Here is a 56,354-nt window from a genome sequence, read left to right as displayed (position 1 = left end):
CGTGTTGCGGATGTAGCGACCGTCCGCCTGCAGGCTCCAGCTGTGGGTGTTGTCGGTCAGATAAAGCTCCAGCTCTTTCTTGACCCTCATGATCAGCTTCTTGCCCTCGACCGGGAAGCAAGTCTCTACGCGCTTGTCGAGGTTGCGCTCCATCCAGTCGGCGCTGGACAGGAACATCTGCTCTTCACCGCCATTGAGGAAGTAGAACACCCGGGTGTGCTCCAGGAAACGCCCGATGATCGAGCGCACATGGATGTTGTGCGACACCCCGGCGATACCCGGACGCAGGCAGCACATGCCGCGCACCACCAGATCGATACGCACCCCGGACTGACTGGCCTTGTACAGCGCGCGGATGATCTTCGGATCGGTCAGCGAGTTGAATTTGGCGATGATGTGCGCCGGTTTGCCATCGAGGGCGAACTGGGTTTCCCGGGCAATCATGTCGAGCATGCCCTTCTTCAACGTGAATGGCGCGTGCAGCAGCTTCTTCATGCGCAGGGTTTTCCCCATGCCGATAAGCTGGCTGAACAGTTTGCCGACGTCTTCGCACAAGGCGTCGTCCGAGGTCAGCAAGCTGTAGTCGGTGTACAGACGGGCGTTGGCCGCGTGGTAGTTGCCGGTACCCAAGTGGGCGTAACGCACGATCTCGCCGGCTTCGCGACGCAGAATCAGCATCATCTTGGCGTGGGTCTTGAAGCCCACCACGCCGTAAATCACCACCGCACCGGCCGCTTGCAGACGGCTGGCCAGTTGCAGGTTGGACTCTTCGTCGAAGCGCGCACGCAACTCGATTACCGCGGTGACTTCCTTGCCGTTACGCGCGGCATCCACCAGCGCATCGACAATTTCCGAGTTGGCGCCGGAGCGGTACAGAGTCTGGCGGACCGCCAATACATGCGGGTCCTTCGCGGCCTGGCGCAGCAGGTCGACCACGGGAGTGAAGGACTCGAACGGGTGCAGCAGCAGGATGTCCTGCTTGCTGATCACGCTGAAGATGTTCTCGCTGTTCTGCAGCAGTTTCGGGATCTGCGGGGTGAACGGCGTGTATTGCAGCGCTCGCTGACTGTCCAGGCCGGTGATGCTGAACAGGCGGGTCAGGTTGACCGGACCGTTGACCTGATACAGCTCGGTCTCGTGCAGGTTGAACTGCTTGAGCAAGTAGTCGGACAGGTGTTTCGGGCACGTGTCGGCCACTTCCAGGCGCACCGCGTCACCGTAGCGACGGGAGAACAGCTCGCCGCGCAGGGCGCGGGCCAGGTCTTCCACGTCTTCGGTATCGACCGCGAGGTCAGCGTTTCGGGTCAGGCGGAACTGGTAGCAGCCCTTGACCTTCATGCCCTGGAACAGGTCATCGGCGTGCGCGTGGATCATCGACGACAGGAACACATAGTTGTCGCCCGAGCCGCCCACTTCTTCCGGCAACTTGATCACGCGCGGCAGCAAGCGTGGCGCGGGGATGATCGCCAGACCGGAATCGCGACCGAAGGCGTCGATGCCTTCGAGCTCGACGATGAAGTTCAGGCTCTTGTTCACCAGCAACGGGAACGGGTGCGTCGGGTCGAGGCCGATCGGGGTGATGATCGGCGCAATCTCGTCGCGGAAATAGCGGCGCACCCAGGTCTTGATCTTGGTGGTCCAGTGACGCCGACGGATGAAGCGGACCTGATGTTTTTCCAGTTCCGGCAACAAAATGTCATTGAGGATCGCGTACTGACGGTCGACGTGACCGTGTACCAGCTCGCTGATGCGGGCCAGGGCCTGATGCGGTTGCAGACCATCAGCACCGGCCTGCTCACGGGCGAAGGTGATCTGCTTCTTCAGGCCAGCCACGCGAATCTCGAAGAACTCGTCCAGGTTGCTGGAGAAGATCAGCAGGAACTTCAGCCGCTCCAGCAACGGGTAGGACTCATCCAGCGCCTGTTCCAGCACGCGGATGTTGAACTGCAGTTGCGAGAGCTCGCGATGGATATACAGGCTGCTGTCATCCAGACCGGGAATGGCAATCGCTGGCGCCGCTGTTGCGGTTTCGGTCACCGCCGCGGGTGGAGCGGGTTCCAGCTCCGGCGGCGTCTCGGCGATTTGCTCGACCACGGGTTGAGCTTCTTTTACGGCAACTTCAGTGAGTCCTTCGGTATTCATGGAATGTTCCTGGGAGGGCTATTTCTGCTCTCGTAACAATTGAGCGGCGCGCACGGCAAAGTAAGTCAGGATGCCATCAGCCCCTGCACGTTTGAAAGCGGTCAGGGATTCGAGGATAACCCCTTCGCTCAACCAGCCATTCTGGATGGCCGCCATGTGCATGGCGTATTCACCGCTGACCTGATAAACAAAGGTCGGCACTTTAAATTCTTCTTTGACCCGGTAAAGGATGTCCAGATACGGCATGCCTGGCTTGACCATGACCATGTCCGCGCCTTCTGACAAGTCCGCCGCCACTTCGTGCAGGGCTTCGTTGCTGTTGGCCGGGTCCATCTGATAGGAGGCCTTGTTGGCCTTGCCCAGGTTCAGCGCCGAACCCACCGCGTCGCGGAACGGGCCGTAATAGGCGCTCGCGTACTTGGCAGAGTAAGCCATGATCCGCACGTTGACGTGATCGGCCAGCTCCAGCGCTTCGCGGATGGCCTGGATGCGACCGTCCATCATGTCCGACGGGGCCACCACCTGTGCGCCTGCCTCGGCGTGGGATAGCGCCTGCTTGACCAGGGCATCGACGGTAATGTCGTTCTGCACGTAGCCCTCTTCGTCGAGAATGCCGTCCTGGCCGTGGGTGGTGAACGGGTCCAGAGCGACGTCAGTGATCACACCCAGTTCCGGGAACTGCGCACGCAAGGCGCGGGTGGCGCGTTGGGCGATGCCGTTCGGGTTCCAGGCTTCGGCGGCGTCCAGGGACTTGAGCTCCGGGGGCGTTACCGGGAACAACGCCACTGCCGGAATCCCCAGTTCGACCCACTTGGCCGCTTCTTCGAGCAACAGATCGATGGTCAGACGCTCAACCCCCGGCATCGACGCGACTGCTTCGCGACGGTTTTCACCGTCCAGCACGAACACCGGCAGGATCAGATCGTCGACGGTCAGAACGTTTTCACGGACCAGTCGACGCGAAAAATCATCACGGCGATTGCGACGCAGGCGGGTTGCAGGAAACAAACGGTTGGCGGGGGTAAAGCTCACGGCAGACTCCTGAGCCCGCTGGCGTGCGAGCGTGACAGTTATAAGCGGCCATTATGACCGTGGTATTACAGTTATGTGCACCCCTGCGGCAGGTAGTCGCATTCCATTGTCCTTGTAGGAAATGTTCACGTCGAGACACATTTGGACACTTTCATGAATGTTCACGAAGGGTTAGGCTGCGCGTTCATTTCGCCAGCATCCAGACAATGCTCCAACAATTTCTTCAGGAATTCGGCTACTTCGCCCTCTTTCTCGGCACGTTCTTCGAAGGCGAAACCATCCTGGTGCTCGCAGGCTTCCTCGCGTTCCGCGGATACATGGACATCAAGATCGTCACGATCGTGGCGTTCTGTGGCAGTTATGCTGGCGATCAGCTGTGGTATTTCCTCGGGCGAAAACACGGTCGCAAATTGCTGGCGCGCAAACCACGCTGGCAACTGATGGGTGACCGGGCGCTGGAACATATCCGCAAACACCCGGACATCTGGGTGCTGAGTTTCCGCTTCGTCTATGGATTGCGCACGGTCATGCCGGTGGCGATCGGCCTGTCGGGATATCCGCCGGGGCGTTATCTGCTGCTCAACGGGATTGGTGCTGCGATCTGGGCGACCGCACTGGCCGCAGCGGCGTATCACTTCGGCGCGGTGCTTGAGGGCATGCTGGGCAGCGTCAAGAAGTACGAGCTGTGGGTGCTTGGTGCCCTGCTGGTACTGGGCCTGGGCTTGTGGCTGCGCCGGCGTTTCAAGAATGCCCGTCTGGCGAAGAAGATCTACGCCGACGAGCAAGCCGAGCTGGCCAAGGCAGCCGAGACTAAGACGCCAACCGAGTGAAGCGGTCCCTGCAACAGTAGAGACCGATGCCGCTGAGCAGGCTGTAGCTGAACAGGCCGATCCAGCCCACCGCGCTGGCCGGCCACAGCCCGACTACCGGCGCCAGCCACACCAGCGGCACATTCGATGCCAGGCGCAGCAGCTCCAGTTTCAACGCCTGCGGGCGATTCTCCAGGGCCATACCCAACGTAAACAAGCCGAACGCCACTGCGCCCCAGCCCAACACCAGCGCGGCAGTCGGCAAACGTGGCTCAAGGTTCATCAAATAGCTGCCCAGCGCGATGTAAACGCAGAACTGCAACGCCACATACACCTGCTGACGCCCGTCCAGCGGCACCTCGAATTTGCGGAACTGACTCAGGTCCGGTTTGTTCATCGGGTACTTGGCCGCCACATCCGCCGGCCGCCAGCCGGTGCGCATGAACCAGATCCGCAGCTTGTCCCATGTGCTTTCAGCCCGTCGCGCGTCATCCCAAAGCTGTGCGTAAAACTGCACGTTCGCCCACAACGGATTCCAGCTTGCCAACGGCGTGGTCACGCCGAAAATCACCGGCTCGTTGTCGTCCTCTTCCTGGAACGAGCCGAATAGACGGTCCCAAATAATGAACACCCCGCCGTAGTTGCGATCCATGTAGAGAGCGTTCTGTGCATGGTGAGCCCGATGATTGGACGGCGTGACAAAAAACCACTCGAACCAGCCGAGCTTGGGAATGTGTTTGGTATGCACCCAGAACTGATAGAGCAAGTTGAGCGCAGCAACGCTGATGAACACCAGCAACGGCACGCCGAGCACCGCCATCGGCAGGTAGAAAATCCAGCTCAGCAGAAAGCCGGTACTGGTCTGGCGCAGGGCCGTGGAGAGGTTGTAGTCCTCACTCTGGTGATGCACCGAGTGCGCGGCCCAGAGGATGTTGCGCTCATGGCCCATACGGTGCAGCCAGTAGTAGCAGAAGTCATAGAGGACAAAGGCAAACACCCAGACCCAAACGCTGTCGGCCGACAGTTCGAACAGCGCCAGGTGCTGGAGGGCAAACGCATAGGTCACCAGGCCGACGCCTTTGGTCAACAGGCCGGTAGTGGTCGACAACACCCCGGTGCTGATGCTGTTGATCGCGTCCGCCAGCCGATAATTGCTCAACCCGCGCCAGCGGTCCGCCAGCAGCTCGACGGCAATCAGCACAAAGAAAAACGGCACCGCATACAGAATGAAGTCCATTGACGCGCCCTGATCGGAATCTTGAGGACAGATGCTAGGTGTAGCCGCGAATTAACCCTATGGCAACGAGTGACAAATTAGTGGACATTTAACGCCATGAATCTGGAGAAAAACCCATGAGCAAAAAAATTGCAGTGATCCTTTCCGGCTGTGGCGTGTACGACGGCGCCGAGATCCACGAAAGCGTGATTACCTTGCTGCGCCTGGACCAGCGTGGCGCCGAGGTGCAGTGCTTTGCCCCCAATATCTCGCAATTGCATGTGATCAATCACCTGACCGGCGACGAAATGCCCGAGTCACGCAACGTGCTGGTGGAATCGGCGCGGATCGCCCGGGGCAACATCAAGGACATTCGTGAGGCCAGCGTCGAAGACTTCGACGCGCTGATCGTGCCGGGTGGGTTTGGCGCGGCCAAGAACCTGTCGAACTTCGCCATCGAAGGCGCCGGTTGCACCGTCCAACCGGACGTCCTGGCGTTGACCGAAGCGTTTGCCGAAGCGGGCAAACCGGTGGGGTTGATGTGCATTTCGCCGGCGCTGGCGGCGAAAATCTATGGGCCAGGCGTGACCTGCACCATTGGCAGCGACGCCGATACCGCCGCCGCCATGAACAAGATGGGCGCCACTCACCAGGATTGCGCAGTGAGCGACATCGTCGAAGACAAGGCGCGCAAACTCGTCTGCACCCCGGCTTATATGCTGGCCCAGAGCATCAGCGAAGCCGCCTCGGGGATCAACAAACTGGTCGACCGTGTCCTCGAACTGACCCACGAAAACGACGCTTAACGCGGTCAAATTGTGGGAGTGAGCCTGCTCGCGCCCACCTTTGATTTGAGTAAGGCTCAGGCTTTACGGGTCAGCCGAGTGAGTATCCGGTCAAGCGCATTGGCGAACGCCTGCTTCTCGCGCTCACCAAACGGCGCCGGCCCGCCACTCATCTGGCCTTGTTCACGCAGATCGGTGAACAGGTTACGCACTGCCAACCGATCGCCCATGTTCTGCGCATCGAATTCCTTCCCCCGCGGGTCCAGCGCTGAAACGCCGTTTTTCACCAGCCGATCGGCCAGCGGCACATCGCTGCAAATCACCAGTTCACCTGGCACCGCGTGTTCCACCAGATAGTCATCGGCGGCATCCGGGCCGCTGGGCACAACGATCAGCTTCACCAGAGCCAGGCCAGGTTTGATCTGTGGCTGCCCCGCCACCAGCACCACTTCGAACTGGCGCTTGAGGGCGAATTTCACCACCAGATCCTTCGCCGCCCGTGGGCAGGCGTCGGCATCGATCCATACGCGCATTGTGTTTCCCTCCGTTAAAAGCTTCGCGGGCAAGCCTCGCTCCTACAGGATTCGCGCGTTATTTGGGGCCGCGTACAACCTGTAGGAGCGAGGCTTGCCCGCGAATATGGGCGCAGCGAATGCTCTTAAGAAACCTGCACCCGCCGCTTCTCCGCCATCCAGCTACGGCCATACAGCACCACAATCGCAACGATCACCACGCACTGGGCACTCAGCGAATACGCATCCGCGTGGATCCCCAGCCAGTCGAAGTCAAAGAACGGCACCGGCCGGGTGCCGAAGATTCCGGCTTCCTGCAACGCCTTCACGCCATGCCCGGCGAACACCACCGACAGCGCGCACAGCAGACCGGCGTTGATGCTGAAGAACAACGACAGCGGCAGTTTCTGCGAGCCACGCAGGATCACCCAAGCCAGCCCGACCAGCAACACCAGCGCCGTTGCACCACCGGCCAACACTGCGTTATGCCCCGCAGGCCCCGCCTGCAGCCACAGGGTTTCGTAGAACAGAATCACCTCAAACAGCTCGCGATACACCGAGAAAAACGCCAGCGTCGCAAAGCCGAAGCGTCCGCCGCCGCCCACCAGGCTGCTCTTGATGTAATCCTGCCAGGCTGCCGCGTGACGACGGTCGTGCATCCACACGCCCAGCCAGAGCACCATGACGGCGGCAAACAACGCCGTCGCACCTTCCAGCAATTCACGCTGCGAACCGCTGACATCAATCACATAGGCCGCCAGTGCCCAGGTCGCCAGACCCGCCAACAACGCCAGGCCCCAACCGACGTTGACGCTGCGAACCGCCGATTGCTGGCCGGTATTGCGCAGGAACGCCAGGATCGCCGCCAGCACCAGAATCGCTTCGAGGCCTTCACGCAGCAAAATCAGCAAACCGGAGATGTAGCTCAGTGACCAGCTCAAGCCGTCGCTGCCCAGCAGCCCGGCGGACTCCTTCAACTTGGCCTTGGCCGCGTCCAGACGCTGCTGGGCCTGGGCCACCGGCAAACCGTCCTGCAACGATTGACGGTACGCCATCAGGGACTTTTCGGTGTCCTTGCGCACGTTGGCGTCGACGTTGTCCAGCGAGCTCTCGACCAGTTCGAAGCCTTCCAGATACGCCGCTACCGACAAGTCATAGGCTTGATCATGATCGCCGGCACGGTAGGCCGCGAGGCTCTTGTCCAGGGTGGCGGCGGTGTAGTCGAGCAACTGCGCCGGGCCGCGCTTGACCTGCGGCGGTTGCGCCCGCTGCGCACGGAACGTCGCGGCGGCTTGCGGGCCATCGGCGGCCTGCACTTCGGCTGGCATCTGACGAGCGAGGTCGGCGATGTTGTAGGTCTTTTCGGATGTGGCGGCGGCCGGATCGGCGCTGAAACCGGCGATGTAGGTTGCCAGGTCCCAACGCTGGCGATCGTCCAGTTGATCGGCGAAGGCCGGCATGTCCGTACCTTCGACGCCCAGGCCCACTGTGGTGTAGATCGCGTACAGACTCAGGTGATCCAGGCGCGCCGTGTCACGCAGATTGGCCGGCGGCGGCGTCAGACCGACACCGGCCGGGCCGTCGCCGGCCCCCGTATCGCCGTGGCAGACCGAGCAATGCTGGGCGTAAAGCGGTGCACCACGGGTCGGATCCGGGGTAATGATCGGCGCCTGGCTGACTTCATAGGCCACGGCCAGTTTCGCGCCGAGTTGCCGAGCCTGACGGGCCACGTCCGCGCCGTCCTGACGGGCAGCGATGGCGCTGCGCAGCGTGCTGACGCCCTGCTCCAGCCCGGCTTTTTCCGGCTTGGCCGGCATCGCCGCGATCAAGCCTTGCAGCACCTTGATGAATTCCAGCTGCTCGCGGTATTCGGACTCGTCGATGACCTTGCCCGCTTGCACCGTCTGCGGATAATCCGCGCCGATGTAATCGAGCAAATGCAGGGCTTGCGGCGCGCCTTCCACGGTGGAAGCCAGCAGATTGAAACTGCACAAGGCAAACAGCGGCAACACCAGCCAGGCCAGGAAACGGGACGGGGCAGTCATGAATGAATCTCAATTGGAAATACGAAGTAACACATTGTTCACTTCCAATGACTTTCACTCAAGCTTTGTTAGCAAGTACCGGCGTTTCTGCACGGGCTCCGGACATGAAAAAGGCGACCTCGGAGGTCGCCTTCTGTGTTCCTTGGTGCTTTAAACCGCAGCTTTACGCAATGTCGCCATAAACGCCGCCGCACCGATGAACAGCCCGGCAAAGGTCCGGTTCATGCGTTTTTGCTGCTTGGGCGTGCGCAACAGGCGCAGCACCTTCGACGCCAGCCCGGTGTACCCGGCCATGACGATCAGGTCGACGCAGACCATGGTCACACCAATGATCAGGTACTGAGCGAGCAGCGGTGCGTGAGGATCAATGAACTGCGGCAACACCGCCAGCATGAACACGAGGGCCTTGGGGTTGCTGATATTGACCAGGAAACCGCGGAACACCAGGGCCAGCGGCTTGCCGATCTGACGCACGGCCGCGTCGTCACTCATGTCGCTGGGCAGCGCGCGCCATTGCTTGACCGCGAGATAAACGAGGTAGGCCACACCGAACCATTTGATCGCATAGAAAGCGGTGGCTGATGCCGTGAGAATCGCGCCCACACCGGCGCCGACAATCGCGATCTGTACCGCCAGGCCCAATTGCAGGCCCAGGGCGTTCCAGTAACCGCGCCAGAAACCGTATTGCAGACCGCTGGACATCGACGCAATGGCGCCGGCACCGGGAGACAGACTGATCACCCAACAGGCGGCAAAAAACGCCAGCCATGTTTGAAGCTCCATTGCACACCTCGACTCAGACTTGTGACAGACGTCTAAGCTAATGCGGCTTTGGGCTGATGACTACCGATTTTTTGAAGGATAGAGCGACTGCCGACCAACGTTTTATGACTTTTTGCCCCATCGCGAGCCGGCTCACGCCCACAGTTGAAATACGTTCCCCTGTGGGAGGAGCCTGCTCGCGATAGCGGTGTGTCCGGCAACAGAAGGTTTACTTTTCGATCCCGCTCAACGGAAACACATCATTCCCGCGCCAGCGCCGAACCGAACGCTGGAAGAACAGGCTGTTGGGCACTTGCACCATGGCGCTGCCGGTACCCAGTTCTTCCGCTTCAATCAGTGTGGTGTAAAGCAGATTGATCGCCACCACCCGGCCTTTGACGCCGGGCTTGTCGGTGGTGTCCACCAACTCGACGACGTCACCGATGCGGAACGGGCCGACGGTGAAGATCAGGATCGCGCACAGCAGGTTGGACAGCACGCTCCACATGGCGAAGAACGCCACTGCCGCGACCGCAACAAACCCGGACAACGCGGTCCAGAGCACGGTGGCCGAGACTCCGAGGCGTTCGAGTACGAAAATCAGCGCACTGCCCATGATCAGCCAGCGCAAACCTCCGCGCAGCGGCATCAGCAGTTGCGGTGGAAACGGGTAGCGCTCGCCCAGGCGCGTCAGGCATTTAGCGACGAAGCGCTGGGCAAAGTAACCCGCCAACAGAATCAGCAGGATTTGCGCAGCGAACCAGATCGGCTCGCCCCACCCCGCCGGCAGCGGCAGCTTGAAGGCTTCCATCAAGACAGCGCCTCCAGCTCCGCCTGCATGCTTTCGAGCAGTTCCAGGGCTTCCATCCAGGCTTCTTCGAGTTCGGCTTCACGCACCTTCAACTTGGCCTGTTCAGCCAGCAGATCGCGCAAATCGTTCTTGCGCGCCGGTTCGTAAATGTCACTGTCGCCAAGGCTGGTATCGATCTTCGCCAGTTTCTCGTGCAGCTTGCCCAACTCGGTTTCGAGCTTGTCAGCCTCACGCTTGTGCGGTGCCAGTTGCTGACGCAACGCAGCAGCGGCCTGGCGCTGGGCCTTCTTGTCGGTCTTGTCCGGGTTGACCGGGGTGTTGCTGACCGGCGCATTGCGCTGACGGTAGTCGACCAGCCAGCGGGCGTAGTCTTCCAGATCGCCGTCGAACTCCTCGACCTTGCCGTCGGCCACCAGATAGAAATTATCGGTGGTGCTTTTGAGCAGATGACGATCGTGAGAGACCACCAGCACCGCGCCACTGAATTCCTGTAGGGCCATGGTCAGCGCCAGGCGCATTTCGAGGTCCAGGTGGTTGGTCGGTTCGTCGAGCAGCAACAGGTTCGGCCGATCCCAGGCAATCAATGCCAGGGCCAGACGGGCCTTTTCGCCACCGGAGAAATTCAGCACCGGCTCGTCGATACGCGCGCCACGGAAGTCGAAACCGCCGAGGAAGTCGCGCAGGGTCTGCTCGCGTTCGGTCGGCGCCAGACGCTGCAAGTGCAGCAACGGGCTGGCCTTGGAATCGAGGGAATCGAGCTGATGCTGGGCGAAGTAGCCGACGACGGTGTTCTCACCACGGGTCAGGCGCCCGGCCAACGGCGAGAGTTCACCGGCGAGGTTCTTGATCAGGGTCGACTTACCGGCACCGTTCGGGCCAAGCAAACCGATCCGCGCACCGGGGGTCAGTTGCAGCTTGACCTTCTCCAGCACGGCTTTGTCGCCATAACCCAGGCGAGCGTCCGACAGATCGATCAACGGGCTGGAGATTTTCTGCGATTCACGGAAGACGAAGTCGAACGGCGAATCGACGTGGGCGGCGGACAGCTCTTCCATCCGCTCCAGCGCCTTGATCCGGCTCTGGGCCTGACGGGCCTTGGTGGCCTGGGCCTTGAAGCGGGCGATGTAGCTTTCCATGTGCGCACGTTGCGCCTGCTGCTTCTCGTAGGCCTGCTGTTGCTGGGCCAGGCGTTCGGCACGGGCGCGTTCGAAGGCGCTATAACCACCGCGGTACAGAGTGATCTTGCGCTGGTCAACGTGGGCGACGTGATCGACCACGGCGTCGAGGAAGTCCCGGTCGTGGGAAATCAGCAGCAAGGTGCCCGGATAGCTTTTCAGCCAATCTTCGAGCCAGATGATGGCGTCGAGGTCCAAGTGGTTGGTCGGTTCGTCGAGCAGTAACAGGTCCGAGGGGCACATCAAAGCCTGCGCCAGGTTCAGACGCATCCTCCAGCCACCAGAGAAATCTCCTACCGGACGATCCATCTGCTCGTTGGTGAACCCAAGGCCGGCCAGCAGCTTGCGGGCACGAGCGTCGGCGGTGTACCCGTCGGCGCTGTCGAGTTCCGAGTGCAGGCGGGCCTGAGCCGCGCCGTCATGGGAGGCTTCAGCCGCGGCGAGGTCGCGTTGCACCTCACGCAGGCGCAGGTCACCATCGAGCACGTAGTCGACCGCCAGGCGTTCGAGGGTCTCGATTTCCTGGCGCATGTGGGCGATGCGCCAGTCGGCCGGCAGGAAGCAGTCACCCGAGTCCGGGTGCAGTTCGCCCCGGATCAAGGCGAACAGGCTCGATTTGCCGGCGCCGTTGGCACCGATGAGGCCGGCTTTGTGGCCGGCGTGCAGGGTCAGCTCAGCGTCTTCTAGCAGACGTTGAGGGCCACGCTGTAAAGTCAGGTTCTGAAGTCGAATCATAATGGCGGCGGAGTCTACCAGCTTCGCTCGCAACTGGCGCGAGTAGCACTATGTCCTCTGACCTGTGGAGCTTTTCCCTTACCACCTACGCGCGTCCCGGCATTGAAGACGCGTGCCTGACGTTGCAGTCGGCGGGTGTGAACGTGTGCTTGCTGCTATGCGGGTTGTGGCTGGGAGAACGGGGCGTCACCTGTAACGAACAACGCTTGCAGTTGCTTCGCGATATAGCCGGACCTTGGGACGCAGATGTCGTGCAACCGTTGCGCGCCTTGCGAATGCAATGGAAAGCCGCCGCCAGCGAGGATGCCGGACTGGATGATCTGCGCGAACAAGTGAAAGCACTGGAGATGGAAGCCGAACGGCATCTGCTGTTGCGACTGGAACGTGTGGCGCAGAGTTGGCCGCAGTATGAGGTGACCGATTCAACGGCCTGGCTGGAAGGTGTGGCGGCAGGCGCCGCCCACCTGAACCGCGACGCGCTGCATCAGCTGCGCGTCGCGGCAACCGGCACTTAAGAAGCGCTGGCTGGGGTGGTGCTGGTGCTCGACGGTGCGGCTGGCGTTGGCGCAGTCGATGGGGTCGAGGGGGTGGCTGCTGCTGCCGCTGGCGAAGCCGATGCAGCTGGAGTCGCTGGTTTGGTAACTGGCGCAGTAGCTGGCTTGGCAGCAGCGGCAGGCTTTTTCACGGCCGGTTTGGCGGCAGGTTTTGCAGCTGGCTTCGCGGCAGCTGGCTTCGCGGCAGCTGGCTTCGCGGCAGCAGGTTTTGCTGCAGCTGGTTTGGCTGCTGGTTTCGCTGCAGCAGCTGGCTTGGCGGCGGCAGCGGGTTTCGCGGCGGCAGCTTTGGCAGCGGGTTTAGCAGCGGGTTTGGCCGCAGCTTTTGCAGCCGGTTTTGCGGCAACGGTTTTAGCCGCGGCAGGTTTTGCGGCTGGCTTGGCGGTAGCAGTTCTTGCAGCGGCAGGTTTTACAGCAGGCTTCGCAGCAGCCGATTTTGCAGCTGGTTTTGCCGCTGCGGTTTTCGCCACAGCCGGTTTCGCAGCAGCGGTTCTTGCAGCAGGTTTAGCGATGGCCGTTTTGGCAGCAGCTGGCTTGGCGGCCGTTTTGGCAGTCGTCGATTTAGCCGCTGGTTTTGCAGCGCTGGCAGCAACCGGTTTTTTCGCCGCAGGTTTTGCTGCGGCTTTCACCGGCGCTTTGGCGACAGGTTTGGCCGGTGCTTTGGCAGCCGCCGGTTTGGCAGCGGCTTTCTTGGCAGGTGCCGCAGCAGGCTTGGCCGAACGCAGGGACAACGCCTTGCCGACAGCCTCTTGTACACGACCGATACCCTGGGCCAGTTTCAGGCTTTCTTGAGCATCGCGCTTGAGTTGCAGAATGTAGCTGCGCGTTTCGGATTGACGATCCTTGAGGGCATCGAGCAAGTCCTCAAGTTCTTTCACCGCACCCTTCGCTTTGGTTTGTGCCTTGGCTTTACCGGCAGTTGCGGCGTCCTGCAACTTGGTACGGGATTTGTGCAATTTCTCCTGCGCTTTTCCGCGCTGCTTTTCCAGTTTGGCGAGCAGTTTTTCAGCATCAGCCAAGGCTTGGGAACAAGCGTTTTCCAAATGATCGAGCAGGCTGCCCGAGAGTTGTTGGAGTAAGTGCAACGGGGTATTTACAGGCTTCTTGGTGGCCGACATGGTTTACCTCCTGGCTGACGTGGGTGCGGCTCATACTAGACCTCTGATGACACCGCCGCTAGGGCATGTTGACAGTATCGAAAGCGCTGCGTTGCAACAGATTGAAATTCTTCTGCGCGGGTGCAAAACCAGTTCACCTTTGAGCGCACTCACACTGGCATAATCCACCGCATCTCAGATCGGAGTGTGCCCATGTCGCGCTACTTTTTTTTATCGTTGTGTGTGTGTTTTTCCGTGGCCCAGGCCGCCGAAAAAACCACCCCGAACGAGGCCCACGATCTTGCTTACAGCCTAGGTGCGAGCCTGGGTGAACGCTTGCGCCAAGAGGTGCCGGATCTGCAACTCCAGGCATTGCTCGACGGTCTGCAACAAGCCTATCAAGGCAAGCCACTGGCATTGAAAGACGAGCAGATCGAACAGATTCTGGCCGAGCACGAAGCCCAGGTCGCCGAGCAACCCGCCCTGCCACAAAGTGAAGTCGCGCTGGAAAAAGAGCAGCGCTTTCTCACCGAGGAAAAAGCCAAACCGGGTGTTCGTGAATTGGCGGATGGCATTTTGCTGACCGAGTTGGCACCGGGCACGGGGGCCAAGGCAGGCCCTGATGGCAAGGTCGAAGTTTTATATGTCGGACGCCTTCCCGACGGCACCGTGTTCGATCAGAACAGCAAGCCGCAGTGGTTCAGTCTGGATAGCGTAATCAGTGGCTGGCGCAGCGCATTGCAAAACATGCCGGTCGGTGCGAAATGGCGCCTGGTGATTCCGTCGTCGCAAGCCTATGGCGCGGACGGTGCCGGCGACCTGATCGCTCCGTTTACGCCGCTGGTGTTCGAAGTCGAATTGCGCGGTGCCACAAGCTGAAAACCGAGAACGAAAAACGGCGCGCATAGCGCACCGTTTTTTAGTCTTGCAGGAGAGGTTCAGGCCTGAACCGAGTCCTCTTCCTTGTGAGCAGTGTGCAGCACTTCGATCAGGCAATCTTCCAGTTCGAAGCGTTCGTGCAACAGCCCGCCCAGCTCCTTGAATTTCTCTGCCACGCACTTGCCTGCATCACACAGGTCGTTGAACGCCAGCAGCTTCTCGGTGATGACGTCGATGCGCGGGTAAATCGTCTCGGCCAGCTCCAGCCCGCGAGTATCGCCAAAAGCCTTGGCTTCGCCGGTCAGCTGTTCGTAGATTTCGAAGTGCCCGGCAGACACGTAGTCGACCAGCACGCCGCAGAATTCCTGCAACGGCTTTCGGTTTTCGCCCAAAGCCTCTGGCTTGGCACCGAGAGCATCGTAGGCTCGAACCAGTTCGTGACGCTCCTGCAACCAGCGATCGATCAGCAGATGCACTCCACCCCAACGTTCCTGAGCATTCTGACAACTTTCGAGCATGGTGATCTCTCTTCCCTTGTGGGTCATGCTGCCCTACACCTGTCGCAGTCTTGATAATCAAGAATCGGCCAGGCAGAGCGCCATCGAGCAACATAATTCCAATGACACGTGCGGGCCAGATTATGCCCGCGCGACAATGGCTTCAAGGTACGCAGGAGATAAAGTTCATACAAGTGTTTAATCACCCGCCAGCCCCCGGTGCGACGACACGCCGCTGAGCGGTCGCTTGCAGGCAAGCCAGACAACGCGCAGCAGCAGATAAACACTCAGAATTGTCACCGCCATGAAGAGCAGCAGACTCCACTCCGGGATGCTCAGGTCGAACAGCGTCCAGGAGATTTCTGCGCAATCTTCGTCCCCTTTGAACATCCGCGTCACTTTGCACAGCCAGGGCACGTTCTCGTATAAGGCCTGCGGATTGGTAGAGCAGGTCGATAGCTGATGCGCCGGATCGCTTTGCAACAAGACTTGCCGCCACGCCGCGACCATACCGGCGAGACTGCATGACAAACCGAGCAGCCAATAAAGAAAAGTCCCGAAGCGGCCGGGGCCATGCACCGAAGCTGTCAGGCAGACACCGGTGAACAACGCCAGGCAGACTCGCTGCAAAAGGCATAACCCGCAAGGCTTGAGGCCGATTGCGTATTCCAGGTAATAGGAAACGCCCAAGGCCAAGGCACCTGCAATAAAAGCCATGAAAAACAAGGAGCGTGAGCAGGCCAAAAACATGGCTTATCCGTAACAGTAGAGACAGGCGGTTACGGTAGAGGAAAGCGCGCCAGCCTTTCAAGGCAGGCCGGCACGGACACTTCACCAGAAGTGTAGGGAATTCCCGACAGCGTCGGGAGGACTTGATGAAGTCCCGTGTAGGACAAAGCCGATCAGGGATTACAAAGCTAAACATTCAGCGAAATTCGAGCGGCCGGATCGCGCCCAGGAACGACTCCCGCCCCTGGCGCAGCCTGCATCCGGCTGCTGAGCAGTCGTCATACATTTAAACGCGATTGGCCTGATGAAACCGTGGTGCTCGCTTTACAACAGCTTCGCAGCCGGACGCAGGCTGCGCCAGCTGCTACAGAAGGAATACGTCAGGCGTAAACGGGCGCTGGGAGTGGTGCCGCCAGCAGGCGCTCATCCAGCAGGCCCAGACCTTCCTGAAACAGCTGATTGCTGCGCTCTGTGTCGCCGAGCTGAGCGAGCAACCGCGCCAGTTCCGCACAGGCTTCCGGGTTGCGCTGGACCCGCAAACTGCTTTCCAGATAGTCCCGCGCCTTGCCCCACAGACTGCTTTGCAGGCACAGGCGGCCGAGTGTCAGCAGAAGGCTTGGGTCGGCCGGATGATCCTTGAGCCAACCCTCGGCCGTTTGCAGTTGACGAGCCGGATCGCTACCACGCACCAGACCGTAGAGACGCGCCAGATGACTGTCGTACTTGCGCTTCAGCGCTGTGCGCAGAACCTCCTCCGCTTCGACCTGTGCTCCCAGTTGCCGCAGTTGCTCGGCATAGGCCAGCACCAACTGAGGCTCCTGGCGCTGAGCCGAGGTGAGTTGCTGCCAGGCGCGATTGAGCGATTGCAAACCCACCGTGCCGTCCGCTTCCTGATGCGCCGCCAGGGAAAGGTTTTCACCCCACGCCCGTCGCTCCAGATCGGCCAGCTCGGCGGGAGGCAAGACTTTATCCTTGCGCAGCTCCGGCAGCAGGCGAATCACCGCCGACCAGTCGCCGCGCTGCTGATGCAGACGCTGCAACTGGCGCAAGGTCTGGACGTTATGAGGATGACGCTCGTGCATGGCTTGCAGGGTCACCAGGGCGCCTTCGGTGTCGCCACGGTCGTTCTGCAACTGGGCGTGACTCAAGGCAATCGCCAACTCCGCCTGGGGCTGGCGTACGAGGGCGCGCTCCAGCAAGTTGTCGCATTCCTCGTAGTGACCTTGTTCATTGGCGGCGCGTGCGGCGCCAAGGTAGTAGAGCAGCGGCTGGCGCTCGGCTTCGGCGGCGCGATGCAAATGACGCTGCGCACTGGCCCAGCGACCTTCCGCCAGGTCCAGCTGACCGTGTTCGATCGCCACTTGCACCCGACGGCTGCGATTGCGCCGCGACCACGGATTGACCACGCCGCTGGACGTCATCACCAGCTCAACCAACGCCTTGATGCCCCAGAACACCAGCCAGAGCACCGCGACCAACGCCAGGGTGGCCCACAGACTCGCTTCATAACGGAAGGTCTTGTAGGCAATCAGCACGTAACCGGAATGCTCGGCGATCGCCAGGCCCAGTGCAGCGGCTGCGGCGATGACCAGAAACACGATCACATAGAGGCGTTTCATGGCGTGGCCTCCTGCGCAGTGTTCGCGGCCGGTTTTGCCATCGGTTTGATCGAATCTTCGGCGTTGACGTTACGCCGCTCCAGATACCCCTGAACCGCACTCAATGTCCCGGTCAGGTCCGGCGTGACCACAGTGACCGGCTGCTTGCTCAACTCGCCCACCTGCTCAAGCATGACTTTGCTTTGAGGGTTGTCCGGGTTGAAGTTGCCCGTCAATACGTCACGCGCCTCAGCCAGCGCCTGGGTGTAGACCGCTGCCTGGCCATTGAGCGCGGCCCATTGCGCCTGCTCCAGCGCCAGGCTCAGCGCCAGACGCACCTGACTCAGGCTCTGCCCTGCCAGCAATGGGCGAACATTTTTGTCAGCATTGAAGTCGATGCGGATGTAGCGCGAAATCTGATCCCACCACTGCGCCCAACGACTGGCTCCGTCGCCATCGGCCGTCAGGCCCAACAGCGATTCGCCACGATCCTTGTACTCGGGGGCCAGCTCGGTGAGGTTGATGACCTGATCGCGCAGTGCGCCCAATCGCAGGAACAACCCGGTGCGATCCGGCTGTTCTGTGCTGCGCAGCGCCACCAGGGTTTTGGCCACTTGCTCGCGAGCTGCGAAGGCACCGGGATCGTTCTGTTCACGCAGAATTTCATCGGCACCCTGCACCAGGGCCTGGGCGCTGCTGATGTCCTGCAGCGCAGAAAGGCGCAGGCTGGCCAGACGCAACAAGTGCTCGGCTTCGGCCAGACGCCAATCCTTGCGACTCGCACCGAGGACCGTCTCCAGACGCTGATTCAAGCGTTGCTGATCGCCTTGCAACTGCGCCACCAAACGGCTGCGAGCGTCCAGTTCTTCGGCTGCAGGCATTTGTTCAAGGCGCGCGCTCAAGCGCTGTTCATTGAGTTTCAGGCTCTGCGCCTGATCGCTCAACGCCTGGACCTGGCTCAACTGCTGCTGAGTGTTGGCTTGCAGGTGACGCACCTGCCAGACACCCCAACCGCCCACGGCAACACCGGCGGCGCCCAACAGCAGCGCGACGATTGCCAGCCCATTGCCCCGGCGCTGCACTGTGGCAGGTGGTGGAGTTTCAACCGGCGCTTCAAGCACCGGCAGCACGTCATCTTTAGGCAAGGCTGTTTCGCTCACGTATCCATCCTTTGCATTAGAGAACGGGTTCGGGATGCTCCCGTAACGCCGTCAGCAAAGCCGTGGCACTGGCGCCACGACAATCCACAACTGTTTGGGCCCCGGCGGCACGTGCCAGCTCGGCGACCCTGGGGCTTGGAACAAACAACGGCAACTGCGCCATTTCAGTCCAGGCATTGCCTGCCAATTGGCGCAGGTGCTCAAAACCCTGTCCACTGCTGACCACCAGCCCGTTCAAGCGTTCCGCTTCGATCCGGTCAGGCAGCACCGTCGACGGGTAGTGAGGCAGTCCACGACGGTATAACTCCAGATACTCGACACTAGCACCAAGCTCGCGCAAACGCTCAGCCAGCAACTCGCGCCCGCCCTCCCCGCGCAAGATCAGCACCCGCGGATAGGGTCGGGCAATCGCCTCGCGCAACGAGGGCAACTCAAGCAAGGCTTCGCTGTCATCGCCCTCGGCGGGGAAACTCACGTCCAGCCCGTTATCCGTCAGGATCTGCGCCGTCGCCGCGCCCACGCTGAACCAGCGTGGGGACGGTGGCTGTGGCCAATACTGATTGAGCAGGTCAACGCCCATTCTCGCGGCCGGTTTACTGACCACGATCACCGCACAGTAACGATCCAGTCCCTGAATCACCTCGCGCATTGTGTCAGAGACAGCAATCGGCTCAATCTCCAGAAGCGGCAAACTGCTGCTGAAAATCCCCGCTTGCGACAAAACGCTGGCCAGCGCCGCCGACTCATCTGCGGGGCGCGTCAGCAGCAGGCGCCAGCCCGTCACTCGTGACCTGCCTCGCCATAGACCGCTTTCAGAATGTCGGCGGCGCCCTGGCTCAGCAAGTCTTCAGCGACTTGCACACCCAAGGCTTCTGCATCGGCCCTTGGCGCACGAGCCTCGGCGTTGAGCAGCAGGCCGCCGCTCGGATCGCCCACCAGACCGCGCAACCAGATCTGCTCGCCTTCAAGCACGGCGTAGCAGGCGATTGGCACTTGGCAGCCACCATTCAGATGTTTGTTGAGGGAACGTTCCGCGGTCACGCGGGTGGCGGTGTCCTGGTGATGCAACGGCGCCAGCAGGGCGTGAATTACGCTGTCGGCGCTACGGCATTCGATGCCGACCGCGCCTTGGCCACCGGCCGGCAAGCTGTCGTCGACACTGATTGCCGAGGTGATGCGATCTTCGAAGCCGAGACGAATCAGGCCGGCAGCCGCGAGGATGATGGCGTCGTATTCGCCGGCATCAAGCTTGGCCAGGCGCGTGTTGACGTTGCCCCGCAGGAAGCGGATTTCAAGGTCCGGGCGGCGAGTCAGCAGCTGAGCCTGACGGCGCAGGCTGGAGGTGCCGACGATGCTGCCTTGCGGCAACTCATCCAGGCTGGCGTAGGTATTGGAAACGAACGCATCGCGCGGGTCTTCACGCTCGCAGATGCAGAACAGACCGAGGCCTTCGGGGAAATCCATCGGCACGTCTTTCATCGAGTGCACGGCGATGTCGGCTTCGTTTTCCAACAACGCGGTTTCGAGTTCCTTGACGAACAGGCCCTTGCCACCGATTTTCGACAGGGGCGAGTCGAGCAGCTTGTCGCCACGACTGACCATGGGCACCAGCGTCACAAGCAAGCCCGGATGAGCCTGTTCCAGACGTGTCTTGACGTATTCGGCTTGCCACAGGGCAAGAGCACTTTTGCGGGTGGCGATGCGGATTTCGCGAGAGGACATGGATCAATCCGTACTGAATAGATACGGCGGATAATAACAGCTCAGCCAAATCCACTTTGACTTGTATCAGAAACTACGTGGCCTCCCTGGCCCCGGACGTCCAACAAACGGGTGTGAAGTTCGCTTCTGATCAACGAATCAAAGCTGTTGCATCATTTTTCGCACGCCGGCCACGTGGCGACGGCTGACGATCAGGGCATCGCCATTGAGGCCTTTGAGGAACAGCTGAAAATGCCCCAGCGGCGTGCGCTGCAAGCGTTCGATGCGTTCGCGGGCGACCAGAGCGTTGCGGTGAATGCGCACGAAACGGTCGCCGAATTCATCTTCCAGGGCCTTGAGCGGTTCATCCAGCAGCACTTCGCCGCCTTCATGGCGCAAGGTCACGTATTTGTGGTCGGCAATGAAGTAGACCACCTGACCCAACGGGATCAGCTCAATGCCTTTACGTGTTCGGGCACTGATGTGGCTGCGGGGGCCGCTGCCGCTTTCGGCGGCTGGACGGGTCAGGGCGGCGAGCTGGACGCGATTGGGCCGCTCGGCTTTTTTCAATGCATCATGTAAATGTTCGGTTCGCACAGGCTTCACCAGATAGCCCACGGCGCTGGCCTGCAGGGCTTCCACGGCAAATTCATCGGGCCCGGTGCAAAACACCACGGCGGGCGGGGTTTCGCGTTCGCACAACCGGGCAGCCACTTGCAGGCCATCAAGGCCTGGCATGCCGATATCGAGCAACACGATATCCGGCTTGTGACTGTCGATCAGCGCTAACGCCTCTTCGCCGTTCGTGGCGCTGGGCTCCAGGACAGTGTATCCCTCGAGTTCGCCAACCATTCGGCTCAGGCGCTCGCGGGCTAGGGGTTCGTCATCAACGATCAGGACATTCATATTGCGCTGGATTCCTGCGTGAGTCTCGCACAAGGATAGCGTAGACAGGTGAAGTGACGTCCGTCACCGCGATCCACGCTAAGACTAGCGCGAGGGCCAAAAAGTGCCGCGAGACCGGCGGCTAAATTTTTATCTGCCAATTGATTGGAGGCTCTGGCCCGCATAAGCGAGGTATCGCCGTAGGGTTTGCCGATACACAATATGAACACCCCCTCTTCTTATAGTCAGCCGCAGCGCCGAGAAGTGCGCTGTTCCTATTGTCCAACTGTAGACGGTTGCAGGGACGATATTGCTCAATCGGAAAATATCGTTGCGCAATTTCCCACAAGGCATGTCCCGAGTATGGACCCCGCCTTGTGAAAAAAACCTGTCGACCAGCGTCAGCGACAGGATTGGCAACCCTGTTATTATCCGCGGCAGCTTCCACCGTCATTTTTTCTTCAGCCGACACGAGCGAATTCATGAGCACTGACAAGACCAATCAGTCCTGGGGCGGCCGCTTCAGTGAACCCGTCGACGCCTTCGTCGCCCGCTTCACCGCCTCCGTCACTTTCGACCAGCGCCTGTATCGCCACGACATCATGGGCTCGATCGCCCACGCCACCATGCTGGCCAAGGTCGGCGTGCTGACAGACGCCGAGCGCGACAGCATCACCGATGGCCTGAAGACCATCCAGGGTGAAATCGAGGCCGGTCAGTTCGACTGGCGCATCGACCTCGAAGACGTGCACATGAACATCGAGGCGCGCCTGACCGACCGCATCGGCGTCACGGGTAAAAAACTGCACACCGGGCGCAGCCGCAACGACCAGGTCGCCACCGACATTCGCCTGTGGCTGCGCGACGAGATCGACCTGATCCTCAGCGAAATCACCCGCCTGCAAAAAGGCTTGCTGGAGCAGGCCGAGCGCGAAGCCGGCAGCATCATGCCGGGCTTCACCCACCTGCAAACCGCGCAGCCGGTGACTTTCGGGCACCACATGCTGGCCTGGTTCGAAATGCTCAGCCGCGACTATGAGCGCCTGGTCGACTGCCGCAAGCGCACCAACCGCATGCCGCTGGGCAGCGCCGCGCTGGCCGGCACCACTTACCCGATCGACCGCGAGTTCACGGCTCAGTTGCTGGGCTTCGATGCCGTGGGCGGCAACTCGCTGGACAACGTGTCTGATCGCGACTTCGCCATCGAGTTCTGCTCGGCCGCGAGCATCGCGATGATGCACTTGTCGCGGTTCTCCGAAGAGCTGGTGCTGTGGACCAGCGCCCAGTTCCAATTCATCGATCTGCCGGACCGTTTCTGCACCGGCAGCTCGATCATGCCGCAAAAGAAAAACCCGGACGTTCCAGAGCTGGTGCGTGGCAAGACCGGCCGTGTCTTCGGCGCGCTGATGGGCCTGCTGACCTTGATGAAGGGCCAGCCACTGGCCTACAACAAAGACAATCAGGAAGACAAGGAACCGCTGTTCGACGCGGCCGATACGCTGCGCGATTCGCTGCGAGCTTTTGCCGACATGATCCCGGCGATCAAGCCCAAGCACGCGATGATGCGCGAAGCGGCGCTGCGTGGTTTCTCCACCGCGACTGACCTGGCTGACTACCTGGTACGCCGCGGCCTGCCGTTCCGTGATTGCCACGAAATCGTTGGCCATGCCGTGAAGTACGGCGTGGAAAGCGGCAAGGACCTCGCGGAAATGAGCCTGGAGGAGCTGCGCAAGTTCAGCGACCAGATCGATCAGGACGTATTCGCCGTGCTGACCCTGGAAGGCTCGGTGAACGCCCGCGACCATATCGGCGGGACTGCGCCGGCGCAGGTGAAGAAGGCCGTGGCGCGCGGTCAGGCATTGCTCGCCAGCCGCTAAAAGCTTCGCGGGCAAGCCTCGCTCCTACGGGATCTGTGTCGTTCGCGAAATTGCGGGGCGACACAGATCCCGTAGGAGCGAGGCTTGCCCGCGAAGACTGACTCAAGAACGCTACAAAACCCTACTTCTTGGAAGCGACCATCGCCATAAACGCCGGCATCGCCGCTTCCTTGTCCGCCGCAATCCGCTGCACGTTCGGGTTCTGCTCCAGTCGCTCCAACAGCGCCCTGGCCGCCGGCATCTCGGCCAGCAGATCGATATCGAACAGCTTATGCGCCACCGCACAGGCCAGTGGAACGCTGTACAGGAAGTACAAATCCGCAATGCTCAGACTGTCCCCTGCCACATAAGGGGCGAACTTGCCGTGCCTGCCCAACGCGGCAAAGCCTGCCAGCAGCTCGGTCTTGGTCTTGTCCCTGATCGCGTCCGGCACCTGCATGCCGAAAAATGCCTGGGGATAACAGGCGCGAGCCGGCAACTCGATGTACAACTCGATTTCCTTGGCCACTGCCAGCACTTGCGCCCGCTCGAACGGGTCGCTCGGCAGGAGCGATATACCGTTCTGACTTTGCTCGATGAACTCGAGGATTACCGCGGTTTCATTGATGAAACCCTGCTCGGTGCGCAAAACCGGCACCTTGCCGCGCGGACTGATGGCCAGCGAGTCCGGGCTTGTGCCGGCATAAAACGGTACTTCTTCAAACGGCACGCCCTTCTCCAGCAGCGCCAGCTTGACCATGTTGTAGTAGTTACTGACGGAAAATCCATAAAGCTTGAGCATCACAAAGCCTCCAGGCCGTGCGGGGGTTGGCAGTGCCTGTTTATAGAACGCCGAAGCGATTCCTGCCAGCAGCATCACAGCGCTGAATGCAGGTAAACTGGCCGCCTTAAACTTGAGGAGCCTGCCATGAGCGAGCCAACTGATATCGATAGCGACGAAGAAGAATTCACCGAAACCACCCTGATCGAAGCCATCGAAAACCAGATCGAAAGCGACAACCCGCCTGCGGCCAAGGCCACGTTCAACAAGCTGACCCTGGTGGGTTACGAGCGCGAGGAAATCCTCAACCTGATGGCCCATGTGCTGGCAGTAGAAATCGACGCAATCCTCGAAGAAGACCGCGCGTTCAACACCGAATGGTATGAAACCGCCCTGCGTGCACTGCCAGAGTTGCCGCCGGAAAAGAAGTAACCCCGATTCCGTAGGAGCGAGGCTCGCCCGCGAAGGGTGCGCTGAAGTTTTTCCAGACAAACCGTGTCATCGTTCTTCGCGGGCAAGCCTCGCTCCTACGCACCCCGCTGGCGCACCACCCTGCGGGGAATGCATCCCGAGGCGAAAAAACCCTGTCGCGAGCACTGGACATGCCGCACGAGTGGGCTCACCTTAGGGGCGCTGTCGTCCAATTCCTAGAAAGTCTGGAGTCCTTATGTCGCTTACCCCTGAGTTGGTTGCCGAACTGGAAATCCTCGCACTCTTCAACCTGGACAGTTCCCAGGAAGGTTTGAAAATTCATCAGACCGCTGCCCCGAAAGCCATTGCTGCCGCCCAAAGACTGTTCGACAAAGAACTGATCACCCAGCCAGATGGTGGTTATCTGACCAGTCTGGGTCGTGACGCCGCGCAAAATGTGCAAACCGTTCTGACCATTCTCAACGTCCAGGAAACAGCCTGAGCATTACCGTAGCGCCCACGGAAACCCCTGCTACGGGATTTCCGCGGGCACACTTTGTGACTTGCCGTCGCCTCGCGGTAGAAATCTGGCGTCAAAAATACAAATTCAGCTTAAAAGTCCCGCGTCCGAGGCGCTAAACTGCCCCCATCCGCAGACCCCACGTCCGAGCTTCGCGAGCCGGTTTGAGCTGACATGACCCGCACCCATGAAATCCGCCCCGATCTGGACGAGGGAATCGACCGCAAGGTTCTCAGCCAGCTGCGCGCTCGCTTTCTGAAGCTCAACGAAGGCCGCATGGCCCGTGCCATGGAAGGGTTGTCGCCCCGCCAACAAACGGTGCTGACGCTGCTGCCGCTGTTTTTCCACGTGAATCACCCACTGTTGCCAGGTTATGTGTCGGGCAGCACGCCGGCCGGGCTGTCGAATTTCGAGCCTGACGCCAACGCCCTCGCCGAAGCCCAGCGCCTGACCCGATCGTTTTCCTATAAGCCACGCCACGGCAGCAATCCACCGCGTCCGATCCACGGACTATTCCTGATGGGCAGTCTGGGCACCCTGGCCCAGGCCGATCAAAGCGACATGGACGTGTGGGTCTGTCACAGCCCGGACTTGAACGAGAACGAACTCGCCGAGCTGCGCAAAAAGTGCCAGTTGCTTGAGGCCTGGGCCGCCAGCCAGGGCGCCGAGGCGCATTTCTTCCTGATCGACCCGGCCCGCTTCGTGCTCGGCGAGCGCGATACGCAATTGAGTTCGGAAGACTGCGGCACGACCCAGCACTACCTGCTGCTGGATGAGTTCTACCGCACCGCAATCTGGCTGGCCGGCCGCACGCCAATCTGGTGGCTGGTGCCAGTCTACGAAGAAGCCGCCTACGACCGTTACACCCACACGCTGCTGTCCAAGCGCTTCATCCGTGCGGACGAGTCGCTGGATTTGGGGCATCTGGCCTATATCCCGCCGGGGGAATTCATCGGCGCCGGGCTCTGGCAGTTGTTCAAGGGCATCGAGTCGCCCTACAAATCCGTGCTCAAACTTCTGCTGATCGAGGTGTATGCCAGCGAACACCCCAAGGTCCATTGCTTGAGCCTGCGCTTCAAGCAGGCGGTATTCGCCAATCAACTGGACCTCGACGAGCTCGACCCCTACATCGTGGTCTACCGACGCATTGAGGAATACCTCACCGCGCGGGGCGAGCCGGAGCGCCTGGAGCTGGTACGCCGCGCGTTGTACCTGAAGGTCAACCGCAAGCTCACCGGCAGCAGTCGCACCCAGAGCTGGCAACGTTCGCTGCTTGAGCGCCTGGCTCACGAATGGCACTGGGATCAGCGGCAGCTGGCGCTGCTCGACAGCCGCAGCCAATGGAAAGTCCGCCAGGTCAGCACCGAACGCCGAGCCCTGGTCAATGAACTGAACTACAGCTACCGCTTCCTGACCCAGTTCGCCCGCAACGAGCAAACCGCCAGCCTGATCAACAAACGCGACCTCAACGTGCTGGGTCGGCGGCTGTATGCAGCCTTTGAGCGCAAAGCGGGCAAAGTCGAGTTCATCAACCCCGGCATCGCCCCGGACCTGGCCGAAGACACCCTGACCCTGGTGCAGGCGCCCAACAAGAAAGAACCCGGGCAAACCCAGTGGGGCTTGTACAACGGCAGCCTGGCAGCCCACGAGTGGGAACATTTCGCGCCGATCAAGCGCAGCCGCCAATTGCTGGAGCTGCTGACCTGGTGCCACCGCAACGGTGTGATCGACAGCAGCACCCGCCTCGCCTTGCACCCAGGCACCAGCGATTTGAGCGAGTTCGAACTGTTCAACCTGCTCGGCAGCCTGCAACAAAGCATCGCCCTGCCGTTGGCGACGGTTGCCGAAGAGCCCTTGCTGCGCGCCAGTGTGCCGAGTGAAGTGCTGATCCTGGTAAACGTCGGCGTTGACCCGCTCAAGCATCACCGCGACCTGAATATCCTGATGACCACCGAGCGCACCGACTCCCTGAGCTACGCCGGTGTCCGGGAAAACCTGGTGCTGACCCTGGACCAGGTCACGCTCAACAGCTGGAACGAAGTGTTGGTCAACCGCTACGACGGCCCCCACGCCCTGCTCGACTGCCTGCGCGATTACCTCAACAACTTGCCGAACGGTCCACAACAACCCCGTTTGAGGGTGCGTTGTTTCTGCCACAACCGGGCGCAATTCATTGCACGGCGGGTCGAAGAGGTCCTCGATACGGCGCAGAACCTGCTGCTGAGCCAGCTCAATCATCGCTACCTGCTACAGGTCCAGCAGCATTACCACGTGCTGGAGTTGGTGCCCGGCCAGGTCAATCACGTCGCCCTTGCCACGCTGCCGGCGCTGTTCGATTACCTGGGCGAAGAACTGGCGAGCTACAGCCCGCTGCACCTGGACCCGATGGCACTGGAAGACCACGACCTGGCGCTGATCCTGCCCATGGGCCAGCCCGAATGCATTCAAGTGTTCTACCGAATCACCGAACAGCAGGCGGAGCTGTACGTACTGGATGAATTCAATGCCCTGTGGCAGCAGCGCTTGCCCTATCACGACGAACAAAGCCTGCTGGTGCCACTGCAACGGTTCCTGCAATCAATCCAGTACCGACGCGACGCATTGCTGCCGATGAACGCCGCCCAGCCCCTGAACCTCGACACGTTGTATTACCAGCTATTGCCGTCAGGTCCTGGCCGGGCGCGTCGCGTCGAAACCCGGCCGGCGCCGCAAACCCCGATCAATAAACCGTTCTACGACGTGCAGGCGATCATCGGCAAAGCCGCGCCGGGACAGGTGCAGGTCACGTTGTATTGCAATCAGCGGGAGTTTTCAGAGCTGGAGTATGGCGACCTATTGTTCAGCGTGGTCGCCCAGGAAATCGTCGAGCAGCGCCGGGAAACCGAGCGCTATCGCTGCTACATCACCGACCTGGACTTGTCGGGCCTGCTCGGTGATGGTCAGGGTTCAAGCAATTTGTACTTGCGCTACAAGGCCGACCTGGAGCGCGCGTTGAATGAGGCGCTCGAGCAGGTCTAAGCGGTTTACTCCGGAAAATGACCGCCCCCGGCCGGCTGGGATTCAACTTCCAGCAGGGTCAGTTTGAGGGTTTTGCCGCCTGGTGCTGGCCAGTCGATGTGCTGGCCAACTTTAAGGCCGAGCAGCGCGCTGCCGACCGGCGCCAGAATGGAAATCTTGCCTTCGTCGGCGTTGGCGTCCTTGGGATAAACCAGGGTCAGGTGATAGTCCTTGCCACTGCCTTCTTCGCGGCAATGCACACGGGAATTCATGGTGACGACATCGGCGGGCACTTCTTCGTGACCGACCACGGTATCGGCGCGATCCAGTTCGGTTTGCAGCGCAATGACGCCCGGCAGCGTGTCATCCAGGCTGTCGATCAGGCGCTCCAGACGTTGCACGTCCAGACGAGTAAGGGTGATGGAAGGTGTGGTCATGATTGAGGCAGACTCCTTTCTTCTGCACAAAAAAAGCAAAACCCCGCCAGAAAAAGGCGGGGTTTTCACGAGCCTCGATGGGTTGAGGCGTTTCTGGACACTATCACAGCTCAATAAATATACAAGTGAGCGGCGACCACGCACCTGCGCTGATATTTTTGAGAGAGGCTTGCCTGTGGCAAGGGAGCTTGCTCCCGTTCGGCTGCGCAGCAGTCGTAAGCTTTTTGGGGCCGCTTCGCAGCCCAGCGGGAGCAAGCTCCCTCGCCACAAAAGCTCTTATGCCAAGACTTTGCGCTGGACTGCCTGGGCGCAGATCACACGCCGACGATCATCATCCGCCGAGCGCCATTCGCGGATGTCTTCGACATGGCGAAAACAGCCAAGGCAGACCTTCTGTTCGTCCAACCGACACACACCGCTGCACGGCGAAGGCACGGCCGGGCTGACATTGCTGTAGAGCGGTTTGGGCGGACGAACGGGCGCAGGCTGGGTCACGGTCTCACAGGCCTTCGAAATCGAGCTCGGCGTCAGCTTGCTGCTTGACGATGCGCTCAAGCATCTCGCCCAACTGTTCTTCACTCTTGTCGCACATCCAGCGCTCGCTCTCTTCGTCGTAATCAAAGTGGAAACCACCGGACACGGCCGCAAGCCACAGCTGACGCAGGGGTTCCTGGCGGCTGAAGATCAACTGGCTGCCGTTTTCGAACTTGACGGTGAGCACACCGGCCGAGCTCTCCAGATCGATATCCAGGCCACTATCGTCAAAAATATCCTCCAGCGTCTGCTGGGTGGCATCGACCAGGTCATGGAAACGGGCTTCGGTCAAACTCATTACGGCAACCTCAAAAAGTGTCTGTTCACGCTCAAGCGCCGCAAGATACGGGCGAGCCCCGGTGATTGCAAAGGATAACGACCCACGGTGATCACGAAACCTGTGGGAGCGAGCCTGCTCGAGAAGGGCCCATCATATTCAACATCAATGTTGACTGACACTACGCCTTCGCGAGCAGGCTCGCTCCCACAGGGATTGCGCCCGGCTGACCAGCATCGTGCCAAGCCCCGCCGGACGGGAGCCCCGTCGCATAGGCAAGCTGACGGGTGGCCGGTATACTCCGGCGCAATTAATGCATTTTCAAGGATTTCGCCATGAAGCGCCTGATCTCTTCCCTTGCTGCGCTCGTCGCGGTTGCCTGCCTTGTGTCGGCCTGTGGTCAAAAAGGCCCGCTGTATCTGCCCGACGATTCCCAGGATCCCGCCGAGCAGGCTCAGTCCTCGCAAAAGCAGCCGTCCAAAGCACACAAGCACGACGTCTACCAATAAGGGAACGCCATGGACGCTTTTAATTACCGTGGCGGGGAGCTGTTTGCCGAAGGTGTGGCCCTGTCGGCCATCGCCGAACGTTTCGGCACACCGACCTACGTCTACTCCCGCGCGCACATCGAAGCCCAGTACCTGGCATACGCCGATGCGCTGGTCGGCATGCCGCACCTGGTCTGCTTTGCGGTCAAGGCCAACTCCAACCTGGGTGTACTGAATGTCCTGGCCCGTCTTGGCGCCGGTTTTGACATCGTCTCCCGTGGCGAGCTGGAACGCGTACTGGCCGCCGGCGGCAGCGCCGACAAGATCGTTTTCTCCGGTGTCGGCAAGACCCGTGACGACATGCGTCGCGCCCTGGAAGTTGGCGTCCATTGCTTCAACGTCGAATCCACCGATGAGCTGGAGCGTCTGCAAGTGGTCGCCGCCGAGCTGGGTGTTCGCGCACCGATCTCGCTACGTGTGAACCCGGACGTCGATGCCGGCACGCACCCGTACATTTCCACCGGTCTCAAAGAGAACAAGTTCGGCATCGCCATCGCCGACGCCGAAGACGTGTACATCCGCGCCGCCCAGTTGCCCAACCTGGAAGTGGTCGGCGTCGATTGCCACATCGGTTCGCAACTGACCACCCTGCCGCCGTTCATCGACGCCCTCGACCGCCTGCTGGGCCTGGTCGACCGCCTCGGCGATTGCGGCATCTACCTGCGCCACATCGATCTCGGTGGCGGTTTGGGCGTGCGTTATCGCGATGAAGAGCCGCCATTGGCTGCCGACTACATCAAAGCCGTGCGCGAGCGTCTCGACGGTCGCGACCTGGCGCTGGTGTTCGAGCCGGGCCGTTTCATCGTCGCCAACGCCGGCGTGCTACTGACCCAGGTCGAGTACCTCAAGCACACCGAACACAAAGACTTCGCCATCGTCGACGCGGCCATGAACGACCTGATCCGTCCGGCGCTGTACCAGGCCTGGATGGATGTCACCGCCGTGCGCCCGCGCACTGCAGCGGCGCGCGCCTACGACATCGTCGGCCCGATCTGCGAGACCGGCGACTTCCTGGCCAAGGATCGTGAACTGGCCCTGGAAGAAGGCGATCTGTTGGCCGTGCATTCGGCCGGCGCCTATGGGTTTGTCATGAGTTCCAACTACAACACCCGCGGCCGCGCCGCCGAAGTGTTGGTGGACGGTGATCAGGCATTTGAAGTGCGTCGCCGTGAGACGGTAGCCGAGTTGTTTGCTGGCGAAAGCCTGCTGCCGGAGTAATCCCATGCTGCTGCGTTTTACCAAGATGCACGGCCTGGGCAACGACTTCATGGTCCTCGACCTGGTCAGCCAGCACGCGCACATCCTGCCCAAGCACGCCAAGCAATGGGGCGATCGGCACACCGGCATCGGTTTCGACCAGTTGCTGATCGTCGAAGCGCCGAGCAACCCGGACGTGGACTTCCGCTACCGGATCTTCAACTCCGATGGTTCCGAAGTGGAACAGTGCGGCAACGGTGCGCGCTGTTTCGCCCGCTTCGTGCTCGACAAACGCCTGACCGCCAAGCGGCAGATTCGCGTCGAGACCAAAAGCGGCATCATCGAACTGGATATCCGCAGCGACGGCCAGATTGGTGTCAACATGGGCGCACCGCGCCTGGTGCCGACCGAGATTCCATTCGACGCGCCAGAACAGGCCTTGAGTTATAAGCTCGATGTCGAGGGTACGACCGTCGAACTGGCCGCCGTGTCCATGGGAAACCCCCATGCCGTGTTGCGGGTCAGCGACATCAACAACGCACCGGTGCATGAACTGGGACCGAAAATCGAACACCACCCGCGCTTCCCGGCGCGGGTCAACGTCGGTTTTCTCCAGGTCATCGACCGGAACCGTGCGCAGTTGCGCGTCTGGGAACGTGGCGCCGGGGAAACCCAGGCCTGCGGCACCGGCGCATGCGCTGCCGCAGTGGCCGCGATCAGCCAGGGGTGGATGGATTCGCCGCTATTGATCGACCTGCCCGGCGGGCGTCTGTCCATTGAATGGGCAGGCCCTGGCCATCCGGTCATGATGACCGGCCCGGCAGTCCGCGTTTATGAAGGACAAGTGCGTCTTTGAGAGAGTCGAATCCATGAAAGATAAGCCCCAGGTTCCCGCCCCACAGCCCGACGAATCCCCTTCCGAAAGCCTTGAGGCGGCGGCGATTGCCGCGTACCTGGAGGCTCATCCGGATTTCTTCGTCGAGCACGAAGAACTGCTCCCGGCCTTGCGCATTCCGCACCAGCGCGGCGATACCGTCTCGCTGGTCGAACGCCAGATGAAGATCCTGCGCGACCGCAACATTGAGTTGCGTCATCGCCTCTCGCATTTGATGGACGTGGCCCGCGACAACGACCGCCTCTTCGACAAGACCCGCCGCCTGATTCTGGCGCTGATGGATGCCAGCAGCCTGGAAGACGTGGTGATCAGCGTCGAAGACAGTCTGCGCCAGGACTTCCAGGTGCCTTTTGTCAGCCTGATCCTGCTGGGTGACAACCCGATGCCGGTGGGCCGCTGGGTCACCCATGCCGACGCGCAAACGGCCATTGGCGGCTTGCTCTCGGAAGACAAAAGCGTCAGCGGCAGCCTGCGCGATCACGAACTGGACTTCCTGTTCGGCGAAGAACAGCGCAAACAGATCGGCTCCACCGCCGTTGTCGCCATCAGCCATCAAGGCATCCACGGCGTCCTGGCCATCGCCAGTCGCGACCCGCAACACTACAAAAGCTCGGTCGGCACGCTGTTCCTGAGCTACATCGCCGAAGTCATGGGTCGCGTGCTGCCTCGGGTCAACAGTTCCCTGCGCTCGGTACGCTGACCATGGAACGGCAACTGGACGCTTACTGCGAACACCTGCGCAGTGAGCGGCAGGTGTCGCCCCACACGCTGCACGCCTACCGCCGCGATCTCGACAAAGTGCTGGGCTGGTGCGTCAAACAGAACATCAGCAGCTGGGCCGCGCTGGACATTCAGCGTCTGCGCAGCCTGATCGCGCGCCTGCATTCCCAGGGTCAATCTTCGCGCAGCCTGGCGCGACTGCTGTCGGCCGTCCGTGGGCTCTATCATTATTTGAACCGCGAAGGTCTTTGCGATCACGACCCGGCCAACGGCCTGGCACCGCCCAAGGGCGAAAGACGGCTGCCGAAAACCCTCGATACCGACCGCGCGCTGCAACTGCTTGAAGGCGCAGTGGAGGATGACTTCCTGGCACGTCGGGATCAGGCGATTCTGGAGCTGTTCTATTCCTCGGGTTTGCGCCTTTCGGAGCTGACCGGGCTTAATATGGATCAGCTGGATCTGGCCGACGGCATGGTTCAGGTGCTCGGCAAAGGCAGCAAGACTCGCCTGCTGCCGGTCGGCAAAAAAGCGCGTGAAGCCCTGGAACTGTGGCTGCCGTTGCGGGCCATGACTAACCCGGCAGACGATGCGGTGTTCGTCAGCCAGCAAGGTCGGCGCCTTGGCCCCCGGGCGATTCAGTTGCGGGTCAAAGCCGCTGGTGAGCGCGAGCTGGGGCAGAACCTGCACCCGCACATGTTGCGGCATTCCTTTGCCAGCCATTTGCTGGAATCCTCGCAGGACCTGCGCGCCGTACAGGAATTGCTCGGCCACTCGGACATCAAGACCACCCAGATCTACACCCACCTGGACTTCCAGCACCTGGCCACGGTCTACGACAGCGCCCATCCACGGGCCAAACGCATTAAAGGCGATGATTCATGACCATCCAATTGATCACCTTCGACCTCGACGACACCCTGTGGGACACCGCCCCGGTGATCGTCAGCGCCGAAGCCATACTGCGTGAATGGCTGACCGAGCACGCACCGAACCTGGGCGCGGTGCCGGTGGAGCATTTGTGGGCTATTCGGGAACGGATCCTGACCCTCGAACCGAGCCTCAAACACCGCATCAGTGCGCTGCGGCGCCGGGTGTTGTTCCATGCGCTGGAGGAGGCCGGATACGACCACGGCGAGGCGTCGGACCTGGCCGACAAGAGTTTTGAAGTGTTCCTGCATGCCCGGCATCAGATCGAAGTGTTTCCCGACGTCGAGCCGACGCTGGAAACCCTGGCCAAGCATTACGCCCTGGGTGTGGTCACCAATGGCAACGCCGATGTGCGCCGGCTGGGGCTGGCCGATTACTTCAAGTTTGCGTTGTGCGCCGAAGACATCGGCATCGCCAAGCCCGATGCGCGCCTGTTTCATGAGGCATTGCAACGGGGCGGTGCGACGGCGGAGACGGCGGTGCATATCGGCGATCATCCGGGGGATGACATTGCCGGGGCGCAGCAGGCGGGGTTGCGGGCGATCTGGTTTAACCCGGCGCGCAAGGCCTGGGAAGCCGAGAAGGCACCGGATGCCGAGATTCGCAGTTTGACCGAATTACCGGCGTTGCTGGCTCGGTGGAATTCCCAGCACCAATCCTGAGATCACCGATATTCCCTTGTAGGAGTGAGCCTGCTCGCGATTGCGGTGTGACATTCAGCATTTATGTTGCCTGACACACCGCAATCGCGAGCAGGCTCACTCCTACAGGGGATCGCCGCAGGCCCAGAGCTTTTTACCGCCCATGAAAAAGCCCGCAGCGACGGCGGGCCTTTTCAGCAAGCCAATAGCAGACGCTTAGATAGGCCGGCTGCCGTACTTGTTGTCAGGCTTCTTGGGCGGATCGGCGACCACATTGGCCTCCACTTCCTGCACCTTGCCGCCCCGTGCCAGAAACTCTTCCATGGCCTTGGCCAAGGCGTCGCGTTCCTTGTTCTTGGCTTCGACGCTCGGCAGCTCGTCAACCGACACCGCAGCCTTGGCTTTGCCTTTGGCGGTCGGAACGGGCGTTTCACCGCCGTCGTCTTCAGCGACGTCTTCGGCCGCTGCTTCCAGACCTTCTTCGGTTTCGTCGTCGTCGCCTACTTCGAGGTCGTCGTTTTCCAGATCATCGTCGCTCATGTTCTACCTCATGACTTGCGAAAAGCAGATTAGTTATAGCCCAGCTTCACCGTCTGTCGACAGCCGCCGGAAAAATTCAATAACCACTGGTGACCAGCGGTTCATGCCTCTTCACCGTGCACGGTGGCGAGGACTTTACGGGCACCGCCAAAATCACGGTGCTCGCCCAGATAAACACCTTGCCAGGTCCCCAGCGCCAGTCGGCCTGCCGAAATCGGCAAACTGAGCTGACAGCCAAGCACGCTGGCCTTGAAGTGCGCCGGGAGGTCGTCCAGGCCTTCGTCGTTATGCTCATAGCCGTCTGTTCCTTGTGGGATCAGACGATTGAAAAATCGTTCGAAGTCGCGACGTACCGCCGGATCGGCGTTCTCGTTGATGGTCAACGACGCCGAGGTATGCTGCAGCCACAAATGCAACAGACCGACCCGGCACGCCTTGAGTTCAGGCAGGCCGGCGAGTAACTCGTCCGTTACCAGATGAAAGCCCCGGGGCCGTGCCCGCAGGGTAATCAGAGTCTGTTGCCACATACAGTTCTCCGCACGTTCGGGGCGCATTCTAGCGCGCTCTGGGAAAAAACAAAGGCCCTAATATTCCTTCAATCATGTAAGCCATTGGCCGCAGAAAAACGCCCGTCGTAAACGCCACCAAACGTGTACGAAAAAACCTTTCAGCAGTCTCTTCACTGACAAACGCCAGACAAAAAAATGCCCGGCAAGCCGGGCAAGTTTTTTATGCGCGTGCTTACAAGTTGTAGCCGCGTTCGTTGTGGAGTGCCAGGTCGATGCCGACGGCCTCTTCTTCTTCCGTGATACGCAGACCCATGACAGCGTCCAGTACCTTGAGAATGATGTAGGTGACGATCGCGGTGTAGATCACCGTGAAGCCCACGCCTTTGCACTGAATCCAGACTTGAGCGGCGATGTCGGTGACGGTGCCGAAGCCACCCAGGGACGGTGCGGCGAACACACCGGTCAGGATCGCGCCGAGGATACCGCCGATGCCGTGCACACCGAAGGCGTCCAGGGAATCGTCATAACCGAGTTTGCGTTTCAGGGTGGTGGCGCAGAAGAAGCACACCACGCCCGCTGCCAGGCCGATGACCAGCGCGCCCATCGGGCCCACGGTGCCAGCGGCCGGGGTGATGGCGACCAGACCGGCCACAACACCCGAAGCGATACCCAGCGCACTTGGTTTGCCGTGAGTGATCCACTCGGCGAACATCCAGCCCAGTGCAGCGGCGGCGGTTGCGATCTGGGTCACCAGCATTGCCATACCGGCCGTGCCGTTGGCCGCAGCGGCGGAACCGGCGTTGAAACCGAACCAGCCGACCCACAGCATCGCGGCGCCCATCAGGGTGTAACCGAGGTTGTGCGGTGCCATCGGGGTGGTCGGGAAGCCTTTGCGCTTGCCGAGCACGATGCACGCAACCAGACCGGCCACACCGGCGTTGATGTGCACCACGGTGCCGCCCGCGAAGTCGAGCACACCCCAATCCCACATCAGGCCGCCGTTGCCGGACCAGACCATGTGCGCAATCGGTGCATAAACCAGGGTGAACCACACGCCCATGAAGATCAGCATGGCGGAGAACTTCATCCGCTCGGCGAAGGCACCGACGATCAGCGCAGGGGTGATGATGGCGAAGGTCATCTGGAAGGTGATGAACACCGCCTCAGGGAACAGCGCCGCAGGACCGGTCAGGCTCGACGGCGTGACACCGGCGAGGAATGCCTTGCCCATGCCACCGAAGAACGAGTTGAAGTTGACGACGCCCTGCTCCATGCCGGTGGTGTCGAACGCGATGCTGTAGCCATAAATGACCCACAGAATGCTGATCAGACCGGTAATGGCGAAGCACTGCATCATCACGGAAAGAATGTTTTTGGAGCGAACCATGCCGCCGTAGAACAGGGCGAGGCCGGGAATGGTCATGAACAGCACGAGGGCTGTCGAGGTCATCATCCAGGCGGTATCGCCGGAGTTGAGGACTGGGGCCGCCACTTCGTCTGCCGCCATAGCCAGGCTGGGCATTACGAGGGACAACAGGGCTCCTAGCCCTGCGAATTTACGCAGAGTCATATTGTTTTCTCCTGGGGCGTTGGGTTTGTGGCGGCGTTTAAATCGCGTCGGTATCGGTTTCGCCGGTACGGATGCGAATCGCCTGTTCCAGATTGACCACGAAGATCTTGCCGTCACCGATCTTGCCGGTGTTGGCGGCCTTGGTTATCGCCTCGATAACCCGGTCCAGATCCTTGTCGTCAATGGCGACATCGATCTTTACCTTAGGCAGGAAATCGACCACGTATTCCGCGCCGCGATACAGCTCGGTGTGACCCTTCTGCCGACCGAAGCCTTTGACTTCAGTAACGGTAATGCCCTGCACGCCGATCTCGGACAGCGACTCGCGCACGTCGTCCAGTTTGAACGGCTTGATGATGGCAGTGACTAGCTTCATGAAAACTCTCTCCCGAATTGGTGGACTTGCCCCAGGAAAACAAACCCGACTCAAGTCTAAGCGCAGTGCCTGGCTTTGTAACGCATCGTCGACCTTACCTGCCCGTCCGACGCCAGCTAACCGCTCCTCACGAAACAACTCCCCGTTTCGCTTGGCGCACTGCATTCGTCACAGCGACTGCATCAGTGCATGGGTTACGACTGACTAAGCAGAAAGCTTGCCATCTCGCCAAAACCCACTGAATTCAACCCCTTGACCGCCGCCAACAGCCCCTTTCCTCAATCGGCCCCACGGATACGCACAACAACAGTGCGCAGCCGTCTGTCCACATGCGCGAAAAGCGTGCATCCCTGCTGACGGAATTGACTATAGACACTGCGTGATACACTGCCCGCCATTGTTGACAGGACATTTCCCATGCTCGCACCCAAAGATTTCCTCGACGCCCTGAGCGGCACCGCCTCCCGCCTCTTCAGCGGCGAAACCCCATTGCCGAAAAGCGAAATCGAAAGCCAGTTCAAGGCGTTGTTGCAGAGCGGCTTCAGCAAGCTGGACCTGGTGAGCCGGGAAGAGTTTGATAGCCAGATGGTTGTGCTGGCGCGGACCCGGGCACGGCTGGAAAGCCTCGAAGCGAAGGTTGCGGAGCTGGAAGCGAAGCTGAGTCCGCCTGCCGAATAACCCTGCTGACAACGCAGCCCCCTGTGGGAGCGAGCCTGCTCGCGAATAGAGTCACCTCGGTCTACCAGCCTTCCCACACTGGACCGACCAACCCTGTAGGACCTGCCAAAGGCTGCAATCTCCTGATCTGCCGCCCCGCCACCATCTCGGCAACGTCCTACAAAGATCACCACCGCCGTCCGATAGCGCCGTGAAGCCCAGGCTCCTAAGCTCATTCTCAGCTGAATATTCAGCACTGGGTTTGGCGACCTGGAAGCTTAAGGCGTACGACGACCATCTCTCGAGTCATGGCGGCTGTGCGTGGGAGACCTTCGGGTCTGCCGGGTTCCTTTTGCTCCGGTTCGCCAACCCGCGTACAGCTGCCACCCAATTGTTTGGCGACGATTGACGGCAGCCTCTTTAGCAAAAGGAGCTGTATTAATGAGTTGCGATAACGCTTATCTAGTCCCTCACGTCTTCACCCGCCACAAACTCCACCTCCACGCGCTTTTGATCGAAAACCAGCCTTGGTTCAGCGCCCGAGACCTGGGCCGTCTGCTTCGCCTTTTCCTCGACGAACGCGCCGTCCGAAAACTCGATCCCGATCAACATCAATCCGCGCGAGTCGTCATCCACGGCACCCTCGAAAACACCCTGATGATCAGCGAATCCGGCGTGTACGCCCTGCTTGTCTACCACTACTGCCCCGAATACCGAGGCCTGCGCGAATGGCTGACCCACAACGTAGTGCCAGCCCTCAGAGACGCCCAACATCCGGCAACAAGCGAACGCCCGATTCTGAGTCTGTTGAACTGGCCGGAGATGTCGCTGAGTTTGCTGCACTGGAATAACCAGCCGTGGATTCGGTTGCAGGATGTTCCGCACATGCTTGCGGAGGGTGAACGGGTGCAACGGACGGTCAATGCGCCTTGGTGGAAGCGTGCTTCGCGGATGTTGCAATCGCTTTAAGTATTTAAAGCCCTACCACGTTCGATTCCAGCTTCCCGCAAATCGTAAGTCGCTTGCAGGTTCAGCCAGAACTCGGGCGTGGTGTTCAGGTGGCCAGATAGCTTCCCCGCTAGATCAGCACTGACACAACGCTGTTGCATCACGATGTCGTTGACCACATTTAACGGTTCGTTCAACGAATGGGCGAAAGCTGACTCTGAAATGCCCAACGGTTCAAGAAACTCCTCCTGAAGAATTTCGCCAGGATGAACGGGCCGCATTCCATTACTGTTCATTATCCTCTCCGAAGTCAGCGATCAATTAATGATCATAAGCAGCCCTGCCAGACAGACAAGAGCGCTCGCCCACTTTCACCGGCGTCCGTCATTGTTCTAGGCAAGGTCCTACAAAAACCTCATCCCGTGACTGATTACATCGGCAATCCACACTCGCTTACGCTTCATCACCAGAAAGACACTCGCAACATCCAGTGAAAGTTTGTCGCCTCATTCGTAACGCCGAAGAACAACACCCCGACTACCCTTCAAAAACCGCAGGAAGCGGTTCCCGTAAAGCTCAAGGAACGACCATGTCCCTCTCCATCGTCCACAGCCGCGCCCAAATTGGCGTGGATGCGCCCGCCGTTACCGTCGAAGTCCATCTGGCCAACGGCTTGCCGTCGCTGACGATGGTCGGTTTGCCCGAAGCAGCAGTGAAGGAAAGCAAGGACCGGGTACGCAGCGCGATCATCAATTCAGGCCTGCAATTTCCGGCGCGGCGCATCACGCTGAATCTCGCTCCCGCGGACCTACCGAAGGACGGTGGACGATTTGATCTGGCCATTGCGCTGGGGATTCTGTCAGCCAGCGTGCAGGTGCCGACGTTGACGCTGGATGACATTGAGTGTCTGGGAGAGTTGGCGCTATCGGGCGCGGTGAGGGCAGTTCGCGGTGTGCTGCCGGCAGCATTAGCAGCACGCAAGGCCGGACGGACGCTGGTAGTGCCGCGGGCAAATGCAGAAGAGGCGTGCCTGGCGTCGGGGTTGAAGGTGATCGCGGTGGATCATTTGCTTCAGGCGGTGGCGCACCTTAATGGACACACTCCAATCGAGCCCTTCGTATCCGATGGCTTGCTGTACGCCAGCATGCCGTACCCCGATTTGAATGAGGTGCAAGGTCAAATGTCAGCCAAGCGCGCGCTGCTGATAGCGGCGGCAGGTGCGCATAACTTGTTGTTCAGCGGTCCGCCGGGAACAGGGAAAACCCTGCTGGCTAGTCGTTTACCGGGGCTGCTACCGCCATTGGCTGAGAATGAAGCGCTTGAGGTCGCAGCAATTCAATCGGTTTCCAGTTGCGTGCCGCTGAGCCATTGGCCGCAACGACCGTTTCGCCAACCTCACCATTCCGCATCAGGCCCGGCACTGGTCGGCGGCGGCTCACGACCACAACCCGGCGAAATTACCCTCGCCCATCATGGCGTGCTGTTCCTGGACGAACTTCCTGAATTTGATCGCAAGGTGCTGGAGGTTTTAAGGGAGCCGCTGGAGTCCGGCCACATCGTGATTTCCCGCGCCAAGGACCGCGTGAGGTTTCCGGCGCGCTTTCAGTTAGTCGCCGCGATGAACCCGTGCCCCTGTGGATATCTTGGCGAACCCAGCGGCAAATGCAGTTGCACACCGGACATGGTCCAGCGCTACCGCAACAAACTGTCGGGGCCGCTGCTGGATCGGATCGACCTGCACCTGACCGTCGCGCGCGAAGCCACGGCGTTAAATCCTGCGCTCAAACCCGGTGATGACACCGCCACTGCTGCGGTACTGGTCGCCGACGCCCGGGAGCTTCAAAACAAACGCCAAGGCTGTGCCAACGCCTTCCTTGATTTGCCAGGGCTGCGTCGACACTGCAAGTTATCCACAACCGATGAAGCCTGGCTGGAAACTGCTTGCGAGCGTTTGACCTTGTCACTCAGGTCAGCACACCGACTGCTCAAGGTAGCCCGTACATTGGCAGACCTTGAACAGGTAAATGCAATTACACGCGAGCATTTGGCGGAAGCGCTGCAATACCGACCTGCCTCAGCGTAATCGATGACTATCACAGCAAATCATTCAGATAATATTCAGAGAGAGCGTCAGTAATACATGAAGTTACTAAGAAGTCATTGGATCAGATTCGTCTATTGCCTGATAAGCATTGCTATCGTATGGGCGGCGCTATTACAGCAGGAAATTGTTGTTGGCTCTCCGACAACCCTGAACAACTTTTCCTACATTGGCACAGTCATTACGATCGTCGCGCTAATCATTTCAATATCCGAAGTTCTGCACAGTGTTCGTTACTCACGCAGCATCAGTGCAGAAGCCAACAGAATACTCAAGGACGCAAAAGCTGTAGAGGGCGCCTCGGCCGTCAGTGAATGCATTGCGACGCTCAATGAAGCAGCAGGTTATGTGGACACCGAAAACTATCCATTGGCGCTGAAGTGCTATCAGCATTTCAGGATTCTGTTTGCCAAAATACCCGGTACAGGTCAGGAGTTCGAAAGGATTGACAATATCCTTGGAGAAACTGAAATCACCATCAGAAAAGGGGTTTTCGCGACGGCAAACGCTCCGCTCGAAAAGCCGATCAGAATCCTTCTTCACCACAATCTTGAAAACATCAAAGAAAACCTCGAAAAGGTTAACCCGGCCAGAGGGCGTCAATATGCTACCGCCTAGATTTCTCGATTTCATCAAAGCACTCACCGCGAGAACGGAGAGAGGCGAATTCTCCTGGAGTTATGACGACAACAACTCGTTTGTGAAACTCAAGGAAAAGGACTTTTCTCTTTCATTGCGTTACAGCTTCAACGCCGACGAGAAATATGCGGAGTACGTTATCTATTACATCGATGAGATCGGAAATAAGGAGCATCGGTTTTATACCAACCAAACCTGGAACGACTTCGATTTCATCCGGCGCCTGTTTGATGCGGCACAAGCGTCAGAAATGAGACTTCCTTTTTAGCCTTTTGATGAGCGGTGAACACAGACTTCCACTGCTCATCTCGAAAGGCCGCTTACTCTTTGGTCAAATCCACCAGCGGCGCCTGCCTTACCTCAGTCTCCCGCCCACCTTGAATCTCACTCACACGCTTCAGCGCCTTATCCACAGCCCCCTTGTCTGCCAACAAGCTGTAATGGATTTGAAACTGCCTCTGCTCTTTAACCCCAATCATCGGCACCAAACCAATCGGCCGCTGATACCGACGGTTGTAAGAAAAACTCGTCCCCGGTTCCAACCCGGTCACATACCCCTGCCCTTGCGTATCCGTGTTCTTCCACAACGAAAACACCGGCAACTGCTGCGTATTGAACCCCACCGACACCCCAAGGCTCCCGGCTTTGTTATGCAACACGGTCAACGTATCACCCTTGGCATCGCCATAAGGCACGACGTTGTAAACCGTCTCGTCGTAGTCCTTGGTCGGTGCACGGTAAGTCTGCCAATCCGGTAAATCCCCTTTGGCCTTGTCGTTGAACGGCGACACCTGTTTAACCGGCGCTGCAAAACGCGCGCCCTGCTCCAGGAATGGCGTGCTGAAGTTGCTGTGGTACAGCGCCTGGTATTCCTTCGGGTAGTCGCCGTTGTTGGTCAACGTGTCGTTCAGGGCGAACGCTACGCTGCCGGGTTCAGTGACCAACTCAGTTACCACCGAGAAATCGACTTTTTTGAACGCCTGCTCTTTCAGCTCGCCGCGCAGGCTGATGGCGTAAGGCGGTTTTTCGTCGATGTGCAGGGTGACTTTGCTGGCCGGGATGTTGGCGGCGCGGCCATGCAGGGTCAGCAGTTCGCCGTTGTCGATGCCGGGATGGCCGACCCATTCGTAGCCGCAGCGAGCCACCAGTTCGTTGAAGCCTTCGAGCCAGCCCAGTCCGCCGCGGCCGTTGAGTTCGATGAAGGACGGATTGACCACGTCCTTGACCGGAGAGTCCCAGCCCATGCGCACATCGCCGACCGATGCTTGCAACACGTTCATGCCGCGAGTGGGCACCACCGAGAGTTTCATTGTGCCGTTATCGATGTCGACGATGCTGACGCCCTCTTGCCGGCCGCCGTGCAAGGTGCGCAGGGTCACGGAGAAGGGTTTGTCGGTTTTGACACCGAGTTGCTGGCTGGTGATCTGCCAGTTCTGGGCAGCCTTGTCGCTGTCGAGCAGGACGTAGTCCCAAGCCATGGCGTGGGAGGCGGACAGCGCGCCAAGGGCAACGACTAATTTGAGAGGGGTCATGGGGAAGCCTTTCTTGGAGTTGTGCATTTTTTATAGCGCTGATGAAACGATTCAGCAAGCTTAAAAAAGCGGACGTCCGAGTCTTCCCAAATCAATTCACATTGCCCCCATGCAACCTCCGCACGCTTACGCTAGTCTCATACGGTTTTGGACCTCTGCTGATTGACGGCGACATCATTATGACATTAAGGTCGCCAGCTAAATGCAGGAGCAGGAACAGACACCTTTGTCTGTCATTTTTGCGCAACGGAACATATGGAGTTTGAATGCGCGGGGCATTATTACGCAGCGGTAAGAGCGGGTCATTCACAGCCCTGGGCGAAACAGGTCAACCGGTCTATCGGGCTGCCCTGCAATTGCGCGAAGCCATTCGCCGCAAGAACCCCGACATGGTCGACCACCTGGCCATTCCTCAAAGCGATGAACTCGGCAACCAGATCGATTGGTACAGCGGTATCGAAGGCGATGTGATCCCGTGGAGCAGTGCGACCGAAGAAGAACGCGCTCCGGCCCGTCGCCAACTTGAAGCCCTGAAGACTGCGCTCGATGAGTTGAGCCAGCGTTTCCTGGGCACGGACCCGGCCGAACAGCAGCAAGGCGACAAAGCCGTGTTCGGCAAGCTGCTCAAGCGCGTCATTCATTTCCCTGACGAAAACTTCGTCTACCTGGTGCAAGGCAAGCCGGTGCTGACCTTCTGGGGTTTCGAGCACGCCGGTACCGGTAATCGCGATCCCCTGCACTGCCTTTATCAGGTTCCGCCCGTCTTCACGCTGCCACCCGTGGTTGAAGAACCGGTGGTGGCGCCCGTCGTGCCCGTGGTAGCTCGTCCGTGGTGGCGTCGCTGGTGGTGGCTGTTGCTGCTGCCGCTCCTGTTGTTGCTGTTGTGGCTGTTGCTCGGCCTGCGCGGTTGCGTACCGATTCCATTGGTGGCGGTGGACTTGCTGCCCGAGGGCATCGTGCCGGTGGAAAATCAGCTGGAAGAGCCACAACTGACCGACAATGTCACAACGCTGAATGGCGTTCCCGTGACCGGCACGGTCGCTGGTTCCACCACAGGCACCGCCGTGACCGGCACCCAAGGCTCGGAAGCCCCGGCGCTCGCTGGCAACGAAGCTGACGCCGCGACTGCCGGCATCACGCAAGACCCGGCCGCCGAATCCCCAACCGCGCCTACCGCGCCACCCGACGCCGAAGCCAAAACCGAGGTGCCGGCCGTCACACCACCCGACGCACAAAAATCCGCCGCCGCAGCCGCAACCACAAAACCGGGCCCGGCCTTGAGCATTCCGCCTGACGCCGCCGACGGTGCCGCCAAGTTCCTCGACGGTCAGTACCGCGCCGGTGCCGGCATTCAGGATCGCCGGACCGGCAAGCCGCTGCGCCTGGAATACCAGCTCAAGGACGGTAAGGGCGAAGTCACCGTACACCAGGCCGACGGCACGAAATGCAGCGGGCCGGTGAGCGCTACCATGAAAGGCGGCAGCCTCGCCATCGACAGCCAGGGCCAGGCCGTGTGCGGCGATGGCAGCACTTACGACATGCCCAAGGTCAACTGCCGCAAAGGGGCGACCACGGTCGCGGACTGCACCGGCGGTTACGGAAAAGATCAATTCCCCATGTCCATGCGGCAAATGGGCGAATAAGACTGGAATAACCCGACATGTTGCCTGAAGTCACCCAATTCGAAGACACCGTCACGCTCGTCAGTGACACCGGTATCCAGTTCATGGATTTCGCCCTGCGCCTGGATCCTCGCAAGGAACCGGCGGGCGAGTTCGCGCCGATGATCAGCGGGCTGATCTGCCGGCTGATGTACAACGAAGAGAAAGACTTCTACTTCTATGAGCCCGAACCGGAAAAGGTCGAGAAGGCCAAGCCGGCGTTCAGCGTCGACATGAAAAGCAGCCTCGAGCTGCTTGACGGTGTCTGGCTGCCGACGCCGTTTTTCCGTTTCATGCCGCCGCACCGCTTCGACGAAGGCCCGACCAACTGGTCGCGGATGCGCCTGGTGAAACTGGCCACGCCAGACATCGACGGCAACACCCATCGCCTGACGATGGCGTTCGACAGCCGCGTCATGCCCAAGCGTGACGGCACCGCCTACCTGGCGCCGAACGAAGAAGACATCAGCTCCGGCGTGTCCTTCAAACTGGCGACCAAGGCCAGCGAAACCCGTTGGTTCCTGGCCCAGCCATGGGTCAACGAATGGCTGCTCGAAGTGTTCAACGAAGGCAATGCCCATCGTTCCCGCGAAGAGCTGGACATCGACATCCGCGCCAACCATCACCTGGCGCACTACCTCAACCTGCTGAGCCTGTTGAGCACGCCGTCTGCGGCAGCGCAGTCGACCGCCAGGCCGAAGGTGGAAATCCCTGAGCTGAAAGTGGTGGCCAACGACAGCAATGGCCTGGTCAAACCGATTCCGGTGGACTTGGTGCTGGACGTCGGCAACTCACGCACCTGCGGCATCCTGATCGAGAACCACGGTCAGGCCGGCTCCGGGCTGAAGCAGAATTACGTGCTGGAACTGCGCGACCTGATCACCCCCGAACACACCTACAACCTGCCGTTCGAAAGCCGTGTGGAGTTTGCCCAGGCGTATTTCGGCAAGGACCACTGCTCGGTCAAGAGCGGACGTCACGATGCGTTCCAGTGGGCGACGATCGCCCGGGTCGGCAACGAGGCCAGCCGTCTGGCCAGCCGCCGTCGCGGCACCGAAGGCTCGACGGGCCTGTCCAGCCCGAAACGTTACCTGTGGGATGAAAACGCCTACGGCCACGGCTGGCGTTTCAACTGCTCGTACATCAAGACCGACAACGAGCCCTACGCCACCGCCGCGCCGTTCTCGCACCTGATCAACGAAACCGGCGAGGCGCTTTACAGCCTCGAAGAAGACGATCGTCTGCCGGTGTTCATGCCGCGTTACTCGCGCAGCTCGCTGATGACCTTCATGCTCGCCGAGGTGCTGGCCCAGGCGCTGTCGCAAATCAACAGCCCGGCCCAACGCTCGCGCCAGGGTCACACCCGCGTACCGCGCCAGCTCAACAGCATCACTCTGACCGTGCCACCGGGCATGCCCCAGGCCGAGCGCAGCATCCTCAACGAACGCATGCAGCAGGCCATCGGCCTGGTGTGGAAAAGCCTTGGCTGGCACGCCGGCGAGGAAGATCCGCATCAGGATCAGGCCGTCAGCCCGCGCACGCCGATCCCGAGCATCCGCGTGGAATGGGACGAAGCCTCCTGCGGCCAGTTGGTGTACCTGTACACCGAGGTCAACGAGAACTTCGCCGGTCACCCGGAAGAGTTTTTCGACACCATCGCCCGGCCAGACAAGACCGACCGCGAACGCATCACCCTGGCGACCATCGACATCGGCGGTGGCACCACCGACCTGGTCATCACCGACTATCGCCTCGACCGCGCCGGCAACACCGGCAGCGGCAGCAACGTGCACATCGTGCCCGAGCAGCGTTTCCGCGATGGCTTCAAAGTGGCCGGCGACGACATCCTGCTGGACGTGATTCAGGACTTCATCCTGCCGAGCTTCGAGAAAGCCTTGCAGAACGCGGGCGTGAAAGCCCCGGATTCGCTGATGTCGCGGCTGTGCGGCGACGAATCGGTCAGCGCCCAGGACATGATTCTGCGCCAGCAACTGAACCTGCAGGTGTTCGCACCGCTGGGCCTTGCGTTGCTTAAGGCCTACGAGCATTACGACCCGCAAGTCCCGCAGGAAGTCAGCCCGCAAAGCTACCGCCAGTTGCTGGGCGACAACGCGATCAGCCAGACCGTCCTTGACTACGTCAACGCCGCCGTGCGTCGCGATGTCGGGGGCCAGAGCGGTTTCGACCTGTACGAATCGCTGATCGGCTTCGACCTGCAAAAGCTCCACGCCGCGTTCCTCAACGATCAGATCAACATCACCAAGATCCTCGGCGCACTCTGTGAAGTGGTCGCGCACTATCCGTGCGACGTTCTGCTGCTGACTGGCCGCCCTTCGCGTCTGCCGGGCATCCAGGCGTTCATTCGCAAGGTTCTGCCGCTGCCACCGGGGCGCATTCTGGCGCTGCAAAACTATCGCACCGGCGGCTGGTACCCGTTCCACAAGAACGGCCGCATTGACGACCCGAAAAGCACCGCTTCGGTGGGCGCGATGTTGTGCCTGTTGTGCGCCAACCACAGCGTGCCGAACTTCTACTTCCCGCTCTTCGGCGCTCAAACCGTATTCGACGGTCAAGCACATCGGCGTCATCGACCTGAACAACGTGATCAAGGATGCCGACGTGCTGTACCGCGACATCCAGTCCGAAGACTACAAAATCAAGTTGCCGGAAATCGGCACGGGCGATGACGCCGACACGCCGCAGCTGGAAATGCGCGGCGACCTGCGTCTCGGTTTCCGCCAGTTGGCCGCTGATCGCTGGGCGGCTTCGCCGCTGTACATCCTGCGGTTCACCAAGGCCGGCCGGGAAAAGTTCTCCCGGGCGATTGGAGAAAACGGCAGCGCGCCGCTGCTCAAGGTACGCTTCGAGGTCAAGGCGGCCGACAAGTACACGCGCAAGCAGGATCTGGTCAGCGACCGCCTTTCGGTTCGCGACATCGAATCCAACAGTAACAACGTCAACTTCAACCCGCGCAGCGACCTCGAGCTGGAACTCAACACCATGCTCGACGCCGGCCTGCGCGAGACCAAGTACTGGCTCGACAGTGGAAGTGTGAAACGCAAATGAATGACCTGACCCCCGATCAAACTCAGCTCTCTGCCAGTTGGGCCGCTGTTTATGAAGGTGCCGGTCAGGCGCTGGACTGGATTGCCCAGACGCGCGGCAACGCGCCGCGCCTGGACAGCGAAGCCGATAACCTGAACATCCGCCTGCACCGTGCCCGCAACCTGGCTCACAGCCTCGGCCGCGTGGCCTGCACGCCGATGACCATTGGCTTTTTCGGCTTGTCCCAGGCCGGCAAGTCCTACCTGATTTCGGCCCTCGCGGCAGGTCAGAATGGCAAACTGGAAACCGATTTCGGTGGCCAGCGCCTGGACTTCATCAAGCACATCAACCCGGTGGGTGGCGGCAAGGAAGCCACCGGCCTGGTGACGCGCTTCAGCCGCCGCGCCACGCCGAGCCAGGATCCGCAGTTCCCGGTCGAACTGACGCTGTTCAAGGAAATCGAGCTGGCGAAGATTCTCGCCAACTCGTGGTTCAAGGACTTCGACCTTGAGCGGATCTCCTACGAGATCGACGAAGCGCGCATCCAGCGCGTGTTGAAACCATTCGAAGGGCGCGAGACCGGGCCGCTGCAAGCGGGCGTCAGCGCTGACGATCTGGTGTCGCTGTGGGATTACCTGCGCGACAACTTCCGCAATTCGGTGAAGAAGCTTGAGCACCTGTATTGGCCGACGGCGCTGCAACTGGCGCCACGCCTGAATTTCCAGGAGCGTGCCGAGCTGTTTTCCATCCTTTGGGGTGAGCAAAGCGAGCTGACGCGCGTGTACCAGCAATTGGCCGGCGCGCTGCACAAGCTGGGCCTGCCCGAGACCGTCTTCGCGCCATTGAAGGCTTTGGTAAGTTTCGAAAACGACACCTACAGCCAGCGCGACAGCATCATGAACGTCGACATCCTCGAGCGCTTCGGCAGCCCGCGGGACTTGCCGATCGACGTGCGGCCCCGGGTCGACGGACGCCTGCAAAACAGCCAGGGCATCCCGGTCGCGCAACTGGCGGCACTGACCGCCGAGATGACTTTCGGGTTGATCGAAGCCCCGGCGGACGACATCGTCAACCAGGTCGACTTGCTGGATTTCCCCGGTTATCGCGGGCGCAAGAAGCTGCACGAGATAGCCGACTCCAACGACCCGGAATCAGCCACCAAGGACAACTCCGTCTCGCAGCTGATTCTGCGTGGCAAGGTCGCTTACCTGTTCGAACGCTACACCGACAACCAGGAAATGAACGCGCTGGTGGTCTGCACCGGCTCGACCAAACAGAGCGACGTCAACGACGTCGGCCCGGTGCTGACGCGCTGGATCGAAAAGACTCAAGGCGCCGACGCGGCCGCCCGCAGTAAACGCGACACCGGTCTGATCTGGGCGCTGACCATGCTCGACCTGCGCATCACCAACTCCCTGAGCCTGACGCCTGATCAGTACGACGAGAGTTGGAACGGCATGGTCAAGCTGACCATGCTCGAACGCTTCGGCAGCCTGAGTTGGATGAACGACTGGGCCGGCACGCCTTTCCAGAACACCTTCCTGGTGCGTAAACCGCGCATGGATGCCGCATTCATCGTGCAAGACGCCAGCGGCGCCGAAACCGGCCTCAACCCCAGCTACCTGGAGCGCGTCGACGCCCTGGGCACAAGCTTTGCCGGCAACGAACTGGTGTGCAAACACATCAACAATCCCGCCAACGCCTGGAAAGAAATGCTGCGCAACGATGACGGTGGCATCAGCCATTTCAGCGGCAGTTTCAAGGGCGTGGCCAACATTGAATTCAAACTGCAGCGCATCCGCGAGCAGCTCAGCGAATGCCTCGAAGGCCTGACCACTCACGGCCTGAGCACCTGGTATCACGCCGACGGTGACGGCGCCGCCGCCGCCAAAAAAGCCCAGGCGCAGATGATACTGACAGGCCTGGGCCGTCGTCCGGCCGTGCTCGGCGAGTTCATCGATGAACTCGACATGCCCAGCGAGTCGGTGCGCGACCTGTACCTCAGCGGTGTGTACGAAACCGATGACGCGCCCGCCGCCAGCGATGAGCCGGCCACGCCGACACCGAGCCAGAGCCTGTACGGCAACGACGCCGGGTTCGATTTTGATTTCGGCGACGACCTGAGTCACGACACACCGGCCGCCAGTAAATCCAACACCCCGACGCCGGAACTGCAAAGCAACGAACACCGCTTCGCCAAAGCCGCGTTCAAGGCCTGGATTGCACACCTGCGCGAACTGACCACCCGGCAAAGCCTGCTCACCCTGCTAGGGCTGGAAAAGGCGTTGATCGAAGCCGTGGTCGACGAATTGATCACCGCCGGTTACCGCCAGGACTTGCCCGGCCAACTGAGCCGTGCGGTGCTCAAGCGTGCACAAAGCGGCGCTCGGCGCGATCAACTGGTCGAACGCCAAGTGCTGGAAGTGCAACGCGTGCTGCGCGATTTCGTGTCCTGGTTCGGCTACCTGCAAAAACCGGTCAACGAGCGCCCGAACAGCCGTGCCGGTGCCAAGGCGCCCTTGTTCTCGTTCTATACCGACATCGGTCCGGGACAAGTGCCGGTGTTGCCGCCGCAACCGGCTAACCAGGCGCAGCGGTATCTGGGTGACTGGCTCTCGGGCCTGGCCTACATCACGCAGGACAATGCCGGCCATGGTGCCGGTCGCGAAATCACCCCTGAACAGAATGAACGGCTGGGCCATGTGCTCACAGCCTTCACAGCGAGATAAGCAATGCCAATTCGTGTCGACCTGCTCGCCTTAGAACCCAACGTGCCTGGCCAGGCGTGCGTCACTGTGAAGAAATGGCAGGGTGGCGAAGAACAGCTGGAGTTCTCCATTCAGCGTAACCAGGACGGGTTCTACCTCCAGGATCAGAAAGCCTGGAGCAGCAATCCGTTCTGGTTCAAGGTCTCGCGCTTCAGCGTTGCGACCAGTGGTGAAGCCCTAGAAGCCCAGGTCGGCCCGGAAGTAGTCGACCCGCTGCTCGAAGGCGGCACCAACTCGCAATTCATGATCGAGCTACGCGAACAGAGCCAGGGGCACACCGACAAAGGCGTGGTCCGTCCAGGCGTCGGGTTGCTGCCGTCCACGGCCGGTGGCCAGACGCGTTCGACTTACGGTGGTGCAGACTTGAGCGCACCTGCTGCACCGGAACCCGAAATTCCAGAGCTGCCGGAATTGGTCCTGAACACCGCCGAGCCAGAAATCGAACTGGAATCGGTGCCAAACGAACCTGCTTACACACCGCCTCCACCCCCGGTAAAGAAAAGCAAAAAAGGCCTCATCGGCCTCGCGCTCGTCGTGCTGTTGCTGGTGGCCGCAGCGGCCGGGTTCTGGTTCTACAAACGTACTCCGGTCCCCGCCCCGGCCATCGCTGCCGCCGTACCGGCCGGTGCCGATGCGCAAGCCTGCACCCTCGACAGCATGAACAGCCTGCCCGAGCTGACCTTCGTCCAGACCTGCATCAAGGCCGCGCCCGACAGTGCCAAGTTGCTGGAGATCATCAACGAAGCCAAGGCCGGCAAACACTGCGGTGTTGCCCAGCGTCTGTACGCCAACCGTGCCCAGGCCGGTGACGCGCTGATCGCCAACGCCTATGCCCGCGAGTACGACCCTAAATACCTGAAAGCCAGCGAGTGCTTCCCGGCCGCGGACAACGCCACCGCCGCCTACTGGTATGAAACGATCCTGACCCAGGACCCGAACAACGCCGAAGCCAAACAGCGTTTCGAGGAGTTGCAGAAGTGATGCGTTCTCCCCTGAGTCGTTTCCTGCTGAGCGGCGCCGCGCTGTTGGCACTGTGCATCAGCCCGTTGTCCCAGGCCGAAGACAAACCGCTGATCCAGGCCGGTAAAAAGACCTTGTTCCAGCGCGTACTGACCACCCCGGGCTGCAAACTCAGCCCGACGGCAGGCGGCGCGGCAGGCGATGCGCAACCAGTCTTCAGCCGCTTCTATGTTTATGAGCGTGCTCAAGCGGCCAACGCCGAATGGCTCAAAGTCGGTCCCGACAGTTACGGCAAAACCATTGGCTGGTTGCCCGCCAGCTGCACCACCGACTGGAAAATGCAGCTGACACTGGCGTTCACCAACCCGGCCAACCGCGACCGGCTGCTGTTCTTCAAGGATCGCGCCACTGTCGAAGGCATCCTTGATGCACCGGACCCGGTGAGCAAAGTCGCCCCGCTGCGGGCCACGCTGAAAAAGGGCAAGCAAGCACCGGGCGTGCTCGCCGAAGAACCTGAATATTTCGTCGACCTGCAAAAGCAGTTCTACCTGCTGCCGGTCCTCAGCGGCGAAGAAGTGATGACCGAGGGCGGTTTCCGCACGCGGTTGCTGAACGTCGCATCGGTCAGCAAGCCCGATGACCAGAACACCAAGGGTGGTGCGGCCAACAGCGCGGCCGGTGGCAAGGAAGCCGAGGACAAGGCGGCCAACCAACTGAAGGAATTCACTGCAGCGGTGGTGTTTGTCATCGACTCGACGATCTCGATGGACCCGTACATCGACCGCACCCGCGAGGCGATCCGCAAGGTCTATCAGCAGATCGAATCGCAGAACCTCGGCAAGCAGGTCAAGTTCGGCCTGGTGGCGTTCCGCTCCAACACCCAGGCGGTGCCAGGCCTGGAATACACCACCAAAATGTATGCCGACCCGACTCAGGTGAAGGACAGTTCCGACTTCCTCGCCAAGGTCGCCGACCTCAAACAAGCCAAAGTATCGAGCAGCAGTTTCGACGAAGACGCCTTTGCCGGTGTCATGGAGAGCATCGACAAGGTCGACTGGAGCCAGTTCGGTGCGCGCTACGTGGTGTTGATCACCGACGCGGGCGCCATCGAAGGCGACGACAAACTGTCGAAAACCGGTTTGAGCGCCTCGCAGGTTCGCCTCGAAGCTGCCAACCCGGGCGTGGCGATTTATACCCTGCACCTGAAAACCCCGGCCGGAATCAAGGACCACGCCAAGGCCGAGGCGCAGTATCAGAATCTGTCGACCTACCCGGGCACCAACACCTCGCTGTATTACCCGGTGAACGCGGGCGACATTCAGGAGTTCGGGCGCAAGGTGGATTCGCTGGCCACCGCGATCACCTCGCAAGTGAAAGCCGCCTACATGGGCGAAGACGCCATCGGCAGCGCGGTGAACGCCAAGCAGGACCCGGCCGAGAAGAAAATGCTCGAAGACGCGGCGCTGATAGGCCACGCCATGCAACTTGCCTATCTGGGCGAGAAGACCAACAGCAAGGCACCGCCAGTGTTCAAGGCGTGGATCACTGACCGTGACCTGATCAAGCAGAACGTCCCGACCACCGACGTGCGGGTGCTGCTGACCAAATCCCAGCTCAGCGACTTGAGCGACGTGATGAAGCAGATCCTCGATGCGGCCAACGAAGGCCTGATCTCGCCGACGGAAATGTTCGAGCGCCTGCGCTCGGTGGCCGCCACCATGGGTGCCGATCCCAATCAGCTCAAGCAGAACGGCAATACCAAACTGGCGGACATGGGCGTGCTCGGCGAGTACCTCGAAGACCTGCCGTATCAGAGCGAAGTGCTGAACCTGGACGAAGAAACCTGGAAGAGCTGGGATGGCCTGGCGCAGGAGAAATTCATCCGCACGCTCAATACCAAACTGCGGCACTACCAGCGTTACAACGCTGACGTCGACCGTTGGGTGGCTTTAGCCAAAGACAGCGATGCACGGGACAACGTGTACCCCGTGCCGCTGGAAATGATGCCTTAACGAGACGCCGATGCTCGATATCAAGAACCTGCTGGTGCGCCGAGGAGAAGGTGCGCTGGCTCATCATGTGCGCCTGCCGCACCTGCACGTCGGTGCCGGGGAAATACTCGCCATCACCGGCGAGAGCGGCAGCGGCAAAAGCACGTTGCTCGAAGCCATCGGGCTGTTGCTGGCACCGATAGAGCTCGAGCGTTTTCGGCTGGGCGCAACGCAGGATCAAGACATCGCACAATTGCTGGCCCGCGATGACCAGCCGGCCCTGGCGGCGGTGCGTTCGCGGCACTTGGGATTCATTTTGCAGAGCGGCGGTTTGCTGCCGTTTTTGAGCGTGCGCGACAACATCAGCCTGCCCCGTCGTTTGCTCGGCATGCCGGTCAAGAGCGCGCACATCGATCACGCGGTTGAGGTGCTGCGCCTGCAAGGCTTGCTGGATAAACACCCTCAAGCGTTGTCGATCGGTGAACGCCAACGCGTGGCCTGCGTGCGGGCGATTGCCCATGAGCCGCTGCTGCTGTTGGCCGACGAGCCGACAGCGGCACTCGATCCGCACAGCGCCCGGCGCTTGTTCGAATTGTTGATGAGCCTGGTGTCGAGCATGGGCCTGAGTGCGCTCGTTGTGTCCCATGACTGGGCCCTGCTGAAGGATTTCGGCTTGCCGCGACTCGGCGCTATCAGCCGTCAGGGAGAGACTCTGTTTGAACCGATGGACTGACCGCTTGCGCCTGCTCGCAACGCTGGCCCTGCAAGACCTCTGGCACGACCGCAAGGTGTCGTTGTGCATCGCCGCCTCGCTGGTGGCGGTGATCGCGCCGCTGTTGCTGCTGTTCGGCCTCAAGCACGGCGTGGTCAGCCAGTTGCAGGACGAACTGCTGCGCGACCCGCGCAACCTTGAAGTAAAGATGCTCAGCAACGGCAACTACGACAGCGCCTGGATCGAACGTGTGCGCCAGCGTCCCGAGACCGGATTTGCCCTCGGCCAGACGCGCTCGCTCAACACCCAGGCAGACTTGCTGATGGGCATGCAACGGTTTGTCGAAGGCGCGGAAATCATCGCCACCGAACCCGGCGACCCGCAGTTGAACCTGCCACAACTCAACCCGACCGGCGACCAAGTGATCCTCAGCGCCCGCGCCGCGCAACGCTTGCAGGCCAAGGTCGGCGACCGCGTGCAACTGCGCGTGTTGCGCCGACTGGAAGGCGTCAACGAGCGCGGCGAGATGACGCTGACTGTGCTGGCAGTACTCGACGGCGCTCGTTTCGGCCGCGCAGCCGGGTTTGTTGCCCCTCCGTTGTTGCTGGACCTGGAGCGCTTTCGCGACGGTTATCAGGTCAGCGCATTCGGCATCGAAACCGGCAAGCCGTTGGGTGATCTGCAACCGCTGTATGCCCGCGCCCGCCTTTATGCCCGCGACATCGATCAAGTGGCGCCGCTGGAACGCTGGCTCAACGAACAACACATCGAAACTTCAAGCCGACTGGCCGACATCGACAACGTCAAAGCCATCAACCATGTGCTGGGGCTGATCTTCGGGGTTATCGCCCTCGCCGCGCTGATCGGCTGTGTGGCGTCGATGGTCGGGGCGTTCCTGGCCAACATCGACCGCAAGCGCAAAAGCCTCGCGGTGCTGCGCCTGCTGGGTTTCAAACGCACGGCGGTCGCCGGTTTCGTGGTCTTGCAAGCGCTGGTGCTGAGCCTGGCCGGCTACCTCGGTGGATTGGGCTTTTACGCTGTCGGCAGCCATTTGTTCGACTACCTGCTCGGCAGCAGCCAGGCCACCGGCACTTTTGTTTGCCACATCACACTCTGGCACGGCCTCGCCGCCCTGCTCCTGACCTTTCTGGTCGCTGCACTGGTGGCCGTGATCGGCGCCGTGCGAGCGATCAACATCCAACCTGCGGAGAGTCTGCGTGAGCTATAAACGTTTTGGCTTGCTGTTGCCCCTGAGCCTCGGCTACTTGCTCGACGCTTCGGCGGCGGGCTGGGAAGAGAAGTATTACAACCCGATGCCCGAGGCCAGCGACGTCGTGCTGCCGATGCCGTGCGAAGGCTCGATGGTGTTTCGCAAGGTGTTCATTCCGGTCGCCGGACCGCTTGACGACTACCCGATCAACATCGGCCAGGACGGCGCGGAATACGGCTACGTCGAACAAACCCGGCCGACCTTCATCGCCGGCAGTTTCACCGGCGCCAAGAATGACAAATCCCGCTACTACCTGATGGCCAAGTACGAGATGAGTCAGCTCCAATACGCCGCGCTGACCGAAGAAACCTGCCCCACCGCCGCCACCAAAATGCGCCTGCCGCAAGTGTCCGTGAGCTGGGTGCAGGCCGTCGAAGCGGCCGACAAATACAACCTGTGGCTGCGCAAAAACGCGGCCGGCAAATTGCCGAAAGAAGACGGCGCACTGGGCTTCCTGCGCCTGCCGACGGAAGTCGAGTGGGAGTTCGCGGCGCGCGGTGGCCTGGAAGTCGGCGCAGCGGAATTCCGCGATACGCGCTACCCGATGCCCGACGGTATCAACGCCTACGAGTGGTTCGCCGGGGCGCAATCGTCTAACGGCAAACTGCAATTGTCCGGCCTGCAAAAGCCTAATCCATTGGGCTTGCACGACATGCTCGGCAACGTCGACGAGATGATGTTCGAGCCGTTCCGCCTGAACAAACTCGACCGCCAGCACGGCCAGGCCGGTGGCTATGTGGTCCGTGGCGGCAACTACCTGACCGCCCAGGCCGACCTGCGCACCGGCTTGCGCAAGGAAGAGCCGTACTACAACGCCGAAGGCCAGGTGAAAAACAAAACCACCGGTATGCGACTGGTGCTGGTCTCGCCGACCCTGACGTCCCGGGAGCGTGTCGCCAGCATTGAAAGCAGCTGGAAGAAACTCGGCACCGGCAGCAAGGAAACCGAGTCGGCTGATAAAGGCACCGTTCAGTCACTGAACACCCTGGCCTCGGGCGTGGAAGACAAGGCGCTCAAGGAAAAGCTTCAGGCGCTGGAAAACCAATTGCGCGCCAGCAACCAGCAGCAGGAAGAAACCCGCGACCAGGCGATCCGCGCCAGCCTCAACCTCGGTGCGTTCCTGTGCACCAAGATGCTCGACGACGGCCAGTACGTGGACTTCTTGCAGAAGAACTACAAGCTGAACTGCGAATCTGCCGATAAAGACGCCAGT

At 60.6% G+C, this 56,354-nt stretch carries 52 protein-coding genes and 1 pseudogene (2 of these 53 only partly in view); 27 read left to right on the top strand and 26 right to left on the bottom strand.

Annotation, left to right across the window (positions count from 1 at the left end; genetic code table 11):
• Positions 1–2,142, bottom strand: partial view of a polyphosphate kinase 1 gene (gene ppk1 / locus AB4N91_RS28105; protein WP_010465040.1) — the 5' portion only. It extends 81 nt beyond the left edge of the window; the window shows 2,142 of its 2,223 coding nt (coding positions 1–2,142); the start codon lies at positions 2,140–2,142; its stop codon lies off the left edge, out of view.
• Between the two features lie 18 nt (positions 2,143–2,160).
• Entirely contained in the window at positions 2,161–3,174 is a 1,014-nt protein-coding gene (hemB, locus tag AB4N91_RS28100) for a porphobilinogen synthase (RefSeq protein WP_010465043.1), read from the bottom strand.
• A 206-nt stretch (positions 3,175–3,380) separates the two neighbouring features.
• Here hemB and AB4N91_RS28095 point away from each other — a divergent pair, with 206 nt between their 5' ends.
• Positions 3,381–4,004, top strand: coding sequence for a DedA family protein (locus tag AB4N91_RS28095; protein ID WP_077747159.1), 624 nt, complete (start codon positions 3,381–3,383; stop codon positions 4,002–4,004).
• Here the strand turns inward: AB4N91_RS28095 and AB4N91_RS28090 are convergent.
• Entirely contained in the window at positions 3,985–5,220 is a 1,236-nt protein-coding gene (locus AB4N91_RS28090; RefSeq protein ID WP_102595300.1) for a sterol desaturase family protein, read from the bottom strand. The two genes, AB4N91_RS28095 and AB4N91_RS28090, sit on opposite strands and share 20 nt — an antisense overlap.
• A gap of 116 nt (positions 5,221–5,336) precedes the next feature.
• On the opposite strand from AB4N91_RS28090, the gene elbB reads away from it, so the two are divergent.
• Complete coding sequence (gene elbB / locus AB4N91_RS28085; RefSeq protein WP_083375489.1) at positions 5,337–6,005, top strand: isoprenoid biosynthesis glyoxalase ElbB; 669 nt, start codon at positions 5,337–5,339, stop codon at positions 6,003–6,005.
• A 56-nt stretch (positions 6,006–6,061) separates the two neighbouring features.
• Here elbB and AB4N91_RS28080 read toward each other — a convergent pair whose 3' ends face one another.
• The 5 genes from AB4N91_RS28080 to AB4N91_RS28060 form a co-directional block, all read right to left on the bottom strand.
• On the bottom strand, positions 6,062–6,517 hold the full coding sequence (locus tag AB4N91_RS28080) for a YaiI/YqxD family protein (protein ID WP_010465051.1): 456 nt from the start codon (positions 6,515–6,517) through the stop codon (positions 6,062–6,064).
• Positions 6,518–6,642: 125 nt separating this feature from the next.
• Positions 6,643–8,541, bottom strand: a complete 1,899-nt coding sequence (locus AB4N91_RS28075; protein WP_460111957.1) for an FTR1 family protein — start codon at positions 8,539–8,541, stop codon at positions 6,643–6,645.
• 150 nt (positions 8,542–8,691) lie between these two features.
• A complete protein-coding gene (rhtB, locus tag AB4N91_RS28070) occupies positions 8,692–9,324 on the bottom strand; it encodes a homoserine/homoserine lactone efflux protein (protein WP_010465055.1) in 633 nt (210 codons plus the stop codon).
• Between the two features lie 208 nt (positions 9,325–9,532).
• Positions 9,533–10,114, bottom strand: coding sequence for a mechanosensitive ion channel family protein (locus AB4N91_RS28065; RefSeq protein WP_154913178.1), 582 nt, complete (start codon positions 10,112–10,114; stop codon positions 9,533–9,535).
• Positions 10,114–12,024, bottom strand: coding sequence for an ATP-binding cassette domain-containing protein (locus AB4N91_RS28060; RefSeq protein WP_102595298.1), 1,911 nt, complete (start codon positions 12,022–12,024; stop codon positions 10,114–10,116). The genes AB4N91_RS28065 and AB4N91_RS28060 overlap by 1 nt, the downstream gene beginning before the upstream one ends.
• A 50-nt stretch (positions 12,025–12,074) precedes the next feature.
• Between AB4N91_RS28060 and AB4N91_RS28055 the strand changes: the two genes are divergently transcribed.
• Positions 12,075–12,539, top strand: a complete 465-nt coding sequence (locus AB4N91_RS28055) for a TIGR02444 family protein (protein WP_083375486.1) — start codon at positions 12,075–12,077, stop codon at positions 12,537–12,539.
• Here the strand turns inward: AB4N91_RS28055 and AB4N91_RS28050 are convergent.
• Positions 12,536–13,693 carry an AlgP family protein gene (locus tag AB4N91_RS28050; protein ID WP_460111956.1) on the bottom strand — a complete coding sequence of 386 codons (1,158 nt, stop codon included), beginning with the start codon at positions 13,691–13,693 and terminating at the stop codon, positions 12,536–12,538. The genes AB4N91_RS28055 and AB4N91_RS28050 overlap by 4 nt on opposite strands.
• Positions 13,694–13,885: 192 nt before the next feature.
• Here AB4N91_RS28050 and AB4N91_RS28045 point away from each other — a divergent pair, with 192 nt between their 5' ends.
• Positions 13,886–14,551 (top strand): FKBP-type peptidyl-prolyl cis-trans isomerase, encoded by a 666-nt coding sequence (locus tag AB4N91_RS28045; RefSeq protein ID WP_010465064.1) that lies wholly within the window; start codon positions 13,886–13,888, stop codon positions 14,549–14,551.
• Positions 14,552–14,610: 59 nt separating this feature from the next.
• Here AB4N91_RS28045 and AB4N91_RS28040 read toward each other — a convergent pair whose 3' ends face one another.
• From AB4N91_RS28040 to AB4N91_RS28010, 7 genes are all read right to left on the bottom strand, one after another.
• A complete protein-coding gene (locus AB4N91_RS28040; protein ID WP_007899333.1) occupies positions 14,611–15,069 on the bottom strand; it encodes an Rsd/AlgQ family anti-sigma factor in 459 nt (152 codons plus the stop codon).
• Positions 15,070–15,246: 177 nt separating this feature from the next.
• Entirely contained in the window at positions 15,247–15,798 is a 552-nt protein-coding gene (locus AB4N91_RS28035) for a disulfide bond formation protein B (protein WP_077747152.1), read from the bottom strand.
• 359 nt (positions 15,799–16,157) lie between these two features.
• Positions 16,158–17,396 (bottom strand): heme biosynthesis HemY N-terminal domain-containing protein, encoded by a 1,239-nt coding sequence (locus tag AB4N91_RS28030; protein ID WP_460111955.1) that lies wholly within the window; start codon positions 17,394–17,396, stop codon positions 16,158–16,160.
• Positions 17,393–18,535 (bottom strand): uroporphyrinogen-III C-methyltransferase, encoded by a 1,143-nt coding sequence (locus tag AB4N91_RS28025; RefSeq protein ID WP_010465071.1) that lies wholly within the window; start codon positions 18,533–18,535, stop codon positions 17,393–17,395. Before AB4N91_RS28025 ends, AB4N91_RS28030 begins: the two co-directional genes overlap by 4 nt.
• A 16-nt stretch (positions 18,536–18,551) precedes the next feature.
• Positions 18,552–19,319, bottom strand: a complete 768-nt coding sequence (locus tag AB4N91_RS28020; RefSeq protein ID WP_102595296.1) for a uroporphyrinogen-III synthase — start codon at positions 19,317–19,319, stop codon at positions 18,552–18,554.
• Complete coding sequence (hemC, locus tag AB4N91_RS28015; RefSeq protein ID WP_010465075.1) at positions 19,316–20,257, bottom strand: hydroxymethylbilane synthase; 942 nt, start codon at positions 20,255–20,257, stop codon at positions 19,316–19,318. Before hemC ends, AB4N91_RS28020 begins: the two co-directional genes overlap by 4 nt.
• 138 nt (positions 20,258–20,395) lie before the next feature.
• Positions 20,396–21,142, bottom strand: a complete 747-nt coding sequence (locus tag AB4N91_RS28010) for a LytR/AlgR family response regulator transcription factor (RefSeq protein WP_010465077.1) — start codon at positions 21,140–21,142, stop codon at positions 20,396–20,398.
• A 461-nt stretch (positions 21,143–21,603) separates the two neighbouring features.
• Between AB4N91_RS28010 and argH the strand changes: the two genes are divergently transcribed.
• Positions 21,604–22,998 (top strand): argininosuccinate lyase, encoded by a 1,395-nt coding sequence (argH, locus tag AB4N91_RS28005; protein ID WP_010465079.1) that lies wholly within the window; start codon positions 21,604–21,606, stop codon positions 22,996–22,998.
• 121 nt (positions 22,999–23,119) lie between these two features.
• Here argH and AB4N91_RS28000 read toward each other — a convergent pair whose 3' ends face one another.
• A complete protein-coding gene (locus tag AB4N91_RS28000; protein ID WP_154913184.1) occupies positions 23,120–23,779 on the bottom strand; it encodes a glutathione S-transferase family protein in 660 nt (219 codons plus the stop codon).
• A gap of 126 nt (positions 23,780–23,905) precedes the next feature.
• Between AB4N91_RS28000 and AB4N91_RS27995 the strand changes: the two genes are divergently transcribed.
• The 3 genes from AB4N91_RS27995 (at position 23,906) to AB4N91_RS27985 (ending at position 27,707) form a co-directional block, all read left to right on the top strand.
• A complete protein-coding gene (locus tag AB4N91_RS27995) occupies positions 23,906–24,190 on the top strand; it encodes a hypothetical protein (RefSeq protein WP_010465083.1) in 285 nt (94 codons plus the stop codon).
• Between the two features lie 235 nt (positions 24,191–24,425).
• Positions 24,426–24,671 carry a TIGR02647 family protein gene (locus AB4N91_RS27990; protein WP_010465085.1) on the top strand — a complete coding sequence of 82 codons (246 nt, stop codon included), beginning with the start codon at positions 24,426–24,428 and terminating at the stop codon, positions 24,669–24,671.
• 192 nt (positions 24,672–24,863) lie between these two features.
• Positions 24,864–27,707, top strand: a complete 2,844-nt coding sequence (locus AB4N91_RS27985) for a class I adenylate cyclase (protein WP_010465087.1) — start codon at positions 24,864–24,866, stop codon at positions 27,705–27,707.
• A 5-nt stretch (positions 27,708–27,712) separates the two neighbouring features.
• On the opposite strand, the gene rnk is transcribed toward AB4N91_RS27985, so the two are convergent.
• The 3 genes from rnk to cyaY form a co-directional block, all read right to left on the bottom strand.
• A complete protein-coding gene (gene rnk, locus AB4N91_RS27980; RefSeq protein ID WP_010465090.1) occupies positions 27,713–28,123 on the bottom strand; it encodes a nucleoside diphosphate kinase regulator in 411 nt (136 codons plus the stop codon).
• A 276-nt stretch (positions 28,124–28,399) separates the two neighbouring features.
• Entirely contained in the window at positions 28,400–28,618 is a 219-nt protein-coding gene (locus AB4N91_RS27975; RefSeq protein ID WP_314640211.1) for a DUF1289 domain-containing protein, read from the bottom strand.
• A 4-nt stretch (positions 28,619–28,622) separates the two neighbouring features.
• Complete coding sequence (gene cyaY / locus AB4N91_RS27970) at positions 28,623–28,955, bottom strand: iron donor protein CyaY (RefSeq protein WP_172791913.1); 333 nt, start codon at positions 28,953–28,955, stop codon at positions 28,623–28,625.
• Between the two features lie 314 nt (positions 28,956–29,269).
• Here cyaY and lptM point away from each other — a divergent pair, with 314 nt between their 5' ends.
• Genes lptM through AB4N91_RS27940 form a run of 6 tightly spaced genes read left to right on the top strand, consistent with a single transcriptional unit; the run spans position 29,270 to position 33,883 of the window.
• Positions 29,270–29,443: an LPS translocon maturation chaperone LptM gene (gene lptM, locus AB4N91_RS27965; RefSeq protein WP_010465096.1), complete on the top strand. Its 174-nt coding sequence runs from the start codon at positions 29,270–29,272 to the stop codon at positions 29,441–29,443.
• A gap of 9 nt (positions 29,444–29,452) precedes the next feature.
• Positions 29,453–30,700, top strand: a complete 1,248-nt coding sequence (lysA, locus tag AB4N91_RS27960) for a diaminopimelate decarboxylase (protein ID WP_010465097.1) — start codon at positions 29,453–29,455, stop codon at positions 30,698–30,700.
• Positions 30,701–30,704: 4 nt separating this feature from the next.
• Positions 30,705–31,535: a diaminopimelate epimerase gene (dapF, locus tag AB4N91_RS27955; RefSeq protein WP_010465099.1), complete on the top strand. Its 831-nt coding sequence runs from the start codon at positions 30,705–30,707 to the stop codon at positions 31,533–31,535.
• A 13-nt stretch (positions 31,536–31,548) separates the two neighbouring features.
• Positions 31,549–32,274: a DUF484 family protein gene (locus AB4N91_RS27950; RefSeq protein WP_010465101.1), complete on the top strand. Its 726-nt coding sequence runs from the start codon at positions 31,549–31,551 to the stop codon at positions 32,272–32,274.
• A 2-nt stretch (positions 32,275–32,276) separates the two neighbouring features.
• Positions 32,277–33,176 carry a tyrosine recombinase XerC gene (xerC, locus tag AB4N91_RS27945; RefSeq protein ID WP_010465103.1) on the top strand — a complete coding sequence of 300 codons (900 nt, stop codon included), beginning with the start codon at positions 32,277–32,279 and terminating at the stop codon, positions 33,174–33,176.
• Positions 33,173–33,883 (top strand): HAD family hydrolase, encoded by a 711-nt coding sequence (locus tag AB4N91_RS27940; RefSeq protein ID WP_154913188.1) that lies wholly within the window; start codon positions 33,173–33,175, stop codon positions 33,881–33,883. The genes xerC and AB4N91_RS27940 overlap by 4 nt, the downstream gene beginning before the upstream one ends.
• Before the next feature lie 195 nt (positions 33,884–34,078).
• On the opposite strand, the gene sutA is transcribed toward AB4N91_RS27940, so the two are convergent.
• From sutA to glnK, 4 genes are all read right to left on the bottom strand, one after another.
• Positions 34,079–34,402: a transcriptional regulator SutA gene (gene sutA / locus AB4N91_RS27935; RefSeq protein ID WP_010465107.1), complete on the bottom strand. Its 324-nt coding sequence runs from the start codon at positions 34,400–34,402 to the stop codon at positions 34,079–34,081.
• A 101-nt stretch (positions 34,403–34,503) separates the two neighbouring features.
• Positions 34,504–34,929, bottom strand: a complete 426-nt coding sequence (locus AB4N91_RS27930; protein ID WP_008030499.1) for a secondary thiamine-phosphate synthase enzyme YjbQ — start codon at positions 34,927–34,929, stop codon at positions 34,504–34,506.
• Between the two features lie 214 nt (positions 34,930–35,143).
• Positions 35,144–36,481 carry an ammonium transporter gene (locus tag AB4N91_RS27925; RefSeq protein WP_010465110.1) on the bottom strand — a complete coding sequence of 446 codons (1,338 nt, stop codon included), beginning with the start codon at positions 36,479–36,481 and terminating at the stop codon, positions 35,144–35,146.
• A gap of 37 nt (positions 36,482–36,518) precedes the next feature.
• Positions 36,519–36,857, bottom strand: a complete 339-nt coding sequence (gene glnK / locus AB4N91_RS27920) for a P-II family nitrogen regulator (RefSeq protein WP_002555808.1) — start codon at positions 36,855–36,857, stop codon at positions 36,519–36,521.
• 417 nt (positions 36,858–37,274) lie between these two features.
• Between glnK and AB4N91_RS27915 the strand changes: the two genes are divergently transcribed.
• Both AB4N91_RS27915 and AB4N91_RS27910 read left to right on the top strand, forming a co-directional pair.
• Positions 37,275–37,535, top strand: a complete 261-nt coding sequence (locus tag AB4N91_RS27915) for an accessory factor UbiK family protein (RefSeq protein ID WP_145306590.1) — start codon at positions 37,275–37,277, stop codon at positions 37,533–37,535.
• 420 nt (positions 37,536–37,955) lie between these two features.
• A complete protein-coding gene (locus AB4N91_RS27910; protein ID WP_077747145.1) occupies positions 37,956–38,483 on the top strand; it encodes a BRO-N domain-containing protein in 528 nt (175 codons plus the stop codon).
• On the opposite strand, the gene AB4N91_RS27905 is transcribed toward AB4N91_RS27910, so the two are convergent.
• Positions 38,480–38,758, bottom strand: coding sequence for a HigA family addiction module antitoxin (locus tag AB4N91_RS27905; RefSeq protein WP_042932484.1), 279 nt, complete (start codon positions 38,756–38,758; stop codon positions 38,480–38,482). The two genes, AB4N91_RS27910 and AB4N91_RS27905, sit on opposite strands and share 4 nt — an antisense overlap.
• Positions 38,759–39,051: 293 nt before the next feature.
• On the opposite strand from AB4N91_RS27905, the gene AB4N91_RS27900 reads away from it, so the two are divergent.
• Genes AB4N91_RS27900 through AB4N91_RS27890 form a run of 3 tightly spaced genes read left to right on the top strand, consistent with a single transcriptional unit; the run spans position 39,052 to position 41,470 of the window.
• The gene (locus AB4N91_RS27900) at positions 39,052–40,545 is read left to right on the top strand and encodes a YifB family Mg chelatase-like AAA ATPase (RefSeq protein ID WP_460111953.1); all 1,494 of its coding nucleotides are present in this window, start codon (positions 39,052–39,054) and stop codon (positions 40,543–40,545) included.
• 57 nt (positions 40,546–40,602) lie between these two features.
• Positions 40,603–41,181, top strand: a complete 579-nt coding sequence (locus AB4N91_RS27895) for a hypothetical protein (protein ID WP_154913192.1) — start codon at positions 40,603–40,605, stop codon at positions 41,179–41,181.
• Positions 41,168–41,470, top strand: a complete 303-nt coding sequence (locus tag AB4N91_RS27890; RefSeq protein WP_010465122.1) for a hypothetical protein — start codon at positions 41,168–41,170, stop codon at positions 41,468–41,470. The genes AB4N91_RS27895 and AB4N91_RS27890 overlap by 14 nt, the downstream gene beginning before the upstream one ends.
• Positions 41,471–41,522: 52 nt before the next feature.
• On the opposite strand, the gene AB4N91_RS27885 is transcribed toward AB4N91_RS27890, so the two are convergent.
• On the bottom strand, positions 41,523–42,734 hold the full coding sequence (locus AB4N91_RS27885) for an aldose 1-epimerase family protein (RefSeq protein ID WP_077748592.1): 1,212 nt from the start codon (positions 42,732–42,734) through the stop codon (positions 41,523–41,525).
• 266 nt (positions 42,735–43,000) lie between these two features.
• On the opposite strand from AB4N91_RS27885, the gene AB4N91_RS27880 reads away from it, so the two are divergent.
• From AB4N91_RS27880 to AB4N91_RS27845, 8 genes and pseudogenes are all read left to right on the top strand, one after another.
• Positions 43,001–44,377 (top strand): SrfA family protein, encoded by a 1,377-nt coding sequence (locus AB4N91_RS27880; RefSeq protein WP_460111952.1) that lies wholly within the window; start codon positions 43,001–43,003, stop codon positions 44,375–44,377.
• Positions 44,378–44,394: 17 nt separating this feature from the next.
• Positions 44,395–47,461, top strand: a pseudogene (locus AB4N91_RS27875) (virulence factor SrfB).
• Positions 47,458–50,169 (top strand): putative virulence factor, encoded by a 2,712-nt coding sequence (locus tag AB4N91_RS27870; protein ID WP_460111951.1) that lies wholly within the window; start codon positions 47,458–47,460, stop codon positions 50,167–50,169. Before AB4N91_RS27875 ends, AB4N91_RS27870 begins: the two are co-directional and overlap by 4 nt.
• A gap of 3 nt (positions 50,170–50,172) precedes the next feature.
• Complete coding sequence (locus AB4N91_RS27865; protein ID WP_460111950.1) at positions 50,173–51,189, top strand: hypothetical protein; 1,017 nt, start codon at positions 50,173–50,175, stop codon at positions 51,187–51,189.
• Positions 51,189–53,180, top strand: a complete 1,992-nt coding sequence (locus AB4N91_RS27860; RefSeq protein ID WP_145306574.1) for a vWA domain-containing protein — start codon at positions 51,189–51,191, stop codon at positions 53,178–53,180. The genes AB4N91_RS27865 and AB4N91_RS27860 overlap by 1 nt, the downstream gene beginning before the upstream one ends.
• Positions 53,181–53,190: 10 nt before the next feature.
• Positions 53,191–53,892, top strand: coding sequence for an ABC transporter ATP-binding protein (locus tag AB4N91_RS27855; RefSeq protein ID WP_460111948.1), 702 nt, complete (start codon positions 53,191–53,193; stop codon positions 53,890–53,892).
• A complete protein-coding gene (locus AB4N91_RS27850; protein ID WP_010465139.1) occupies positions 53,876–55,099 on the top strand; it encodes an ABC transporter permease in 1,224 nt (407 codons plus the stop codon). Before AB4N91_RS27855 ends, AB4N91_RS27850 begins: the two co-directional genes overlap by 17 nt.
• Positions 55,089–56,354, top strand: the 5' portion of a protein-coding gene (locus tag AB4N91_RS27845) for an SUMF1/EgtB/PvdO family nonheme iron enzyme (RefSeq protein WP_077748589.1). Its footprint extends 279 nt past the window's final position; 1,266 of the gene's 1,545 nt are visible here — the first part of the coding sequence; the start codon lies at positions 55,089–55,091; its stop codon lies off the right edge, out of view. Before AB4N91_RS27850 ends, AB4N91_RS27845 begins: the two co-directional genes overlap by 11 nt.

It is taken from the genome of Pseudomonas sp. H3_D04, from assembly GCF_054669175.1.
This window is presented reverse-complemented; position numbering and strand designations above follow the sequence as displayed.

Excerpts from the sequence above, each read along its gene's own strand:
- AB4N91_RS27950 (WP_010465101.1), top strand. The coding sequence starts at position 31,549 with ATGAAAGATAAGCCCCAGGTTCCCGCCCCACAGCCCGACGAATCCCCT.
- AB4N91_RS28065 (WP_154913178.1), bottom strand. The coding sequence starts at position 10,114 with ATGGAAGCCTTCAAGCTGCCGCTGCCGGCGGGGTGGGGCGAGCCGATC.
- argH (WP_010465079.1), top strand. The coding sequence starts at position 21,604 with ATGAGCACTGACAAGACCAATCAGTCCTGGGGCGGCCGCTTCAGTGAA.
- AB4N91_RS27910 (WP_077747145.1), top strand. The coding sequence starts at position 37,956 with ATGAGTTGCGATAACGCTTATCTAGTCCCTCACGTCTTCACCCGCCAC.
- AB4N91_RS27860 (WP_145306574.1), top strand. The coding sequence starts at position 51,189 with ATGCGTTCTCCCCTGAGTCGTTTCCTGCTGAGCGGCGCCGCGCTGTTG.
- AB4N91_RS27900 (WP_460111953.1), top strand. The coding sequence starts at position 39,052 with ATGTCCCTCTCCATCGTCCACAGCCGCGCCCAAATTGGCGTGGATGCG.
- AB4N91_RS27885 (WP_077748592.1), bottom strand. The coding sequence starts at position 42,734 with ATGACCCCTCTCAAATTAGTCGTTGCCCTTGGCGCGCTGTCCGCCTCC.
- AB4N91_RS27985 (WP_010465087.1), top strand. The coding sequence starts at position 24,864 with ATGACCCGCACCCATGAAATCCGCCCCGATCTGGACGAGGGAATCGAC.
- glnK (WP_002555808.1), bottom strand. The coding sequence starts at position 36,857 with ATGAAGCTAGTCACTGCCATCATCAAGCCGTTCAAACTGGACGACGTG.
- AB4N91_RS28095 (WP_077747159.1), top strand. The coding sequence starts at position 3,381 with ATGCTCCAACAATTTCTTCAGGAATTCGGCTACTTCGCCCTCTTTCTC.
- AB4N91_RS27905 (WP_042932484.1), bottom strand. The coding sequence starts at position 38,758 with ATGAACAGTAATGGAATGCGGCCCGTTCATCCTGGCGAAATTCTTCAG.
- lptM (WP_010465096.1), top strand. The coding sequence starts at position 29,270 with ATGAAGCGCCTGATCTCTTCCCTTGCTGCGCTCGTCGCGGTTGCCTGC.
- AB4N91_RS27880 (WP_460111952.1), top strand. The coding sequence starts at position 43,001 with ATGCGCGGGGCATTATTACGCAGCGGTAAGAGCGGGTCATTCACAGCC.
- lysA (WP_010465097.1), top strand. The coding sequence starts at position 29,453 with ATGGACGCTTTTAATTACCGTGGCGGGGAGCTGTTTGCCGAAGGTGTG.
- AB4N91_RS28055 (WP_083375486.1), top strand. The coding sequence starts at position 12,075 with ATGTCCTCTGACCTGTGGAGCTTTTCCCTTACCACCTACGCGCGTCCC.
- AB4N91_RS28000 (WP_154913184.1), bottom strand. The coding sequence starts at position 23,779 with ATGCTCAAGCTTTATGGATTTTCCGTCAGTAACTACTACAACATGGTC.
- AB4N91_RS27870 (WP_460111951.1), top strand. The coding sequence starts at position 47,458 with ATGAATGACCTGACCCCCGATCAAACTCAGCTCTCTGCCAGTTGGGCC.
- AB4N91_RS28080 (WP_010465051.1), bottom strand. The coding sequence starts at position 6,517 with ATGCGCGTATGGATCGATGCCGACGCCTGCCCACGGGCGGCGAAGGAT.
- AB4N91_RS28090 (WP_102595300.1), bottom strand. The coding sequence starts at position 5,220 with ATGGACTTCATTCTGTATGCGGTGCCGTTTTTCTTTGTGCTGATTGCC.
- rnk (WP_010465090.1), bottom strand. The coding sequence starts at position 28,123 with ATGACCACACCTTCCATCACCCTTACTCGTCTGGACGTGCAACGTCTG.
- AB4N91_RS27930 (WP_008030499.1), bottom strand. The coding sequence starts at position 34,929 with ATGTGGCAACAGACTCTGATTACCCTGCGGGCACGGCCCCGGGGCTTT.
- AB4N91_RS27940 (WP_154913188.1), top strand. The coding sequence starts at position 33,173 with ATGACCATCCAATTGATCACCTTCGACCTCGACGACACCCTGTGGGAC.
- AB4N91_RS27925 (WP_010465110.1), bottom strand. The coding sequence starts at position 36,481 with ATGACTCTGCGTAAATTCGCAGGGCTAGGAGCCCTGTTGTCCCTCGTA.
- AB4N91_RS27990 (WP_010465085.1), top strand. The coding sequence starts at position 24,426 with ATGTCGCTTACCCCTGAGTTGGTTGCCGAACTGGAAATCCTCGCACTC.
- AB4N91_RS28035 (WP_077747152.1), bottom strand. The coding sequence starts at position 15,798 with ATGTTTTTGGCCTGCTCACGCTCCTTGTTTTTCATGGCTTTTATTGCA.
- rhtB (WP_010465055.1), bottom strand. The coding sequence starts at position 9,324 with ATGGAGCTTCAAACATGGCTGGCGTTTTTTGCCGCCTGTTGGGTGATC.
- xerC (WP_010465103.1), top strand. The coding sequence starts at position 32,277 with ATGGAACGGCAACTGGACGCTTACTGCGAACACCTGCGCAGTGAGCGG.
- elbB (WP_083375489.1), top strand. The coding sequence starts at position 5,337 with ATGAGCAAAAAAATTGCAGTGATCCTTTCCGGCTGTGGCGTGTACGAC.
- AB4N91_RS28040 (WP_007899333.1), bottom strand. The coding sequence starts at position 15,069 with ATGCTCGAAAGTTGTCAGAATGCTCAGGAACGTTGGGGTGGAGTGCAT.
- sutA (WP_010465107.1), bottom strand. The coding sequence starts at position 34,402 with ATGAGCGACGATGATCTGGAAAACGACGACCTCGAAGTAGGCGACGAC.
- AB4N91_RS28050 (WP_460111956.1), bottom strand. The coding sequence starts at position 13,693 with ATGTCGGCCACCAAGAAGCCTGTAAATACCCCGTTGCACTTACTCCAA.
- hemC (WP_010465075.1), bottom strand. The coding sequence starts at position 20,257 with ATGTCCTCTCGCGAAATCCGCATCGCCACCCGCAAAAGTGCTCTTGCC.
- AB4N91_RS28045 (WP_010465064.1), top strand. The coding sequence starts at position 13,886 with ATGTCGCGCTACTTTTTTTTATCGTTGTGTGTGTGTTTTTCCGTGGCC.
- dapF (WP_010465099.1), top strand. The coding sequence starts at position 30,705 with ATGCTGCTGCGTTTTACCAAGATGCACGGCCTGGGCAACGACTTCATG.
- AB4N91_RS27895 (WP_154913192.1), top strand. The coding sequence starts at position 40,603 with ATGAAGTTACTAAGAAGTCATTGGATCAGATTCGTCTATTGCCTGATA.
- AB4N91_RS28075 (WP_460111957.1), bottom strand. The coding sequence starts at position 8,541 with ATGACTGCCCCGTCCCGTTTCCTGGCCTGGCTGGTGTTGCCGCTGTTT.
- AB4N91_RS27855 (WP_460111948.1), top strand. The coding sequence starts at position 53,191 with ATGCTCGATATCAAGAACCTGCTGGTGCGCCGAGGAGAAGGTGCGCTG.
- AB4N91_RS28060 (WP_102595298.1), bottom strand. The coding sequence starts at position 12,024 with ATGATTCGACTTCAGAACCTGACTTTACAGCGTGGCCCTCAACGTCTG.
- AB4N91_RS28030 (WP_460111955.1), bottom strand. The coding sequence starts at position 17,396 with ATGAAACGCCTCTATGTGATCGTGTTTCTGGTCATCGCCGCAGCCGCT.
- AB4N91_RS27995 (WP_010465083.1), top strand. The coding sequence starts at position 23,906 with ATGAGCGAGCCAACTGATATCGATAGCGACGAAGAAGAATTCACCGAA.
- AB4N91_RS28010 (WP_010465077.1), bottom strand. The coding sequence starts at position 21,142 with ATGAATGTCCTGATCGTTGATGACGAACCCCTAGCCCGCGAGCGCCTG.
- cyaY (WP_172791913.1), bottom strand. The coding sequence starts at position 28,955 with ATGAGTTTGACCGAAGCCCGTTTCCATGACCTGGTCGATGCCACCCAG.
- AB4N91_RS27890 (WP_010465122.1), top strand. The coding sequence starts at position 41,168 with ATGCTACCGCCTAGATTTCTCGATTTCATCAAAGCACTCACCGCGAGA.
- AB4N91_RS27915 (WP_145306590.1), top strand. The coding sequence starts at position 37,275 with ATGCTCGCACCCAAAGATTTCCTCGACGCCCTGAGCGGCACCGCCTCC.
- AB4N91_RS27865 (WP_460111950.1), top strand. The coding sequence starts at position 50,173 with ATGCCAATTCGTGTCGACCTGCTCGCCTTAGAACCCAACGTGCCTGGC.